The organism is Xenorhabdus sp. TS4 (assembly GCF_014467265.1).
Taxonomy (GTDB): Bacteria; Pseudomonadota; Gammaproteobacteria; order Enterobacterales; family Enterobacteriaceae; genus Xenorhabdus; species Xenorhabdus ehlersii.
Genome location: NZ_NKHQ01000018.1, coordinates 1 through 43,591, shown reverse-complemented (window position 1 = coordinate 43,591; position 43,591 = coordinate 1). Strand labels below are relative to the sequence as shown.

Annotated in this window: 65 protein-coding genes and 1 pseudogene; 12 read left to right on the top strand and 54 right to left on the bottom strand. The window is 44.6% G+C overall.

All coding sequences use genetic code 11. From position 1 onward, the window contains the following. The 14 genes and pseudogenes from Xets_RS10390 to Xets_RS10325 all read right to left on the bottom strand — a co-directional run. Positions 1-695: pseudogene (locus Xets_RS10390) on the bottom strand (hypothetical protein); the annotation flags it as partial. Between the two features lie 10 nt (positions 696-705). Next, positions 706-1,332 (bottom strand): DUF2612 domain-containing protein, encoded by a 627-nt coding sequence (locus tag Xets_RS10385; protein ID WP_187651600.1) that lies wholly within the window; start codon positions 1,330-1,332, stop codon positions 706-708. Further along, the gene (locus Xets_RS10380; RefSeq protein WP_187651599.1) at positions 1,332-2,522 is read right to left on the bottom strand and encodes a baseplate J/gp47 family protein; all 1,191 of its coding nucleotides are present in this window, start codon (positions 2,520-2,522) and stop codon (positions 1,332-1,334) included. Before Xets_RS10380 ends, Xets_RS10385 begins: the two co-directional genes overlap by 1 nt. Then, entirely contained in the window at positions 2,519-2,872 is a 354-nt protein-coding gene (locus Xets_RS10375; RefSeq protein WP_187651598.1) for a hypothetical protein, read from the bottom strand. The genes Xets_RS10380 and Xets_RS10375 overlap by 4 nt, the downstream gene beginning before the upstream one ends. 2 nt (positions 2,873-2,874) lie before the next feature. After that, entirely contained in the window at positions 2,875-3,453 is a 579-nt protein-coding gene (locus Xets_RS10370) for a phage baseplate protein (RefSeq protein ID WP_370588223.1), read from the bottom strand. Positions 3,454-3,544: 91 nt separating this feature from the next. Then, a complete protein-coding gene (locus Xets_RS10365) occupies positions 3,545-4,435 on the bottom strand; it encodes a hypothetical protein (protein ID WP_187651596.1) in 891 nt (296 codons plus the stop codon). A gap of 258 nt (positions 4,436-4,693) precedes the next feature. Beyond that, the gene (locus Xets_RS10360) at positions 4,694-5,440 is read right to left on the bottom strand and encodes a phage baseplate protein (RefSeq protein ID WP_187651595.1); all 747 of its coding nucleotides are present in this window, start codon (positions 5,438-5,440) and stop codon (positions 4,694-4,696) included. Between the two features lie 99 nt (positions 5,441-5,539). Further along, complete coding sequence (locus Xets_RS10355; protein ID WP_099132327.1) at positions 5,540-5,833, bottom strand: type II toxin-antitoxin system RelE/ParE family toxin; 294 nt, start codon at positions 5,831-5,833, stop codon at positions 5,540-5,542. Continuing rightward, a complete protein-coding gene (locus Xets_RS10350; RefSeq protein WP_099132328.1) occupies positions 5,823-6,077 on the bottom strand; it encodes a type II toxin-antitoxin system RelB/DinJ family antitoxin in 255 nt (84 codons plus the stop codon). Before Xets_RS10350 ends, Xets_RS10355 begins: the two co-directional genes overlap by 11 nt. A gap of 111 nt (positions 6,078-6,188) precedes the next feature. Then, positions 6,189-7,034: an ORF6N domain-containing protein gene (locus tag Xets_RS24655; RefSeq protein ID WP_255430598.1), complete on the bottom strand. Its 846-nt coding sequence runs from the start codon at positions 7,032-7,034 to the stop codon at positions 6,189-6,191. Positions 7,035-7,309: 275 nt separating this feature from the next. After that, positions 7,310-8,098 (bottom strand): Rha family transcriptional regulator, encoded by a 789-nt coding sequence (locus Xets_RS10340; RefSeq protein ID WP_187651594.1) that lies wholly within the window; start codon positions 8,096-8,098, stop codon positions 7,310-7,312. A gap of 69 nt (positions 8,099-8,167) precedes the next feature. Then, complete coding sequence (locus tag Xets_RS10335) at positions 8,168-8,392, bottom strand: ClpX C4-type zinc finger protein (RefSeq protein ID WP_187651593.1); 225 nt, start codon at positions 8,390-8,392, stop codon at positions 8,168-8,170. A gap of 182 nt (positions 8,393-8,574) precedes the next feature. Next, positions 8,575-9,486 (bottom strand): KilA-N domain-containing protein, encoded by a 912-nt coding sequence (locus Xets_RS10330; RefSeq protein WP_187651592.1) that lies wholly within the window; start codon positions 9,484-9,486, stop codon positions 8,575-8,577. 71 nt (positions 9,487-9,557) lie between these two features. Next, entirely contained in the window at positions 9,558-9,713 is a 156-nt protein-coding gene (locus Xets_RS10325) for an Arc family DNA-binding protein (protein WP_187651591.1), read from the bottom strand. Between the two features lie 116 nt (positions 9,714-9,829). Between Xets_RS10325 and Xets_RS10320 the strand changes: the two genes are divergently transcribed. Beyond that, positions 9,830-10,069, top strand: coding sequence for an Arc family DNA-binding protein (locus Xets_RS10320; RefSeq protein WP_187651590.1), 240 nt, complete (start codon positions 9,830-9,832; stop codon positions 10,067-10,069). 36 nt (positions 10,070-10,105) lie between these two features. On the opposite strand, the gene Xets_RS10315 is transcribed toward Xets_RS10320, so the two are convergent. After that, complete coding sequence (locus tag Xets_RS10315; protein WP_187651589.1) at positions 10,106-10,951, bottom strand: hypothetical protein; 846 nt, start codon at positions 10,949-10,951, stop codon at positions 10,106-10,108. 121 nt (positions 10,952-11,072) lie between these two features. On the opposite strand from Xets_RS10315, the gene Xets_RS10310 reads away from it, so the two are divergent. Continuing rightward, the gene (locus Xets_RS10310) at positions 11,073-11,534 is read left to right on the top strand and encodes a hypothetical protein (protein ID WP_187651588.1); all 462 of its coding nucleotides are present in this window, start codon (positions 11,073-11,075) and stop codon (positions 11,532-11,534) included. A 19-nt stretch (positions 11,535-11,553) separates the two neighbouring features. Here the strand turns inward: Xets_RS10310 and Xets_RS10305 are convergent, their stop codons facing one another. The 38 genes from Xets_RS10305 to Xets_RS10125 form a co-directional block, all read right to left on the bottom strand. Further along, entirely contained in the window at positions 11,554-14,079 is a 2,526-nt protein-coding gene (locus Xets_RS10305) for a lytic transglycosylase domain-containing protein (RefSeq protein ID WP_187651587.1), read from the bottom strand. Positions 14,080-14,145: 66 nt separating this feature from the next. Next, complete coding sequence (locus tag Xets_RS10300; RefSeq protein ID WP_187651586.1) at positions 14,146-14,667, bottom strand: hypothetical protein; 522 nt, start codon at positions 14,665-14,667, stop codon at positions 14,146-14,148. Positions 14,668-14,732: 65 nt separating this feature from the next. Beyond that, the gene (locus tag Xets_RS10295; protein ID WP_187651585.1) at positions 14,733-14,900 is read right to left on the bottom strand and encodes a hypothetical protein; all 168 of its coding nucleotides are present in this window, start codon (positions 14,898-14,900) and stop codon (positions 14,733-14,735) included. Positions 14,901-14,941: 41 nt separating this feature from the next. Beyond that, positions 14,942-15,352: a hypothetical protein gene (locus tag Xets_RS10290; protein ID WP_187651584.1), complete on the bottom strand. Its 411-nt coding sequence runs from the start codon at positions 15,350-15,352 to the stop codon at positions 14,942-14,944. After that, positions 15,352-15,801: a hypothetical protein gene (locus tag Xets_RS10285; protein WP_051875439.1), complete on the bottom strand. Its 450-nt coding sequence runs from the start codon at positions 15,799-15,801 to the stop codon at positions 15,352-15,354. Before Xets_RS10285 ends, Xets_RS10290 begins: the two co-directional genes overlap by 1 nt. Before the next feature lie 12 nt (positions 15,802-15,813). Further along, positions 15,814-17,268 carry a DUF3383 domain-containing protein gene (locus tag Xets_RS10280; protein WP_187651583.1) on the bottom strand — a complete coding sequence of 485 codons (1,455 nt, stop codon included), beginning with the start codon at positions 17,266-17,268 and terminating at the stop codon, positions 15,814-15,816. Between the two features lie 9 nt (positions 17,269-17,277). Beyond that, positions 17,278-17,763, bottom strand: coding sequence for a hypothetical protein (locus tag Xets_RS10275; protein ID WP_187651582.1), 486 nt, complete (start codon positions 17,761-17,763; stop codon positions 17,278-17,280). Further along, positions 17,751-18,131, bottom strand: coding sequence for a hypothetical protein (locus Xets_RS10270; RefSeq protein WP_222941560.1), 381 nt, complete (start codon positions 18,129-18,131; stop codon positions 17,751-17,753). The genes Xets_RS10275 and Xets_RS10270 overlap by 13 nt, the downstream gene beginning before the upstream one ends. Before the next feature lie 71 nt (positions 18,132-18,202). Continuing rightward, a complete protein-coding gene (locus tag Xets_RS10265; RefSeq protein ID WP_187651581.1) occupies positions 18,203-18,613 on the bottom strand; it encodes a hypothetical protein in 411 nt (136 codons plus the stop codon). Between the two features lie 68 nt (positions 18,614-18,681). Next, positions 18,682-19,152, bottom strand: coding sequence for a hypothetical protein (locus Xets_RS10260; protein ID WP_187651580.1), 471 nt, complete (start codon positions 19,150-19,152; stop codon positions 18,682-18,684). Between the two features lie 2 nt (positions 19,153-19,154). Continuing rightward, a complete protein-coding gene (locus Xets_RS10255) occupies positions 19,155-19,568 on the bottom strand; it encodes a DUF4054 domain-containing protein (protein WP_187651579.1) in 414 nt (137 codons plus the stop codon). Next, on the bottom strand, positions 19,568-19,921 hold the full coding sequence (locus Xets_RS10250; protein ID WP_187651578.1) for a hypothetical protein: 354 nt from the start codon (positions 19,919-19,921) through the stop codon (positions 19,568-19,570). The genes Xets_RS10255 and Xets_RS10250 overlap by 1 nt, the downstream gene beginning before the upstream one ends. A gap of 67 nt (positions 19,922-19,988) precedes the next feature. Further along, a complete protein-coding gene (locus Xets_RS10245) occupies positions 19,989-20,921 on the bottom strand; it encodes a major capsid family protein (protein WP_255430597.1) in 933 nt (310 codons plus the stop codon). A gap of 160 nt (positions 20,922-21,081) precedes the next feature. After that, positions 21,082-21,528 carry a hypothetical protein gene (locus Xets_RS10240; RefSeq protein WP_222941559.1) on the bottom strand — a complete coding sequence of 149 codons (447 nt, stop codon included), beginning with the start codon at positions 21,526-21,528 and terminating at the stop codon, positions 21,082-21,084. Between the two features lie 51 nt (positions 21,529-21,579). Beyond that, entirely contained in the window at positions 21,580-22,812 is a 1,233-nt protein-coding gene (locus Xets_RS10235; protein ID WP_187651575.1) for a DUF2213 domain-containing protein, read from the bottom strand. Between the two features lie 2 nt (positions 22,813-22,814). After that, entirely contained in the window at positions 22,815-23,519 is a 705-nt protein-coding gene (locus Xets_RS10230) for a phage minor head protein (protein WP_187651574.1), read from the bottom strand. Continuing rightward, positions 23,503-25,014: a DUF1073 domain-containing protein gene (locus Xets_RS10225; RefSeq protein WP_255430596.1), complete on the bottom strand. Its 1,512-nt coding sequence runs from the start codon at positions 25,012-25,014 to the stop codon at positions 23,503-23,505. The genes Xets_RS10230 and Xets_RS10225 overlap by 17 nt, the downstream gene beginning before the upstream one ends. A 56-nt stretch (positions 25,015-25,070) precedes the next feature. After that, positions 25,071-26,507, bottom strand: coding sequence for a phage terminase large subunit (gene terL, locus Xets_RS10220; protein ID WP_187651572.1), 1,437 nt, complete (start codon positions 26,505-26,507; stop codon positions 25,071-25,073). A 198-nt stretch (positions 26,508-26,705) separates the two neighbouring features. Further along, a complete protein-coding gene (locus Xets_RS10215) occupies positions 26,706-27,338 on the bottom strand; it encodes a terminase small subunit (RefSeq protein WP_187651571.1) in 633 nt (210 codons plus the stop codon). 186 nt (positions 27,339-27,524) lie between these two features. Continuing rightward, positions 27,525-27,746, bottom strand: a complete 222-nt coding sequence (locus tag Xets_RS10210; RefSeq protein ID WP_187651570.1) for a hypothetical protein — start codon at positions 27,744-27,746, stop codon at positions 27,525-27,527. Then, the gene (locus Xets_RS10205; protein ID WP_187651569.1) at positions 27,743-28,330 is read right to left on the bottom strand and encodes a Bro-N domain-containing protein; all 588 of its coding nucleotides are present in this window, start codon (positions 28,328-28,330) and stop codon (positions 27,743-27,745) included. Before Xets_RS10205 ends, Xets_RS10210 begins: the two co-directional genes overlap by 4 nt. A gap of 602 nt (positions 28,331-28,932) precedes the next feature. Next, the gene (locus Xets_RS24650; RefSeq protein WP_255430595.1) at positions 28,933-29,055 is read right to left on the bottom strand and encodes a hypothetical protein; all 123 of its coding nucleotides are present in this window, start codon (positions 29,053-29,055) and stop codon (positions 28,933-28,935) included. A 28-nt stretch (positions 29,056-29,083) separates the two neighbouring features. Continuing rightward, on the bottom strand, positions 29,084-29,476 hold the full coding sequence (locus Xets_RS10195; RefSeq protein WP_099134121.1) for a hypothetical protein: 393 nt from the start codon (positions 29,474-29,476) through the stop codon (positions 29,084-29,086). Further along, the gene (locus Xets_RS10190) at positions 29,473-29,883 is read right to left on the bottom strand and encodes a structural protein (protein WP_187651567.1); all 411 of its coding nucleotides are present in this window, start codon (positions 29,881-29,883) and stop codon (positions 29,473-29,475) included. Before Xets_RS10190 ends, Xets_RS10195 begins: the two co-directional genes overlap by 4 nt. Continuing rightward, a complete protein-coding gene (locus tag Xets_RS10185) occupies positions 29,880-30,203 on the bottom strand; it encodes a phage holin, lambda family (RefSeq protein ID WP_244208746.1) in 324 nt (107 codons plus the stop codon). The genes Xets_RS10190 and Xets_RS10185 overlap by 4 nt, the downstream gene beginning before the upstream one ends. 438 nt (positions 30,204-30,641) lie before the next feature. Further along, positions 30,642-31,256, bottom strand: coding sequence for a hypothetical protein (locus Xets_RS10180; protein ID WP_187651566.1), 615 nt, complete (start codon positions 31,254-31,256; stop codon positions 30,642-30,644). 193 nt (positions 31,257-31,449) lie between these two features. Then, entirely contained in the window at positions 31,450-31,809 is a 360-nt protein-coding gene (locus Xets_RS10175) for a RusA family crossover junction endodeoxyribonuclease (protein WP_187651565.1), read from the bottom strand. A 1-nt stretch (position 31,810) separates the two neighbouring features. Next, on the bottom strand, positions 31,811-32,095 hold the full coding sequence (locus Xets_RS10170; protein ID WP_187651564.1) for a DUF1364 domain-containing protein: 285 nt from the start codon (positions 32,093-32,095) through the stop codon (positions 31,811-31,813). Continuing rightward, positions 32,031-32,615: an HNH endonuclease gene (locus Xets_RS10165; protein ID WP_187651563.1), complete on the bottom strand. Its 585-nt coding sequence runs from the start codon at positions 32,613-32,615 to the stop codon at positions 32,031-32,033. Before Xets_RS10165 ends, Xets_RS10170 begins: the two co-directional genes overlap by 65 nt. Before the next feature lie 74 nt (positions 32,616-32,689). Next, positions 32,690-33,133 carry a YbcN family protein gene (locus tag Xets_RS10160; RefSeq protein ID WP_187651562.1) on the bottom strand — a complete coding sequence of 148 codons (444 nt, stop codon included), beginning with the start codon at positions 33,131-33,133 and terminating at the stop codon, positions 32,690-32,692. Positions 33,134-33,354: 221 nt separating this feature from the next. Further along, on the bottom strand, positions 33,355-33,606 hold the full coding sequence (locus Xets_RS10155; protein ID WP_187651561.1) for a hypothetical protein: 252 nt from the start codon (positions 33,604-33,606) through the stop codon (positions 33,355-33,357). Between the two features lie 41 nt (positions 33,607-33,647). Beyond that, on the bottom strand, positions 33,648-33,779 hold the full coding sequence (locus Xets_RS24645) for a hypothetical protein (protein ID WP_255430594.1): 132 nt from the start codon (positions 33,777-33,779) through the stop codon (positions 33,648-33,650). Then, a complete protein-coding gene (locus Xets_RS10150; protein ID WP_099133211.1) occupies positions 33,776-34,153 on the bottom strand; it encodes a hypothetical protein in 378 nt (125 codons plus the stop codon). The genes Xets_RS24645 and Xets_RS10150 overlap by 4 nt, the downstream gene beginning before the upstream one ends. A gap of 22 nt (positions 34,154-34,175) precedes the next feature. Further along, positions 34,176-36,062, bottom strand: coding sequence for a toprim domain-containing protein (locus Xets_RS10145; RefSeq protein ID WP_187651602.1), 1,887 nt, complete (start codon positions 36,060-36,062; stop codon positions 34,176-34,178). A gap of 115 nt (positions 36,063-36,177) precedes the next feature. Then, positions 36,178-36,924, bottom strand: coding sequence for a hypothetical protein (locus tag Xets_RS10140; protein ID WP_187651560.1), 747 nt, complete (start codon positions 36,922-36,924; stop codon positions 36,178-36,180). Then, entirely contained in the window at positions 36,921-37,079 is a 159-nt protein-coding gene (locus tag Xets_RS10135) for a hypothetical protein (RefSeq protein WP_187651559.1), read from the bottom strand. Before Xets_RS10135 ends, Xets_RS10140 begins: the two co-directional genes overlap by 4 nt. Positions 37,080-37,134: 55 nt before the next feature. Then, positions 37,135-37,482: a CII family transcriptional regulator gene (locus Xets_RS10130; protein WP_187651558.1), complete on the bottom strand. Its 348-nt coding sequence runs from the start codon at positions 37,480-37,482 to the stop codon at positions 37,135-37,137. A 140-nt stretch (positions 37,483-37,622) separates the two neighbouring features. Then, positions 37,623-37,841: a helix-turn-helix domain-containing protein gene (locus Xets_RS10125; protein ID WP_187651557.1), complete on the bottom strand. Its 219-nt coding sequence runs from the start codon at positions 37,839-37,841 to the stop codon at positions 37,623-37,625. A gap of 104 nt (positions 37,842-37,945) precedes the next feature. Here Xets_RS10125 and Xets_RS10120 point away from each other — a divergent pair, with 104 nt between their 5' ends. Beyond that, on the top strand, positions 37,946-38,653 hold the full coding sequence (locus Xets_RS10120) for a helix-turn-helix transcriptional regulator (RefSeq protein ID WP_187651556.1): 708 nt from the start codon (positions 37,946-37,948) through the stop codon (positions 38,651-38,653). A gap of 48 nt (positions 38,654-38,701) precedes the next feature. Here Xets_RS10120 and Xets_RS10115 read toward each other — a convergent pair whose 3' ends face one another. Further along, positions 38,702-38,935 carry a hypothetical protein gene (locus Xets_RS10115; protein ID WP_187651555.1) on the bottom strand — a complete coding sequence of 78 codons (234 nt, stop codon included), beginning with the start codon at positions 38,933-38,935 and terminating at the stop codon, positions 38,702-38,704. A 49-nt stretch (positions 38,936-38,984) separates the two neighbouring features. On the opposite strand from Xets_RS10115, the gene Xets_RS10110 reads away from it, so the two are divergent. The 9 genes from Xets_RS10110 to Xets_RS10070 all read left to right on the top strand — a co-directional run. Continuing rightward, on the top strand, positions 38,985-39,326 hold the full coding sequence (locus Xets_RS10110) for a hypothetical protein (protein ID WP_187651554.1): 342 nt from the start codon (positions 38,985-38,987) through the stop codon (positions 39,324-39,326). A gap of 1 nt (position 39,327) precedes the next feature. After that, entirely contained in the window at positions 39,328-39,501 is a 174-nt protein-coding gene (locus Xets_RS10105; RefSeq protein WP_187651553.1) for a hypothetical protein, read from the top strand. Positions 39,502-39,804: 303 nt separating this feature from the next. Further along, positions 39,805-40,077, top strand: a complete 273-nt coding sequence (locus Xets_RS10100; RefSeq protein WP_187651552.1) for a hypothetical protein — start codon at positions 39,805-39,807, stop codon at positions 40,075-40,077. Positions 40,078-40,130: 53 nt separating this feature from the next. After that, positions 40,131-40,367 carry a hypothetical protein gene (locus Xets_RS10095; protein WP_187651551.1) on the top strand — a complete coding sequence of 79 codons (237 nt, stop codon included), beginning with the start codon at positions 40,131-40,133 and terminating at the stop codon, positions 40,365-40,367. Next, positions 40,348-41,253, top strand: coding sequence for an ATP-binding protein (locus tag Xets_RS10090; protein ID WP_187651550.1), 906 nt, complete (start codon positions 40,348-40,350; stop codon positions 41,251-41,253). Before Xets_RS10095 ends, Xets_RS10090 begins: the two co-directional genes overlap by 20 nt. After that, positions 41,250-41,873 carry a hypothetical protein gene (locus Xets_RS10085; RefSeq protein WP_187651549.1) on the top strand — a complete coding sequence of 208 codons (624 nt, stop codon included), beginning with the start codon at positions 41,250-41,252 and terminating at the stop codon, positions 41,871-41,873. Before Xets_RS10090 ends, Xets_RS10085 begins: the two co-directional genes overlap by 4 nt. Further along, positions 41,866-42,381, top strand: coding sequence for a single-stranded DNA-binding protein (locus tag Xets_RS10080; RefSeq protein ID WP_187651548.1), 516 nt, complete (start codon positions 41,866-41,868; stop codon positions 42,379-42,381). The genes Xets_RS10085 and Xets_RS10080 overlap by 8 nt, the downstream gene beginning before the upstream one ends. A gap of 139 nt (positions 42,382-42,520) precedes the next feature. Then, entirely contained in the window at positions 42,521-43,273 is a 753-nt protein-coding gene (locus tag Xets_RS10075; protein ID WP_222941557.1) for a phage antirepressor KilAC domain-containing protein, read from the top strand. A gap of 30 nt (positions 43,274-43,303) precedes the next feature. Next, positions 43,304-43,591: zinc-finger-containing protein (locus Xets_RS10070; protein WP_222941556.1), on the top strand; the 288-nt coding region annotated here is incomplete at its 3' end.

The following is a 43,591-nucleotide window of genomic DNA, read 5'->3' as shown; positions in this document are numbered from 1 at the left end:
ACTGAGTAACCAATCGGTTTGCCCCATTCACCGGATTTCAATGTCGTACGCGGTGTGTGAGTTTTGCCTAAATTAGTCCGTTCCACCCGTTCTACGGTTCCCGCCAAACCGAGGTTTTTCACAAACTCCTGTTTGTTGGGGATATCGGCGCCGTTTCGGGATTTTTCCAGGCGTGTGTTCATAGCATCGGTTACTGATTTTTGGCTCATTACCTGTGATATACCACTGCCTACAGATTGAACCACATCCGATTTATCGAATTTTTTATTCAATTCATCCAAAATTTGATTTGTATTAACCAATTTCCACGCTGAGTTAATTTTATCTGCTGACTCAGTATTAAAATTGATTTTATTATTATCAATTAAACTCTGAAACTCTTTCGTTTCATCATCGGACTGTAATATTGCTCCCTTTGGATATCCGTTAATAGAATTAGCGTATTCCTGAGAGAATTTATATTTACCCCCCTTGGATAAATGAACGATATTATCGGATATCTGATTTAGGATACCATTAAAATCTCTGCCGCTGGGAGGTAATCCACCTGCCGCTACAGGCATCATTGTGATTTGTGGAAAACCAGTGTCCCACGTGGCCTTCTGGTTGGGTAGGTCTGATTTATAGCTTGCAGGTATCTCGTCCTTTTGCCCGTTCTGAGCGAAAGGTTTCGGTATTAAATTTGGGTTTTTCATTATTCACCTATTATGCAAACGATGCTTGATCGAATGGTTGAAATCCAGTTCCATAAAATCCAAAATATTCACCTAATGGTAACTCTATGATACTGACTTTTACTCCAGATGGACGAGGTAATATCTGTCGATTATAAATTAAATTCTTTTCCAACTCAGATAATCGATATTCAAATACATATCGAGCAGTCATATGTCCGGTTATTAAATAATACGAACGACCATTCAAAAAACAGCATTTTAGAAATTTATTAATGTTAGGCGCGGTCACATATAAAATATTCGAATACGCCTTCATTAGTATAACATTTCTGAATGTATAATCATCCATCATATATGATGCATCCACCCCTCCAGAATAAAATGGCGACTGATCGAACGGGGTGAATTTTTGAGTCTCTTTAAATCCAAAATAGTCAATATTTGGGTCTGGTATGGACAGATCCCTGCCAATGCCAACAATCCTGCTCCAGATATCCAACCCAAACCCTCTCGCCGTGAGAACATTGACCGCCAGATGATAAAATTCGTCTGCATTAGCTCTGGGGTCGATAGTTTCATTAACTGAGTTGAGGATGGTACAAATGGTAGGACTATTGGCGTACTGGCTGAGTAGTGTCTCTTTTATATCAATCATTACTCAATCCTTATATCATCTATGGATAATGTCGGGAATTCATCAATACCGAAATCCAAATAGTTAACTGACGTATTGTGTTGCCGTGCTATTTGAATCGATATTATCCGCTCTCGCGTTGATTGAGCAGTTGCGCAAATATAGTCACTGGCAATCAGTCGCTTAGCTATCCGGCCTTTACCCCTGCCCGTCTCGAACTCACTCAGGATCGCATTGCGAACAGCTATTTTATCCTGATGCGTTAATTTCAATTTATCCTCGAACGTAACAATAAACTCAATAGGGATGTGATGCGGCCTGATAAATTTAATGTCATAACTAGGCGGGAGGTAGGGGAAATTATCCGTGTCCTCATATTTGACCATTGTATTCCCTGCAAATGAACATCCAGAGCCGGCCTTTGCCAAAATCTGCCGCGCTATCTCATTGTCATCGCCACCCACCACAGAAACAGCGATAGAATTTCTGATCAACGGATAGCTTGTTACCCCAACTGTAATAGTTTCATTATTTGGATTATCGACAACATAACAATCAACGACATTGTTGATATTGGAGACTGCGCCATAGGTGGCGGCATTGGTATTTTTGGCATTGACCGCGACAGACTCCTGTCGTCTTAATTCAAATTCCTGCCGTGATTCCTCATCTTTGCCAACAATGGCCGCCGTTTTATTGATGGCCGAGTCAACACCATTGATGTTTTTGACAATGCGGTTAATAGCCCCTGCCGAGGCTATAACTCTGCCAGCAACATCACAGTAAACATTAACCGCCACCAATCCATCGTCACCAACTCTGGACTCTGTCTGCGTGCTCCATGTTTTCCCTGAGTCATCAGTAATCTGAAATCCAACCGGAATAACCGTGTTTGCCAGTCCGTTAATCGTGATTTCGGCCACTGATTTTGTTGCCCGTTTGCGTTGCAGGAAATAGATATAGGCCAGTGCATCCTGCATCATGCCGTCAGCGTAACGTGGGTCAAAGCTGTTCAGGAGGTTAACAAAGAAATTGCGTTCGTCGGTGATAATGGCTGTCAGGGTAGTAACCAATTGTCCCTGTGGAGTGTTCATGTCGGTATTGAGATTGTCACCAAAGCACCCTTTAAGTACCTGCCACCAGCCATCTATCACCTCCTGAGTTGGCGGGGCTAATATCCCATCAGGTGTGATTTGTAGTTTAGGTATCATAGTTCTATTACCCCCTCCCGCCCGTCAATATCGGTAAAATTAATTCGACCTCTCACTATCCGGTCATTTGCTGTGCTCAGTTCTGCCGTGGCTGAAACTACGCCATTAACAGACATTGCAGCGTCCTCCAAATACTTCCGGTACATCGCCAGTGAGTATCTGTTTTTCCCCAGAATCTCTTCCAGATACGGAATTCCCGCCTCTTGTGAGTAGTACATATCTTTCACAAACACCCGACAGGCATTGGCTACTGATTGCGCTCTGGCGTACTGGTCTGAGGCAATAGCGAGGTTTCCCGCCGCATCGAGAGTTAGATCCCATGTGGCAGGCATTAGAAATAATGTCCGCATGATTACGCCTTCTGGTTAGGCGGGCTGGTATTTGAACCTTGCCCGTTATCGTGGTGATTATGACTGTTGTAGACTGTCCGCATTCCCGCCATTGATAGGGAATTAGTGGTTGTGTTATCGGTGATATCGCTCTTGGCATGAATGGTACTGGTTGTCTCTACTGGTGCATCTAAAATGATCTTTGTACCCTTGACATTCACTACCCCTGTGGAAACAACATTGATTCCGTTTTCGAGGAAATGAACATACTGGCTAGGTACACCGTTGAGTAATCCACCGATATAGAGACTATCAGCCCAATCAAATCGCCGCTTACTCTCAGGTGGAACTGACCTCTTGGCTCGCTTCACCTTTGAAATATCACGGGTGCAGACGAGGCAAATTCCCAAATCACCTACTTTCGGGTCGAGAATCACCGCATTTGCGCCGCCCTGATACCGGAAATACGGCACATTGTAGACGGTGGCATTCTGGTAGATATTGCCTGCACCATCGACCTGTTGCACCAGGGGTAAAATATCAACATACCCCACAGGAGCGACGCCACCGCCCTTAACTTTTTCCACCCTGCATATTGCCACCGTTCCTATTTTCCCGATGAGCGACCAGATAATGGCCTCTTGACTACGAGCGCCGCCCGCCGTAGTTTGTGGGTCGTATAACGACACCCGTTCATTTTTTGATTGCGACATTTTTATCACCTCTCCGGTTAGCTGAAACTTCCATGAACCATTGCGCAGAATCCTGTTCAGTTTCTAAAATCGTCCTGATTCCGTAGATTAGCCAGTCTCCATTACAGATACCTATCTGGCTGCCAGTAATTCGCACGATGCCACCGAACCTCACCAGCGGGTCATAGAAACATTTGAATTGGACGCCGATCATGGTTGGAACCGGATAACCAATTAATCCTGTTTCAGGTGAGATAGCCGGGATTTTTAATGTTCGTCGGGGGGAATCTTTGTAGGTAACAGCAATATTTTTATTTTCAATATACAAATCCAGATTGGCGGCATGAGCCAGTTGCCGGATTTTTTCGATTTCAGTACCATGCAGATACGGATCGGATACGCTGACGCTGACATCATTAGGCTCAAAAGTGTACCTGATGCGTTTACAGATGTTGCCCATGATATTCACCACATCGTGCTCGCCCTCGTAGCTTTCTGCATCAACGCCCATCATTTTATCCAGTACAGCAGTCTGGGACTCAATCACCAGCGCCACATTAGGCACATCGCCAAAATCGGGATAGGCAAAGGTAATGCCACCTTTAAAAACTTGTGATAACTCTTCACCTTCCTCGCCTGCTTCAATCGTCATGTTATTACGCAGTGCCTTGATATCGTTCCACTTAATACGCAATAGTTTCTCCATTGTCTCCATTGGCAGGCCATAGGCTTTAATTCTGGCATGAGGCGTAATAGCACCATTGCCATAGTTAATCTCAGCACTGACCCGAAGTCCGGTTGAAGAAAGTTTATTTTGATTGCTGGAGGTAAATGATTCGTCTTTGCCTGAAAGCGTAAGCGTGATTTTGATTACTTTTCGGTTAAATTTCATCGTTCCATACCAATTTATAACGGGAGCCGAGGCCGGAATATTCAGGGTCAGAGTTACCCTCGATATCAATAAATACCAGCCACCTACATATATATGTGAGATTTCGACAAATACGGTTACAGACCAGATATTCACCATTCTGTTTTACTGTGGCGAATATATTTTCTAATCGGGTTTCAAGCGTTAATTCAATTAAATCTGTCCCAATAGAGAATGAGGTCGTTTGGTTTGGGATGGGGGATATTGCTATTTCAACAATCACAATTGGAATCCTCCAGATAACCATTTATTAAGTTCTTTTAGTTTCCCTCCGGTTAATTGATCCGCAAATTCATAGGATTCCTTCATTGCATCATTAAATGCTGATTCAGGATTACTTATTACATATTTCCACCACGACTTATCCCCCTTTTCCACTCGCTGCTTCTGAGATTCCACTTTTTGCGTCTGGTCGCCCGTATCCTTTTTCTTAGCATCATCAGGATTTTTGACCTCTTCCTTGCCATATTCAACCTTCACCTCCCTGACCTCCTCTAGATGCACATTAACCTTGAGCAATGTCGCCCCGTCTTTGGATTCTCGCGCCAAATCGTAGCCAACGATAGCCGCATTGGTGTAGACAAATTCAGGCGTGACAACATGAAATTTGAGTGTGCTTTTTGCCAGAATTTCCAGTTGAGCCAAGAAAGCGCCGCGCTCCAGAGTTCCGCCTGAGCCCTTGGTGAGTTGTACAGTGACTTTGTACGGGTCACTCACTTTGTTATAAGTCGCAAATGAGCCGTTCTCTATCGGGGCACTCACAACCCGATACTGGTTCTGGTATTGCAGGGATATCACGCTATCAGCCAATAACAGAGGGATTCCGTATTGATTGAAAATCCCCCAATAATTACCAAACAGCTTATTTATCAATGCAGCACCGCCTAGGCTAATACCTGCATCCAGTGCGGCGTCAGGAATTCCCTTCCAGTTGGGTATATCGGGCATTTTGGGTAGGTCTGGCATTCCAAACATAGGCACCTCATTTTTGGACGCAAAAAAACCGCACGAGGCGGCTTTAGATGTGAAAAACCCGCGAGTGCGGGTTAGTTATGAATTTATGGCTTATCGTGCAATTCGTTCGCTGGCTATCTTATAGGCTTTCGAGTCTTCTCTTTTGCCTACCGCTATCACCCAGATCACAATCTCTTCATCTATCACCTGATAGACAAGACGAAATCCAGAAGAGCGAAGTTTTATTTTAAAACAGCCAGCTAAATCACCATATAATCTGGCTGACTCGATATAAGGATTATCTTGTAGCTTCCGTAGTTTCTTTTTAAACTGCTCACGGATGGTATCATCCAGCTTATGCCATTCCTTTAAAGCACGCTCGTCAAACTCAATGTTAAATTTCATCGATATTTACCCGGATGCGTTTAGCGGGATTTTTTAAGCGCTCCCTCACGACATCAAGAATATCCTCATCTTCGTCTTGCTCCGAGACCATCACGGATACTTCTGTGAACGGCAGTTTCTCATTTTCTGCTACATAGCGTAGAAAGAGCCGCATGGCATCGGAAGGAGATAGATTCAGTTTTTCAAATGCCTGATATGCATTCTTTTTAAGTTCTTCATCCACTCTGATCTGAATTGTGCTCATAGCATCACCATATGTAATTACGTTTGTATTACATTGTACATTATTGCATCTATTCCGCAATGAATTTTACGAAAGTTTCGTAAAACCAGCCGTCCGTGGCTTGGGGTTAGTTCAGTAGCTAGCCTTTCGCTCAAGGCCATTTTTAAGGGCTAAGACAGGACCGCTCACATTACTAAATGCCCCATTAAACGCATGCGCTATATCAGGTGTTAAAACAGATAAATGTGGATTGAGGGTATCCCAAGTATCTTTGAGGTGCATTAGGTTTTTATATAAGGCATTGGCGTTTCTGAGTTCAGATGATAAGTCGATGCTTGGTAATTCTTCCCGACCAAGGAACTCACCCTCAATTGCTTTAGTCGCCAGATACTCTATCGCAGAGGGAAGCTGGTCGTTGGTTAACTCATTTATATGACCTACCCCGAACTCATGATGAATCATCTGGAACAGCTTTTTATTACTGACTCCATATTTACCCATCAGAGTATTAACCAGTCCACGAAGAGGGGTACGGTCTTGGGTTGTGGTTTTCAGTGCAACTGGTTCCGCTTCTTTCTGGTTGAAGTAAAAGTCTTCCAGCTTCTCGAAAACATCCCATGCCTTGTCAGTATCTAACATCTTAGCGTGACGAGCAGCGCCGCGTTCTGTCCAGAGGACGAGGCTTCGTGCTTTTGGTGAAATTTGTAACTGACTAACTGTCAGTCGCAAATTTTGTGACTTACTTAAAGTAAGCCGCAAATCTTTAAGTCCTTGCCCAGCAACCTTGAAGAAGTGTTTACCTTCTACAAAACGGCCTTTATTTCTGGAATGATTAACCTGAATGTTAATAACATCTGTTTCATAAACGTTAGCCAACAACTCAGTAGTAATAACTGGAATGCTGTTGTGCATAATGGCGGTCATACTTTGTACAGAATTAGAGGTTTTACAAACTTCATTAACTGGTATACTTAACATGTCTATATTCCTCGGTAGGTATTAGATGTTGTATAAGAAGCCCCTAACTGTCCCCACGACGGTTGGGGGCTTCGCCGTTTTAGCGCGTTCTATTTATCTCGTGATTGTAACGTTTTGTAAAGATAATCCATTACAAAGTGCGAAGCGCTTCGAATATTCAACCATTTACACACGTAATACGCGTAAATATGTATTGTTAATACTGATTATCACTGTTAGATTGATCAATTAATCTAAATAGATCAGTATTTGATCGCCGTCCATGGCTCTAATCCTTAAGCTACTTCAACGCCGTGAATCAAATGCCTGAGCGCCTTGATACCGTTCTCATTGTAACGAAATGCCTCAACCTGCTTATCTGAGTGAGCAGACTTATCCAAAAAGAACTTACCATGTTGTTCATTTTTGAGTTTGTGCTCATTGGCAACTCGTCCGATTTTGTTTGCTGATACATCCAGCATTTTTCCAACTTCACCAGCCGTGTAGTATTTCTCTTCTAGTGCAGGGAGAGGGATTGCAGCAAAACCAACAATAGGATTAATCACTGAGGCGGCAAATGACTGCTTAGCCAGATGATCCAGATTAGGCAGAAGAGTAGTTAGCCTCTCAATTGACGCAATATTCTTTTCTAGAGCAACAGACTTCAATTGCTCTGCTTTGGCGAATCGGTATTCAGGAAGACCAGATTGACTCTTGGTGATCTTTCTTACGTTAGATTCCAGAGCAAACCAACGGTCAATGACTGCCGCTCGTCTTTTAACGTCATAACCAGTAACTAAGATTTCTGTGTGGCGGCGGTCTAGTAGGAATTCGTAAACATACCCTCTGTCATCAAAATTTACTTTAACACCTTGAATTTTATAATGAAGCAAAAAGGCCATCATCTTATCCTTGTCGGTATCCCACTTATATGATTTAACATTTTCTCCATTATCAACCGCGTACAGCGCAGGAACCATAGCTCGAATATCACGATGAATATCGCTAATTCGTTTACCTGTCAGTTCCGCGATCTCACGGCTTGACATAGTGACAGCTTGTGTTGCAGGTGCTAAAATTTTCATAGCGTTATTTTCCTCGTAAGATTTGACGTTTTAGAAGCCTCGTTGGTGCCAGCCTTCGAGGTTTCGACTTTATTGAGTCTGCTGTTCATTTCCTTCACCAGTATTCTTATTTGCGTTATTCATGTTATCTTCAATACATGAAGCGAGAATAGTTACGCAGTCACTGATGCATGACGAGCATATATACCCATACAGGCCAGCGATAAATAAATGACTTTTTTTGCTGTCTTTGCTGTTTCTGCCACAAATACTGCATCCAATATTCGTGTTCACTTTCTTTATTTCCAATGACATTTCATTCTCCTGTTTTTCGTAATACTTCGTTTTAATTGCATCTAGGATAAATAACTTGCTGTTCCCCTCAAAGGAAAAAAGGGGACGTTTTGCGGTCTTTTATTAGATTTATTGTGTGACTATTCCATTTGTTGGAAAAATTTATTCTCACAGGTTAATTAAAGCCATCCTTGGCTTACTGTTTATTTTGTTAATGATTCCCGTCTGAGATTATTTAGAATTCGGGTGTTATCAAAAATGTTTGGCGTGAGATGAGTAGTTAATCTCTGGAGTATTGATTGCATCATTCCAGCATTAAATGCACTTTCTCTTGGCATGGTGTGAAAATCCTTAGCCCGTTTATGTTCTGCTACATCTAAAAGCGGGTAGATATCATCCATAGCAGCACGACACATCATTAAGTAGTGCCATGACCAGCACAGGGTGATTAATTCATCATCAGATAATTGCGACTGCACTTTTGGTGCGGGTAATTCTTCTTTAGCAATATATTCACCCTCCAATGGTACTCGTGCAGCTAAAGAAAGGGCTTCTGTGAACTGTTCACTCTCTATTTCTTTGTAAGTACATCCAAAATGAGTTTTCAGGGCTGACCACATAGTTATCATTGCTTTAGCTTGGCTCTCTTTTGGTAACGCCTTGCCACGATTGAGAACCAGTTGTTTGATAGCCTCTTGCTGATCTGGTGTGATACGTCCGGCTATCTGTTTGGGCTGTTTACGGGGTTTGGCTTCTACATCTATTTGCCCCGTAACAAGCGCATCGTAGGCGCGAATAACTTTCAGGGCGAACGCAGCGCTGATCCACATGGCATAAGAATAGACCAACTCTTTACAAACATAAGTTCCACCATGGCGGCCCTTACGTGAATCTACAGGTTTAAATGCTCGAATCTGAGCATTTAGGATTTCATCAATTAATTCAACGGTTTTATCTGAGCGTAACCAGTTTGCCGGTTTGTTCTTCTCTTCGCCACCAGATGCTTTATGTAGATCGTTCAGTGAGTAACGACCCTGAGTATCTTGATGGATAGAGACATCAGAGATAATAATTTGATTAGTGTTATGTGACTCACGAATTGCTATACTATTCATGTCAGTTTTCCTCAAGATTTCTGGCAATTTCGAAGCCCTGATTGTCGCAAGCAATTAGGGCTTCACTGTTTTTAAGCATTTATATGCCCATCATCTTTTAAAGTTTTCATCACTCGCTGAACAATTTCTGCATTGAATGAACGCCCTTCTTGTTTAGCTACCTTTTGAAGCAATTTTTTTAAGTCTATTGACATCCTTAATGTATATGCTGCCTTATCCTCTTTCATGGTTCATCTTCCTTTTTGTGATTCTTTTTGATATCACAAAGATATAACTATGAATATATCATGTCAAGGGTAAAGTGAATACAATTTGATATCAATATGATTATCGGCTGAGTTCAATGAAAAAAGTTAGAGATATAAGTCCATACAGCATACGAATGCCTGACGAGTTAAAGGAGGCGCTGACCGGAAGAGCTAAGAAGAACGGGCGTTCTCTTAACTCAGAGATGGTAATGATTCTACAATCCGCCATAGACGATGAATCACAACCTAAAAAGATTGATGAGCTAGCTCAACTTGAGGCGGATAAATTCAAGGCTGCTTTGTTAGAAACATTGAAGAAAATGTCACATGAGTAAGCCCCTACGGGGCTATTTTGTTATCACTGCAAGTAGTCATAATTTTGAGTCTCCATTAAAGCCGAATCGTTTTTCAAATTCAGTCTTGTATTTCTCTACGAAATTTTTCATTTTATCAGTCCGTTCACTTATTGATTTTTCCGTTATTTCATACCGCTCTACTAATTGAATAATTTCCTTTTTTTCATCCTCAGTGAAGTTTTTTTCAGTATATTCATCTCCGTTTCTGTTAACCAACAGCGCGATTATTGATATAAACTCATTGCAAGATGCAGTTGTATGACACTCTTTACCTAAAATATCTTCATTTGGGATGTAGTAAAGATAAGTTAATCCGTCCATGACTTTAGAAAAATTAATATTTTTTTTAATCTGGGTTTCTATGTAACTATCTGTTGATACACAGTTATTAAGAATAGGACTATCCATAACAAACCCTGCACCTACACATACCATATCTACTTTTGAACCCGGCACTAAATTCAAAACATAAGGATCTTCTTTATCAACATTGTACATGGTGCTACCAAGAAAAAAATCAGGGCTTTCAGTTTTTACTACAGCTTGACCAATAAAATTTTCAGTCACACTCTCAGTAGTGCCATGCACTCTAATTTTTTTACCCTTATATTTTTTATTAGCAACAAGCTCATTTTGCTTATATTCTCTATACAACTGAACAGAAGAATACGAACCATTCACATCTTGAAAAAATTCTGTTTTTTTCCCACTTTTAGCAGAATTGATTCCACGTTTAATAAAAAATCCAGACAAAATCGTCTTGAAATTATTAAAAGCAGCTTTATTTTGAGGCTCAGGAATACCAGCAGCATTAGCAATGCTAGACACTAAAAATAAGACAGCAACACATATCCTTAACATTCATCACCCCGTGTAATGATTAATTTGCTCCAAGTATAACCATTGCGCTCAAATAAAACACAGGCTAAACAAATTAGTGTTATGCTGTCCACATAGATCAACTACTTTGAGGTGCAATGTAATGAGACTAATAAAAGCCGCACTCCTTATAATTGCTACTGTAATAGCATTACCTTCTCTGGCAGCAGAAAATAAAAAATATGAGTCGATGACTTATGTAGGTAATGATTACTATATGGATATTCGCGATGGTGAAATATATGGTATTTATGATGCACCCAAGAATAATTCAAGTGATGTTTCAGGCTATTGGTTTAATTGCTCTGACCCCGTTACAAAACGTGTTACGGTTATCTCTGTTTCACCAGATGAAAGAACTGTAGAAACTTTTAAAGTAAAAGATAGTGATGGTAACTATGAAACCTATGATATATCCCCAATCTACAAAGATATCCCTCAATATGCTTATAACTATATCCGCTATCTGATAAAGCAGGATGCCAAGATAAAATTAACATCCCGCGGTTGCGGTAGCGGTCTTTACCCCACCTTTGTATCTGCCGAATCTATCAAACAGTCTTGATCTAAGCGGGGATTCCCGCTTAGCCCATCGATGTCATAATCTGAGAAAGGCTTAATCTTGCGGCTTCGCCTGCATCCGTTACGGTTCCAGTTACCGTATTTGCGGATGTGACTACATTAATGTCTCCGTTAAGGTCTACTTTGACATTATTAGTTGCACCAGCCATAGGCATATTCCGTATTCTTTCAGTCTGAGCGAGGAACTCATGAGGTGCGTTCATATCCATATTTGGAATAAGTGGCTGGGTCATTCTTGCTTGGAAGTCAGAAAGTGACTGTACAATTCCTTGTGCTTTTCTGTCTTTTTGTTCCTTTGCCATGTTCTTTTTGACTTCACGGATATAATCACGAGTTTGTTTTGGCATTTTTTCCATGCCATTTCGCTTCATTTTGCCTTCTCCCCAATTATATCCAGCCAATTCCTTATCCAGATCACCTTTAAATTTTCTGGATAAATTACCAAGCATCTTGGCTGCGGCATCTGATGATTTATACCAATCGAAAACATCATCACCTTTTAACCCATATGCAGCGGCAGTTTGAGGTATAAATTGAAATGGGCCTTTAGCCTTTCCATATTCCGTCTGAGGCCCTATAGCGAATCGATTACCCGATGATTCAGCCATTGCTACACCATACAGTAAACCCGGATCTAGCCCCTCCCTCTTCTCAAGCTCCATAAAATACCCTCTCATGGAATCAAGGGCAGCCTGACCTTGAAGCTCATTTGCATTGCCTTTCTTGGCGTTAGGTAAAGCTTTAGGTTTATTCTTTGCACCATCAGCAGCGATTTTTGCAGCCTTATTAAATGAATCAACGGTACTTCCCACCACACCAGACCAGTTAACTCTGCCTTGCTCATCTGTGTTGCTCTTTACTATATTTGTGCCCACCTGTATTGAATCGGTGATGAGCTTCGCTTCGGGTAATGATTTTGCTGTATCAAACAGCACTTGGCCTTGCTCTGATACTGTTTCGGCGTTTGTTAGCTTTTTGACTGTTTTTACGGCTTTAGCTGCTTTAACACCTACTTTCGCCATATCTTTAGCTGCTGAATCCCAGTCAAAGTTATCAATCTTGGATTTTAGTTCGCTGAATGCCCAGATAGCACCGGCAAGCAGTGCGCCCGGCAACCCAAAGAACCTGAGTAAGCCTAATCCCGCCAGTGTCAGCGAGGTTAAAACTCCAGCCAACCATGGCCCACCAAGAAATAATGCTAGGCCGCCCAAAGTTAATTTGAATCCGTCCAGATCACCCTTGGAATCAGTGAACCATTTCCCGATAGTGGTATCTTTGAACCATTTTCCAAACTCACCCAGTTTCTTAAGTATCCACGTGATTGATTCATCCCACTCTTTCCAGTTAAGTACAGAATCCCCGCCTTTTTTCCATGTCTGGTAATCGTCATACAATACCCAGAGTGCAGCAGCAAGGGCAAGAATGATTCCTGTAGTACCAAGCAATGGAGCAAAAGCCAGTAGTAACATACGGCCTACACGGAATAATACTGGGATAAGCGTCAGTGTTAAAAAGACTGATAGCAGTCTAAATACATTAAGAGCCGTCTCTCGGTTTTTATTCAGATACTCAAGAAAGCCTGTCATCATTGTAGACAGCTTGAGTAACCTTGGAATGAGATAATTAGCAACAATGGTTTTCAGCCCCTCCCATTGCTGGCCGAGTACTGAATTTTGCTCCCTGAGTTTACGGTTAAGCTCCAGTTCCTCTTTGGTGGATATGACTACGTTTTTCTGCGCGTCCAGACGTTTCTGAATGGCGTCTCGCCCCTCTAACAGAGTGTTGATAGTGCCCTCATCCAGCCCCATATTCTTAGCGATATTATAAGCTTGTGGGCGCTCCATCTGGGACATACTGTCTGCCATATCCAGTAGTATATCGTCCAGATTTCTGATTTTCCCGTAGGAATCTACCACCCCAACACCTAGCGCATTGAAAAATGGCAATATAGACGCATCGCCGACTGTAACCAAATCCCACAGTGATTTATTGAGACTGGACATGGTGGCCGCCATACCGTCCGCGCTACCACCAGACATTTCCGCGACGTTCTGCCACTTTTTGATGGTGTCCGCGTTCATGCCTAAATTTTTGCTTAGAAAGTGAAGCTGATCGTTAGACTGTGATACCTCGCTAACCAATTTTGCCAGCCCGCTAGAGACGAAAATCGTCGTGAACAGGCCTGCAAGTGCTTTAACAGCGCCGTCAACGGACTTACTCATTTTCTGAGTTTTATCGGAAGCGTCACTGAGTTTGTCGGAAAAACTCAATACAACATTAGATGTATTTTTAGTGGTTTTACCGACAATTTCAGTCGATTTAGTCAAGGATTGATTAGACTGGTTCAAATCTTTTGAACTGTCCGCAGCCTTATCGGTTCCATCTGACAATTTCACTACCGTAGTAGATGCGCCATCAGCCTTCTTATCCAGATCATCAAGTGCTTTGATTGCTTTGTTCGCATCACTGGCAAAACCGGACATGTCCAATTTTAACGCGACAAGCAGCGTGTCAACTAAGGTCGCCATTGGGACTCCTTTTTTAGAAACAAAAAAGGCCGCACTTGCGACCCCGTACAGATAACTCAAGACGCTTTAATCAAGTCTTGAGTCTGTAAAGCTCATCATGAGCAATTGCTTTATTGCAGAACATACTTCAATGAAAGAATCATCTTCTGATGGAGAAGATATAATGAGTTCTTTCTGTCCATTGCCTACATCAACATGAAGATTTTCATTTATTATCCACATTGAAATACTAACAGCATGAAGATCCCCCCCTGTCAAAGGTGAATCATCCACGGTAGTAGCTATCTTGAATTTTAACTCGTAGTTTTCACTTAGACTGAGTGATTCTAAAGGTTTTTTATGGAACTTGCCTTTTTCATCCACAGATCCAATTGAAACATAGCTATATTCATCACCTTCACTATCCCGCCAAACACTATTTGTTAGTGATAATGAAGCCCAATACTCATGGACTAACTTATGTCCATACTTCTGTAACTCAGCCTTGCGAAGTCGATACTTGCTTTCAAGATTAGTTCTTTGTTTCTTAATGTCTTCATAAGTAATTGACATGCCTTTCTCCATGAGTTCGTTATTACGAATAAGCATGGTTACCACCTTTAGAAAAATTTAACTGTGACTTAATCGGAAAAGATCATTAATTGGCAGATGCATTAATCATGGTTGCCACTCAGTTCCTCTATCAAACGTTTGTTGTATTCACTGACCTGATGCACCTCGATTAGGTTCAGCGCATCTTCGAGACTGTATATCGTGGCGAGTTCGGAATAGGTTGCGTACCCTGATGTAATAACCTGATACGCAACACTGGAGACATTCAACGTTTCAGCTATGACCCCATCTTTCAGCGGCAGGCCAGCTTTTAATTTTTCAAGCTGAACCCACCGCCTTGAGTTAAAAAATCGATGTGGATGACGAAGGCTTCTTTTCTCAGCAGGAACATTGTTTTGACATCACTGATATCAGAATTGAATTCGATGCTACGGGCATTGCCGCCAGACGGAACGATTTGGACACACTCCAGTAACTCATCCAATAGCGGAATGCCGACATCAGGATCGATACGGGACAAAGCCTTAACAGCCACCTGAGCCATGCCCATCATACCCATTTCAGGACGAATATCGCCGATATCAATGCCGCCATTAGCGACGGCAAATATGGCTCTCATTGCCCAGTTATCGGCTTTAATAACGGGCATCTCAGTGACAACAAATGTTTTACCTGCATCACGACCGGATTCGATAGTGATGGTTTTTGATTTCAGAGCCATTATGCAATTTCCTCAGCGCCGTTAGTGATCATGTTGAATTTATAACTGGTTCCGTCTAGCAACTTCTTACCGCTGGCACCACCCGTCATACTGATTAGCCCACCAGTGCCGGAGTAGCGTTTTCCAATGGAAGGCATCTCAACAATGATGTCGATATATCGCGCTTCCATGTTGCTATTGAAGTCTTTGCGGATGTTTTCCAATATCTGTGTAGATGGGCTATTGGCCTCCAGATACAATGTCCATGGTGTTTCATGGGGGATGTAGCCCATAGACTGTTTACCATCCACCCCGATACGGGTTTCTCCCAGCGTGACCTCGCCGAACTCCCATGCATTGTCAGCCTGAAAGCCGTTAATAGTGACGTAATCATCATAAATCCCTTTGCATCTCAGCATCAGTACCGAGTTCGCTGATGTGATCGTGCGTGGGTTATGTCCCATTGGCATAATGTTGTCCTCTTACTGAACGTTGATTGAGGGAAGAGTGATTTGCTGGACACTGCCACCATCGGCATACCAGAGTTTCAACGGCATGGATTTACGCAGACCGCGAGTCTGCGCCGGAGTCTCACCGATACGCAGACACCAACCTTCTGTCTGAATCTGGGCGGCAGCATCAAAACCTGCCTCAACGTTAATCTGTTTCTTTTGTTGCTCAGATAAAGTGATACCGCGCTGAATAGCGCCGAAATTCAGCATCTGATCAATCGGGTCTTTGATGGCTGCGCGGTGGATAGCTCGGCCTGTTTCGTTGTACGGAATGGATTTGAACGAGGTCAGCATCGTCATTAATGCCAATTGCAACTGACTGTTCAGATAAACCTGATTGACATAGCTATCCAGCCATTTGAATTTACCGGAGATTGAACCCTGATTCACAAAGACAAACCGGTCGTTTGCCGTACCGTAAGCACCGTAGAAATTGAATCTCAGCCGTAGCAGTTCATCAGCCAGCGCCTTATCGGTTACTGTCGGAATCAATCCCTCCTGACGACGGAACGCAAATGTTGCGCGGCCGTTCAGCTCATTGAAATTCAACGATGCTGCATAGGTACAGGCAAATGCGCCATGAGTATGATCGCCGTACATCAGGCATGTACCGCCAATCTCTGATTCACGGATAGCCGTTGAGATTACTTCCAGTGCTGCCAGTTCGCTACTGAACGAATACAGCACATGCACATAGCGGTCATTTTGCACCGTCACCCATTTGGAGATAGCCAGTTTCTCGTCAGAACTGAAATCACCAATCGCCATAATGGAAACAAAATTACTCACCTCTTTGGTAATGCGCGGCATTAGTTCATCAATAGTATCGGCATTGATGCCATCGTTTTTCTGTGCGTTTTTTTCTGTCAGCCCCATGTATTCAGCCAAATCGCCCGAACCGAAACTGATAGTGCCGGCACTACCTTTTGTTGCACCTTCAATGGTAAACGTGCGGCTGGTTGCGTCATATTTGCAGGTGCCAGCCTTCGCCAACGATGCAGATACCGCCTCTGCTAATGCGGAGTAGGATTTGATATCGGCAGGGGTGATAGTGACCGTCTGCTTCTTACCGTCAATATCCAACTCCAGTCCCTGTGGAATGTGGTTAAAATCTCTGGTTGGCACTTTACCGCCGACCAGTTTTGCCGCCTGATTGGTTGTCATCATGGATGCGATATACAACGTTTCAGGTCGGGATGTTGAGCCAACAAATCCGGCAAAATAAACCTGTGCCGCTTCGTGTTCTTTGGATTTAGTCCCAAAGATTTCAGCAACCTGTTCGGCAGAACCGAATGCCTTCACCCCCAGCATGGAGCTTGGTGTGCTTTTGGTAATAAATAGGGCGTTCAATGCCAGTGGATTTCCGCCCGTGCCAACGACACCGGGCAGAACACTGACGATATCACTCGCCGGAATAGTGTTCATGAGTTCACCTTAAATAGAATTGATATCAATAGAGAATTTGTCAGTGCTATCGATTGAGTAGGTTATTTCGGGGTTGTATTGCAGTTTGATTTCGAGCATGACGCGGTTTTCGTATTGGTTAGCCTCATTCACCAGTACGTTTTTCTTGGGCTGATCACTGTAAAGTGGCTGACATTTCTTGAGCCGTGCCGTGGTGTAACTGGACTGCCACAGATTGGCCACCACCCGCGCCCGTGAATCTGCGTCCACCCCGTAAAAATCTAACTGTATTGTCAGTTCTACTGAGCGTTGTGCTGTGATTTCTGACGATTCGTGATGGTAATAATTAGCGATATAATCAATATCACGCTCAAACAGGACGTGCATCACAATGCCGTTTTTGGGAGCAGGAACACCGTTTTGGTAGCCCTGAACCACATCACACTGGAATAATTCAATGAGATATTTTCTTAACTCAATAAATATATCCCTGTGAGTTACCGTTATTGTCGCCATAGCAGCACCTTAACCCATGTCGGGTAGGATTCGATGACCTGCGTGACATTCCACTCAGACGCGTCATCCTCACCATAAGCAGCAAATTTCATCTGGTCAGAACCTTTATCTTTCGTTCTGCGCAATGCTGAGATTTGCCCTCTCGCGTAGGCATAGATGAACTGCCCTTGTTGATTGATAACACCGAGATGATCTAAGTCTCGTGTGCTCAAGCTTTGTAGCTGCACGGTAATGTCATGCTCTGAGTAATCGGGGATTTGCTCCCCAGCTTCATCAATGGTGTAACCGTTGTTCACGACCAGAACGGCAGTAATGTTGGGGTTAACAGTGGTGATGAGGTTGTTGGCGATGTCTCTGACATTTATCATTTCTCACCTTTTGGGTACAAAAAAGCCGCACTAGGCGGCATTGGGGTTGGACGCTTAAACACTGAAGCAATTTATTTATTATTTTCAGCTTGTTGCTTTCGTATTTTAATCACGGCAATTGCTCCTTCTTCTAAAAGCACCCTTTTACTTCTCCAAATATTTCCTTCTCTCACGGATTCTTGCCATTCTACAACTTCCGAATATTCTTCCTCTGGATACACACTTTTAAATGCAGCAATATTTGCATCTTCAACAGCTTCGAAATGCTTACCGCAAATCTCAACAGCTTCTGACGAAATTTGTACGGCTGCTTTATTAGTGCTTATAGCTTCTTTTTTCAGATATTCCGTAGCACACGAAGTTAACTTTCTTCGCTCTTCAAGTATCTTAGCGCGATACGAATCATTCGCCGAACCGGTATCAGCGAGTGCATTACCGAGCCCCACAACGAATAGTGTAGTTAGTGCAAATTTCAGCTTCATTGTTATCACCTTCAATTAAGTCGTAAGATGATAACAGAAATGTGACATTTGAATGATTAGAGGGCACTTCACTCCCCACCTTTGATAACTTCGTAATCAATCGCCCTTTGCAAGCTGCCGGAATCAACCAACGTCTGATTCGGTGATGCCCGCTCCTTGCGTACTTTTGCTGCTACCGTTGCCGGGGCATTAGGGGGCGGCAATGACTGCTCGATACTGTCCTTAATGTCCGACGCCATTATCATACCCAAGGTATTAAATGCCGCTTCAATACCACCAGCTTCCTGCAACCGTCCGCGAATCTGAGCGCCGATGAGTTGACCCCATTCACCCGATTTATTAGCGATGGTGCTGCGCATAAAGGGGCGTGGCGGAATATTGCGTGTACCAAATTCATTCGCGGCGGCATACGGGGCGATTGGCTCGCCTGTATCTTCGTTAGTTGCGCCTGCCAGTATGCCGGCATTGACCTGAATCGTTTGCGTGCTGGCGATGCGTTCCAGTGCTGACCTGAGCTTATCGCCACCTTTGATAGCCATGATTACCCCCACGGATGATAATGTTTCACTGCTGAATAGCGTCCACCTACAACATACTTACGGGTCGCCTGCCAGTACATTTGCCCGCATGGTGTGGTTTTAAACCATGAGGCATTGGCAACATCTGGAACAGCAAACGAGACGCTCACTGAACCCTCTGAGGCATTGGCGGCTGGACCAGCTTGATCTCGATTTCCCCATAGCGTTACCGTGGCAATATGACAGGTCAGTAGATAAAGCAATGTCTTGCGTTCCTGTGTACCATCAGGCTCATAGGGGGTAATCGAATTATCAGAGTTATCAAGCAGCAAACAGGCCACATCAAATGCCTGTTGTAATTGCCCTTCGGTCAGGATGCCAGCAAATCGAGGGTACAATTTCAGGAATTCGCCACTATCAAATGTGACGATAGCCATCAGGCAGTCTCCTTCGCTGGCTCTGTTGTAGTCTTGCTGGTATCTACTGGCTCACGACCGTGGCGTAGCTCTTTTTTCTCACTGGCTTTGTCGTTAGCACTGGATGCTTTTTCATCCCAGACACACAGATGGTTTTTGAATATTTCCATCTCACCATAGGTTCGCAGGATGTAATCCCATTTATCCGCATCTACCGTCGTTTCCCCATAGAGACCAACGGGAAGCGTACCTTTTTCCATTCCAAACAGACGAAACGCGTTTCCTTTCAGAACCACGTTGGTGCCATCCGGTATCGGGAACGCAATCCCATGCGGATGATTCAGGCGGACATTAACGGTTTTACCTTTAGACATGCTTCTTTTCTCCGATATAAAAAATGGCCTCCTGAGAGACCATTGAATATTAATTGTGATGTATCAGTTACATGCCCGTCATTTGGGCAATAGCGGCAGGGATTCGGATCACCGCACCATAAGTGGTTGACGTGAATTTCTGCGAGAAAGAAGACAGTTCAGGCACAATACGACCCGCCCGCATCTTCTCACCAAAGCCCAACAATCCCGTTTCCATGCCCGCCACTTTCGGAGCAATCATCTGCATGGTTTCACCGCTGGGGCCACCCAGTTGCGGTAATGAGACAATTTTGAGTTTGCTGAAATATGTTGTCAGCATTTTCATCACAGAAACGTTAAAGTCAGTAGCATCGCCCAGTTGTACACGCAGGCTTGGCGAGATGGTCAGAATTAACTCATCACTCTCTGACACCAGCCCCTGAGTCTGATTTACCAGCCGGGCAAACAGATTCAGGATATCCCGGTAGCGTTGCTGCGTGGTTTTATCCAGCCATTTGGTTGAGCCTTTTTCTCCCGCAGGCGCGGCTGCGATGGCCGGGTTTAAATTCGGGTCGTTCAATGCACCGTAAATTTCACGACCCGCCACCCCCAGTAGGTAAAACTTGTTACTGTCGATATCGATGATGGTCGCCGCTGCACGCTGTTTATCCGCTGCCAGATTGATTTTCGCTCCAGAGGCCATATCCGCTTCTAAGTCGCCGTACTGGATAACGGTCTGGAAGCGGTACTGCTCGCGAGTATGGTGCTCGTAGTTTGTGCCGGATTTACCAGAATGTCCGAAATCCGAATAGGCGGCAGTATTACCTGTGACTTCATTCGCACGCCATTTCATATAGGGAGTTGTCCAGTCCCCGCGTTTCTCTTCGCTGAACACCTCGCGGGCATTACGCACGGCGGTTAAGATTTGGATAACAGTCGGGTCTACATAGGCCAGCAACTCTGCCGGAACGGTCGAGTTTGGCGAAGTGATTAACGCAGCATCTTGAATCAATCGTGGCATATTACCGGGGGTGATCCATTCGCGTGCGCCGTTGAAAATAAAGCCATAGAGCTTGGCTTGTTCAAAAGAAGGTGTACTCATTCTGTTCTCCATGCACGCATGAAAAAGCCCACCCGTCATTGCAGAGTGTCGTCATGCGTGAAAATGTTCGGTCGGGTAGTTAGGCGGTATGCCAGTTAGAAATGATGGCTAGATTACTGTCAGCGTCGTAGTATTTGACAATCCAGTCTGTTTTGACGTGACCGTCAATCGTAGCTTTTGCATCCCCTGTTTGAATACTGCCATCAGTTGCAGACGTAAACACCGCCTGACCAATGGACGCATTCTGATTGGTTGGCGCACACCAGAAATCACCCCGAACCGCAACAGTAACATCCGTATAGGCTGGGATAGTCATGGTTGCAGGCGATATCAGGTTGTAGTTGTAGTACGCCAATATACGTTCAACGAAGCCCACGGGCGCATCTTTGCCCGTTGTGGATGCCTTGACCTGTTTGAACGGATCAGAGCCAGCAAAGACGAAATGACCAATAGTGATATCACCCTCTGACCTCGGATTGCCCTGCGTGTAAATAACCGTGTTTTGTGTGGCCCTGTCACCGGGCACTGCCGGAGCGTAGTACAGACCAACCTGTTTTTGTAATGCCATGATAACCTCTTAAATTTTGATGTTTTTCAAACCAGCAAACGGTCCTTCCAGACTGCTTGGTGCAGCATCCATCACCGGATTATTTGTAAATGCCGACGGTTTTTGTGCTGCCAAGATGTCTACCATGCCTTTATACGCGGTCTTGTCGTATTTCTTGGGGTCATAACCCTTATTTTTCAGGGCGTGCGCATAAATCTCTTCGGCACTGTCAAATGCCATCACATCCACTTCACCCACCAGCGGGCGGACTTTTTGCCCGGCTTCATTGAGTGCCCGAAAATGGGTCTTAGCTTGTTCAACCGCCTGATGACGAATAGTGTTGGCGTCCAGTGTTATCTTTGGCTTGCGATCCATAGCGGTTGGTTTCTCCTTTTTTTCCTCTGGGGGAGGATTGTTCACCGTGTTAGGGTCTGCCTGAATGTTATCACCGACAGAATTAGAGGCAGGTTCTCCCTCAACAAGCTCATGAGCGAATTTCATACCACTGATAAAGACCTTCACGGCTTCTTCATCATCAGTCGCCAATCCTAATTCCGTCATTTTTTCTTTTACGGAATCGTTATCTATTACGAATTTCTCCGGCTTCTGATTCTCAGGTGGCAGAGCCGCATTCGGATCATCTTTCGCGATAACATCAGGGTTATCAATTTTGTTTTCTTCTGACATCTCTTGTACCTTCAATTGAGACGGCAAGCCGTCATGTACGTATACATCGGGACCCGCCCGACCTTCTTTGACCAGTGCCACATGATTCCCTCGGATATTTCTCATCACGAAATCATATGTAGCCCCGTTAAACTCACCCGACGTGAAGTCGGGTTCAAAAAAATAGCCGCAACTCAACTCCTTGAGCGAGCCATCCGCAATAGCATCAATCGCCCTCTGGTCAGTGACGGTTAATGCGTTGTCCAGATAGGGTGAGTCCCATACTGGCGTTGTTCCAATGGAACCCACCCGCAGCTCTTTTAATGGCTGCCCTGCACTATCCTGTTTATGAATATAAAGGAGGGGGACACCGTTAAATGTTGATTGGGCTTTTCCCAATTCATCCCCAGGGCGATAACCGTAATACATCCGGTCTGGCTCTAGCCCCAGATCTTCCCAGCCGGGGATCTCCCGACCGATATACGGCACTACTTGCTCTTTTGTGAGATGCGTTTGGGAGACGTGGAGATAGCCGTTGTCATCAATACGTCGGCGGCTTCCCTCGTCAAACACGACCGAGTTTTTTTCTTTAGACATTGTTAATCACTTCCAATTTGAGGAATAACAGGGCGGAAATCGCACTTACAGTTGATGAGTTCTCCGGGGTGAATATGCCGCTGTACATGTGGATCGTAGCAACCCTCACTGAGTTTAAATCGTTGACCATTCATTTTTATGTGCGACTCGCGATAGGATTTACTACCACCAGCGCGGTGTACCCAAATCCCCTCCGTAATACCGGAGGATTTACAGCGCTCCCGCGCAATAGCGTTGGTTGCCTTGGCATTCTGATCGCGGGCAATCGTCTTAGCCCGGCTTTCCGTCAGGCTGTAGCGTTTTTTTAGCTCTTCTTTCAGGAATCCGATATCTCGTCCATTAACCACACTTTGCTGCACCAGCGTTTGCACCTGCGTGAGATATTGTTCAGGAATAGACTTAATCAGGCTAACTTGCTGTTCATACAGGCTGTCTAACACATTCTGTACTGCGGGTGTGACACGCATATTGACGGTGATACTGTCGGCTTTCAGTTTGTTTTTGACTGAATTTGACGCATAGGTATTGGCTCGGCTGACAAACCAGACAGCGATTGACTTCGCAATCTGACCAAACTTCGTATTCCATCGCCCTTTGATAGCAAATAATTTTTCCGTTAACTTTTTGGCAGGTGAGGCATCACCGACAATCTCCGGCTGCTGGCGTTTGTATTCTGCTGATATCCAGTAATCAACCGAATCCGTCATTTCCTGAATTAGCCCCTGCATCCGGCGATAATACTCCCTCTCCAGTCCCGCGTTGGGGCGTGTAGGTCGCGCCGTTTTCGATTTCTTCTTCCCCATAATTACCCTCTGGAACGTCATCAACATCCATGCCGAAATAATCACTATCAGGATCGGCTGATAAGCGCCGTCTGACCTCTTTTTCTGAAATCACTCCGGTATCAATCAGTGAAACATCGCGGTCGGTCTTCATTTTCTGAGTTTCCGCTGCGGCTTTGGCGTCATCCTTATTCAAATCAACAAAATCGAAAGTGACGGATTGTGTCAATCGGCCTAATGTGACGATTTGGAGGATATTCAGTGCTTTTTGCAGCCCAGTACGGAAGATTTTCTCTTGCTGGCTTTTCACATGATCATTGTAATTACGGATATCACTGTCCCCGGTTGCATTAAAACCACTGGGCGAGATACCCAATGATTTGACCGCCGGAGTACGGTTTATCACGACAATCAGCTCCAACATTTGGCGAACAATATCAGTCACACCCGACAGCGGCGTTTCCAGCTTTACAATGTCTTCCATTTCCTTATCAATCGCCAAAATGCCATCATTGGAGCGATGCTGGGCCAGATACGCCAATCGAGCATCTAATCCTTTAGTGGCATTAGGGTTGGTCAGAATGTCTTCCATATTGGTTTTTAGCGCCGTGAGCGAGAATTTCTCCAGTAACCGTGCGGCGGAGGTCCGACTGTCCTGAAAGTGGATCACGTAGTCATACAATAACTGCGCCTGTGGCATCCCCATGAAGTTATAACTAGGCTTGAGCAATATCGGCACTTCATTACCACAAATACGAATGAGTCGTGAGGCATGAACCTCTTTCCCTAGTATCCACCACGTGTCCGGATTAAAATAACGGGAACTGAGCGGATCGGTGCTTTCATATCGACCGGGGAAAATGTTAATCGGTTCCACCAGCACAAAGCGTTTAAAATTTTTCAGCTCTGCTGATTTTTCTGAGATATTCAGCGGCACCAACAATTGGCTGTCAGATGCGCCGGTATCAATGAATATCAGGCAACCGCCAAAATAACCGTTAAACTCCGCCGCTTTGTGAAAGACATCTTTGACTCTGAATGCAATCAAAGCATCTTCAATGACCTTCTTGTCTTCGCTGCTGTCAACCTGACCGTCAATCTCCACGGCTTTAATATCAATCCATTCCCGCGTCATATCATCAACGACGGTTTCAATACACGCCCGGATTAGCCCGTTCTGGGTTAATGATGACAGTGCCGCATACCCCATAAAGGACGGCCCCATCGCATACCCCTGACCATGTTCCCACGCATGCTGAATGAGAGTATATGCCCCCGATGAACTCAAAGAGCTGTCCATTGCCATGACAGCCTCTTTCGGTGCGCCGAGTGTTTTTGCTGGACCGAAGAGGCTTTTCACTTCGCCATACGTAGGGATGTATTGTTCTGATTCCAGCCGATCACAAATAGATTGAGACAAAGCGAATCCCCGCCTCCGCTTTTCTGCTTGACGTTTTTTTCTTGCCATAATGATATTTACCGACGAATGCGCGAATGCATCGCTTGGTTAATGATATCCGGGTTCATACTGATACCCCGCTTCTTCTGGTACAGGTCGCGCAGGGCCTGCGTCATACAATCCACAACGTCATCATGGGCACCAACCGGGAACGTTGTGATTTCATTGACAGCATCAACAACCCACGGAGCAATGTCGGGATGAGGCAAGAGAATATTTCCCGCTTCCCACTCAGCCGTCACCGCGTGAGCACGAGCAACCTTGCTGCCGTCTGGTTCAATCGGTATCAATCCTGATACCGTACTTTTGAGCGAATCAATGACCGCAGGGCCATTAGCTTTATCCTCAACCAGCTTACGGCGACCATCAGGAAAATCATTAGCCATTTTCTTAACCGCTTTTAGTGTTTCGGTAAACGTCATCCGTGCACGTGTTTGATGTAATAAATAAGAATTCGCCCCTTTCTTGCCCCAAACCTGACCAACCACGTAATCCGTGCCTTCACCATCCTTAAACGTCATATCCCAGCTATGGATAACCCGATCGAATTTCTCAGGTAAATCTTTAGGCAGGTAGTATTTCACCCAATCCTCTTTGAAGATTGTGCCGCCGGACGGTTTAGGTGATTGCTGGTACATCGCTGACCAGAAGTAATCACCCAATATCAATTTGGTCTCTAGCAGCTTATCTATCGGATGCAGTTCCGGCACCAACGCTTCACCTTGCTCATTGATTGCAGGGAATGCGAGCACCTTCGCTTTTGAACTGATTTCAATCACGTTGCCGGATAAATCATCGGTCGCCCAGCGCGTGGCCATAATGATCTCGCCGCTGTTTTTCGACAGGCGTGTCTTGAAGGTGGAAACATACCAGTTCCAGATGGCATTTTTGGTTGTTGGGCTTAATGCTTCTTGGGCATTTTTAATCGGGTCATCAATAATGCCTAAGTCAACCTTTTTACCCGTTAATGGTCCGCCAACACCCGCCGCGATATAAGATCCCTTGTTACCCACAATCTCGAAAGCCTCACTGTTACGCTTTGCCATCGTTTCAACGGTAACAACCCGCTTGGGGTTCAAAGAAGATGCCGGGAACAAATGCTGGTATTCCTCACTCATCATAATTCGCTGGACATCACGGTTCATATCAGAGGCCAGATCTTTACCGTATGACAACCCCGCCACCCGTTTATCGGGATGCTTACCAAAGAAGTACGCAGGCAGATAGCGGGATACAATATCTGACTTGCCGTGCTGAGGTGGCGCACCCAATATCAGGATAGGGCGCTGACCTGCCATCATATCAAGCAGAAATTCGTCCAGTGCCGCACAGACCTGACGCGAGAAATCACTGGTAATGTATTCAGGGTTTATGTACTGAATGAATTCATGCAGACTGCGCCGGGCAATCTCTCGCTCGATGGCCTCATCCAGCATTGCATTATCAATATCCATGTCAGCACCCAAAGTGAGAAAAATAAGCCGTTCGCACCAAAATCACCGCGAAATGAATTTCGTGTTTTTGATAACAAATTAGTAACAAATAAAAGCGCCTTATTTGGCGAGAAGATTGTGGGGTTTAACCATTTGGATAGTGAATTTGAGTGAACCCAAAATCGGATATGCGCCTAACCACCATTATGTTAAATAGGGTTATTTTTCCTTATTTTTTCTCAGTTCCAGCAACTGCTCATAACTCAGGTGGCTGAGGTCAATCGGGTTTGGTGTCATCGAACCATCGCTGGAACTTAAATCGACTTTCTTCGCTGATTCCCAACCAAGTAGCTCCGCCAGTTGCTTAATGGCAGATTTCGGATCATGCAGTTTTAACTTGATGCCGTCCTTGCCCGTGGTCAGCTCAGATATAGCACTGAGTGCTGCCGGATTTTGCAGAGCAGAATCTTTGAATTGCCATGAGGCTTGGAATACGGGCTTACCCTCTTCGTCTTCGCCTATCTGACTGTTACGGAATTCAGCGATATCGTGAATAGAGACACGCCCCATTGCAGATAACCGCTCTAAGGCTTCCTGACGGCTCATGACCGCATCAGAAACGGCTTCTTGGTTCATGGCATCAAGAAATGATTTAACGTTAAGATTTGTTAAGATTTCAGAAGACGATGCTCTGGCTGATTCGTCCGTTTTTGCCTTGTAGCCAGCCTGTTTATAGGCATCTATCTGGTTTAGTCCTTTTAGGATGCCTAACACGAATTTCTGCTGTAATTTCGTCAGGGCATCAAAAAGAACCTTTTGCTCATCGGTGAGCGTTGGTTTTTTCTGAGCCATTATTTTTACCTTTAATCAGAACAAATAACTACCTCGGTTTATATAACCCGCTATTCTGGCGAGACCATCAATACCGAAAACCTATATAAAACTCTATCAAACCCCCGAAAGTGGATGCTTTGCAGAATTTTGTATTCAGTTTAATGTTCGTTCTATTTGCTCTGGTACAATTGCGGAGCAATTGCATCAAGCCCTCTTGCTCTTCGGCTTTTCAGTCGAATACTTACTCGCCCATGCCTTGGCGATATTCAGACAGTCGTCAAACAGTTTGCCCTTTCTGCTCGCTGAACCAGAGCAGCGGTAATGGTCTACCGCTCTGTCACTTGCCATCCCTGCTATAGATACAGAAAAGCCGAGCTTGGTTAACTCGGCCTGTACGTTCTTCTCGATAAATTGTTCAGGGTTCATGCGGGTTCTCCCTCGTCGGGGAACTCGTCAAGTCCGGGCAATGTAAGTTGGGATAACTCAAGAATGGCCTTTTCCGCCTTGCGAATCTTCTTAAGGTGACGCTTGCGTAAGTTCATTAAGTCACTGCCTTTGCGACCGAAGTTGTCGAATGACCATTTATTGGCAGCCACCAGGCGATTCTGCATTTCACCAATAGTCAGCTCTTTGAGGCTTTCCATATCCATCAAGGACAAATCTCGTGGCTGACTTTCCTTTTCTATTAAATCCAGCACCCATTTACGCAGTTCCTTTGCTACAGGAGTGTCAGCCAACATCCCTAACAGATAGAGTCCACGCAACGAAAAGATACGAACCCGCGTCTTCAAATTTCTATAAGTAATTGATTCTTTCGAGGTCATTACAACAGTGACCTCGGTCATGGCTGGAGTAAACTCATCGGAATTGGCGTTATACAGGTTGGTGACTGATTTGGTTTTGGCGTAATCCAATAACTGAGCAACTTGTTTACCCGTAAACCAAATCTTCCCATCGCCATTGTCAAAAGGGATTACTTCTTTTTCTTTGAAAGTTAATGCTGTACTCACGATGCTTATCCTTACTTAGGTAATGAACCTTTGCCGCATAGGAAATCAGCCCATCGAGTAGCATCAGTTTTAGCTGATCCCTCAAAGGCTCATTCCTAAATAAAGGCTCGATGTTTAGATTGGCGCTGCGGTGCGCAGTGAAAATAAAAATGCCACCAGCCCGTATGCGTTGGGTACGCGATGGGAACGGGTGGCAGCATGGGTTATCAATATTCCTTTAACCACTCATAGAACGGGTAAAGAAATATTGGTTTTAGTTTCAAGCGTTAATCAATTGTTAAATATTATTCGCTTTTAATTACACTGAAATGGAGTTATTAGGTTTTGTGGTAGTAATGCTGTAAACGATGTAGGTGATCATTATGAAAAAGTATCTTCTTCTTTACCTGTTGGCGGGTTCGGCTCTTTTTGCTTCAACGCAGACCTACGCCGCACTTTGCCAGTATAAGACTGGTAGTGATTGGGCTAACTGTATGACTTCGTGCCTCGTGTTTTTCGATAATTACGATGCTTGTCTATCTTTATAACTTCCGATAGGACGGTAGCATTCCCACCGTCCTCTCACCCACACTGCCCTCTAACCTACTCCTGCCACCCCAGTATCATTTGCTCTGAGGTGGCGGTTTGTTCCTTTCTATTTCCCGCATCGCCTGTTTATCCAGATTGCATTGCTCAATCACCGTCAGTAACTGCTCATTCAGAATGAGGCTGTCACTCCATGTCATTGTGTCCGGTATCACCGGAGGCAAACAGTCAGCGAGCAAATGTGCTGGAATGGGTACCGGTGGCACCGGAACGTATTCGGTTCGTGTGTTGCTGCAACCGGATAACAGCCCCATCAGGCACAGTGCGATTGGCACAATCATGATTGACCACCGCATCTTTGATGGCCGCTTTAGTCTGCTCAGAATCCACGGCTGACCGGTTCCGGCTTTCGCTATTAATGCGTGAGATATCATTGAATATCCTGACAGTCTGAAAGGTATTGGCGGTCATGACTTGTTGATGCTGATACTTCGTGTCCAGCTCGTTATAATCCTTGTCCTTTTGGTGATACTTGCTGTAGTAGAACCACAGCAGGCCACCGAGCAGACAAAACACGGTTATCAGCGTACCGATAATGAACATGCGCAGCCTGAACGTCATAGACGCTCAAACGCTTTTTCAAACGTTGCCTCTGAATACGGCTGCTGATTGCTGTTCTCCATCTTGATAATCCCCTCTGCCAGAGCAAACAGGACTTTCTTATCCTGAGTCGATACCTTCTCATCCGCCGAGATGCCAACCTTTTCAGCCGCAAACTGGATGTAGCTTTCCGTGTCGTTCTCCACGGGAGGCGCATAGCGATTGATGATTTGTCTAATCGTGTGCAATTGGTGTTTGCGCTGATAGTTTCGCAGCAATTTGAACAATGCCCGAATACCATAGATTTCAGATTCGAACCGACAGAACCGAGATTCAATCTTCGGGTCATGGGGCAACTGACCTTGCCACTTGTTCTTTGGGTGGTGATCGATATTGCCGGGGTTGTTATTACGAATGCCTCTGGTCACTGTTTATCCCCCAAACGTTTATTAATGGCACGAACAGCAAACTCGCGTAGCTTCTCAACACCAATAAACCCAATGGCACCCCCGATAGCCGGTGCAAAACTGGCAGGGATGCCGAACATTTCCAGACCACTGGACACACTCCATGACAGCGCACCACACAGCAGTGCCTCGACCCAACGGTTCTTTCGTTCCACGCCGTCATAAATCAGGCGACCGTAGCAAATCAAGGCAGCCAAAACAGAGCCGGATATTTGCGGCCACGAGTTTTTTAGGCCGTTTAATAGGTCGGCCCATAAGTCAGGATTTTCTTTCATCTTCATATTCCACCCCATCTGAACAATGGGCGTCCGTGGGGTGAACGATGGTTACCCCTGTGAGTTGGTTAAAAGTAATGGGTTGATAGTTAAGGTAAGCTGTTAGAGAAATTTACTATAATCTTCATCATTCACCTCACGAGTGAGTTAATAGGAGGTCGTTACCGGAATTCCGGTATCGAATGAATATCAAATAGTTAGGATTGCAGATACGAAAAAGGCCACGCCGGAGCGCAGCCTTGAAATATTCCTCTGAACATCCCGGACTTGCGGGATTTCGAACTACGAAATATCTTTTCGTAGTTGGATTTACGGCGGGTAGAAATGAAAAAGCCCCACTGGATTTAGTGAGGCTTAACTGCTTTTCGGTTTTACTGCCTGAGCATAACACAAAATATACACTTAAATTTCTCAAAATCAAGTTAATTTAGAAAATATTTATATTCAGTGATATGTTTCATGGCTTTCTTTTCTAATCTCTCGCTTGATAGCGTAATACATTTCCTCTTCCAGTAATTCCTCTGACCATGTGGCACGTTTCCTAGCCCATTGAACATCACAACCAGTCAACCGTGACAATTCACGAGCGATCTTTTGCGGGTATTTGCGTTCGCAATATCGTTTAATAGCGATATCCCGAATAGGGTTACCCCGCTTAAATGTCTTATTCAGAACCATTTCAACGAATGCGGCATCATCTGATTCTTTGGCGAGAGCGATGATGTCGCTTAATGATTGCTTGGGGTTTAATATCTCATGAGCCTTCTGGAACAGTTCTTCACCTTGGTAGCCTAGCTTATTCAAATCTCTCACTACCTTGACGATTCGTTCACCTTCGGCATCAGTCCATTCGGTACGGATCATCAATCGACCGATAACACTACAACCTCCCCCAAAATATTCATTCCCTCCGTGTTGCCGACCCCAAATCATCATTAAATACCTAACCCAAACACGCTGGCTTGGTGTTATGGTTTTCCAGCCTTTGCCCCATACTCTGCGCAGGTCTTTCTTGTTGGCTACATAGGCCAGCAATGGGAATGAATCCTTGCCCCTCATCTCACCTCCGGCAATACTGTGTGACGTTTGTCATATCTGGTTGAGTACATGATCAGCATTCTCTTTTTTAAAACCCATCTCTCAATCAACACTTTCATTCGTCCTGCACGTTGCTGAACAACTGCAAAAGCTCTTCCTGTCTCCGTGCATCGATACCTCGCCTCTTCCACTGCCGCGGATAGGTCGGTGAACATCATATCTCCAGCTCCCTGATAATAATCTGCCCCTTTTCACCCCAGATCTTCGTAACTCGACCATCCCAGATGCGAGAGTCATCATCAAAGACGGCATCAAGCAACGCTTTTTCAAGATTGTCTTTATCGGGTTTTTGTTGGTGTGGCTTGCCGTTCATTTCTGAGCGCTTTTTCTTGCTCCAGCTTGGCGGCATGGGTAGTACAAAGGTGATGTGATAATTCGATTCGGGAATGGTGATTTGGTTGAGTCTGACTTCATCCTTGAATGCGTAGTAATTTAATACCGGCTTTCGTTTTCGCCATCTGTCCGCCTGCGTCATCCGTGGCTTGGGGACTGGCGATATATCATAGGCTTTCACGTCAAATCTTACCCTCCGATAGCAATATTGATTGCGTCCTGATTACACCTTCCAAATGAGCCATGTGTGCACAGTCTGTGTCTGTCAGTCTCGTTCTGCGGTCTATCTCATCGTGACAACATGAACACGCCCATGCTCCAAACAGATCGGGCGGTTTCATCCCCATGCCACAAATGCCAGCCATCCGGTAATGAGCCAGTACCACCGTCTCGCTGTTACCGTTACAGATGCCCGGTATCCTGACCTGACATTCTCGACCCCGCGCTTCTTTGCGTAGATTTGCCATTCTCCATTTCCCCATATTTCTCAAACCAGAATACAATTGGCGCAGCATCCAGTTTCAATATACCGAGCCGCTGACCTGTTCTCAGGCATTGCGTTCTGTTAATTGAATTTTGTAATTGTCTGGTGATCATTCGTCTGAATGTTTCGATATCTGTACTGTGTTTATAAATATTGCAGCTACGACAGGCGGGCATCATATTCTCAATGGTGTCGTTCTCTGGTCGCATCATCTCACCCGTTGGAATGAATTTACCGAACCCCCGTTCATCCCTGACGAATTTTGATAATCTCTCCACGGGTTCTGCATGGTCAGCGTGCCAGCCTGTCGCGGGTAATTCGTGTCCACAATATGCACACCGACCGCCGAATTTTTCCCGGATAACCGCTCGCTGCTTTTTGGTTAATTTCAGCGGCGGTTTCTTGGGTTGCTCGGCGTGAGGTTCATGAGGTTGTATTAACTTGTGAGAGTGTTCTATCCACTTATTCATTGCATCCAGCATGTTTAGTTTTGCCTTTGCCACTGCATCCCCCTACATCAACATAAATCCCATCATCAGCATTGCTGCCATCCAAAATCCGATGAATATTAAATATCTCACTGATTTTGCTCCTGTTTGAGTTTCATATACTCTGAGTTTTCGGGTATTGTCACGAGGCAACCGATATCCACAGCCCATTGTTCAACCTGCTCCATGAATCGAAACATTTCGCCTGTGTCCAGTTTGGATGTCTGGCGCAGTGTCCTGACGCGTTCTGGCTCCTGAGTTCTGACATCAATCCGCTCCACAACCTCATAGCCGAGAAATGTATGTTTCATCATCTCTTTAACTTCATCCGGTGAATATTTCGCGCCGTTAGATTTCAGGAAACGACTAATCTCGCCGAACCACATATGAGCGGTCGCGTTCTGAGATGCCGAGCGGGTATTTTTCCACGGTTTGATGATGATTCGGTGAGGCTGGTTTGTGGCCAGAACGTCTTTGAGTTGTTGCCACGCAGCTTGTTTCGTTGATTCATGGAATAGAAAATTACATTCCATAAAAGTCCTTAATTTTCATTATTCCAGTTATTTAATACTTGATCTCTAACGTCGCTTTCACATCTTAACCACTGCACGGGAGTAGTTCTTTTGTTGCACGATTTACATAAGACAAAACTTTTAAACTTTTTTTCTCTTTTAAAATATTTTGACTCTATAAATACAAGCTCATTCGTTCCACAATTACTGCATAATTTCGGATTAGCCATTCATCTAACCTCCTATAATCCCTCGAAAATAGCATCATCTTCTTGCCATTTCAGTAGATCACCCTCAGTACATCGCTGGTAACACGGTGGCTCAACTTTCGATTTGTAACCCGCCCACCAATACCAACCACTGCGGTGCTCTGCTGTGCCGCATTTTTCACAGATGTGAACCCGACACATTGCTGACCATTGGTAATTATGGCCTGCTGAATTGTTCAGTCGTTCAATTGCATTTCTAGCCATCGTCATTTGCCCTCCGGTCATACCCCTCCACCAATTCATCCCATACTGCATAGGCAACTGGTTCACATGATGAAACGGCGACGTAACCTGTATGTCCGCAGCTGCACATTATCTGCATTGACGGTTCCGCCAATTGCCAGACATACAGCCCAGTCCAGCGCCCGGCCTGTCAGTTCACTCGTTTTGATTTTCATTTCTTGAATCTCCTGAGCCAATAAATAATGTGATTATTCACATCGTCGGGTAGACCATTACGATATTTTTCTCTGGTGCTTTTGTGGTAATTCATTTGGATGATGGCGAAAAGCCAGAATGATGTTGGATATAAAACTATCAGCAACAAGAATCCAATTAATTTTGCTATAAATTCAGGCAGCTCCCTGATTTGATAATCCAAAAAATCATCTAATCCATCTCTACTGAACACATATTTTATTGTTCCCAGAAAGGCATTAACCTGAAAGCAGATGACATCACCGAACGTGTAATCATACCCAGCAATTACAGCCCACGCCGGATTATCTAAATAATGCTCTAGCGTCACGGGATATTGTTTGTAATATCTCATCTCAAAAGTCCTTCTTGTGGGGTTAATATTCAGTCACATTCTCACTACGCCAAACTTCGTCATAGTCAGAGTTAGGCATGTTGGCAACATAGTTGTAAGGTGTTGCGCCTTCCATGATGAGAAATTGATGGGACTGTTCTTCAAGGTATAACGGGATCTTGCCTTCCCATCCTTCGCCGTTCCGTTGCTTCTCCAGGCAAAGAATTGATGCTGGTTCTCCCGTGTGACGTTGCTCTTCATCATTGAGTAATTGCCCGGCCTGTAGCTTCTGCAAGGCTCGTTCTCGACGCTTGTTGCGCCAGATGATGAAAAGGTTATCGGTCAAATCAGTAATCGAACCTGAGCCTTTGACGTCCATTTTACCCGTGGGCTTGTCTTCGCTATCGGATTTGCGACTGTGGGTGACGAGAATGACGTGACTATTGGTTTTATTCTTGAAGTCACAGAGCGCATCCAGAAAATCCTTTTGTCCATTGTAATCATCATCAGCAATACCGCACTTCATCAGACTGTCGATAATGAACAGATTTACTCCATAGCGTCGATTGGCATAGCGGAAAATATCCAGCAGCCGATCTGCTTTTGCGGTTCCTGTCAGCCCAAATATCCATAACCGGTCATCGTAAAACTTGAAGGCCGATTCCAGCTCAATTATGGGGGGGCGCTTATTGCAAGCGGCTTGTCGAGTCAAACGCTTGAGAAATACGCCGGGCTTTAACTCGAATGAGGCTACACAAGCTCGTGTATTCTGTCGCATTGCCTCGCACAGCATATGTCCCAATATCTCACTTTTCCCATGACCGTTAACGCCGTTGATAATCGTTAACTCTGATTCGCGGAAACTGAAATTGTGATTCAGTGTTTCCCACGGGCTGCGAAATAGATATTGTTCCTTGCCGTAGAATGCCTGAACCGTGTCCTGATAAAACTCTCTGGCACTGAATAGCTCTTCGGGGTCGAAATAGGCGGCTGTTTCGAGGCAACGAATAACATCGTCATACTCCATGCCAGCCTGTAAACACTCGTTGATATCTTTGTGGGGTAGTTTCACTAACCGACAACGGTGTTCACCGAGGCGTTTTGCAATTTCTTTCGCGGCTTCCTGCCCAACATCGTCATTGTCCAGTGATAACCAGATTTCAGTGAAGCGATCCAGATTGTGATACTCAAACTCAATCCATTGTTGCTTAGCCCCTTTCCCGCCGCCGAATGGTACAGACAGGGCACTTAATCCATACTGGTAATAACTCATGCAGTCGATTTCCCCCTCACAGAGGATCACCGCTCTGGCATCTTTCGGCAACACGTCCCACCCATACAAGCTCGGCTCACAATCCGCCTCAACCGAAATAACCTTTTTCCCATTGGGGCGCTCGGTGCTAATCCGCTTGACCTGCAACAACTCACCGTCCCGTTTGTAGGGAAAGGCGATAGCAGGCAATTCTCGGTTCTCATCGTGTGACCAGACGACAGCATCACACACCTTGTACTCTTCGGTTGTTGCCCGACTGATACCCCGGTTTTCCAGATAGGTGTAACAGTTTTCAGTTTTGCGGATATTCTTTTTCAGTGATTCATTTTTTGGTCGGCTGAATTTCTTCTGACGCTTAGCCTCGAAGTTATGGTCATCGTCGGTAATACCCAGAAATTGCTTAGCTTCTGTCATGGCTTGGTGGAGGCTACAATCTCTCACCTGAACCCACAAATCCAGTAAATCCCCTCCGGTTCCTTCGGCAAAATCTGACCAGACTCTTTTCCCTGCCAGATTCACTTTCAGGCTCTTTCCTGACTCGCCATCCACTGATCCGGCAACCCATTCATGACTCTCTCGCTTGCCGTTCGGCAATAAGTACTTTACCGCTCTTTCAACGTCAGACCACAGGCGATCAGACAATTCAGTGATAGTCATCATGCCTCCTTTAAATTTAATTTCTTGAAGCAATACCGAACAAATCCGGCGCTTAACAAGCCGTAGCTGTATCCACTGATTAGCAATGATTTGATAATGGATTTCATGATTGACCTCAGAGGAATACAAGGCCGTTTTGTGCAATGGTGATTTGTGTCTGGTGTGTCTGCGGATGTTGTTGTTTGCGTTTACGTGCCATTTCGTTCTGGTAATTCAGTTTTGCACTGACCTTAGAAAACCAGTTTTTCGTCCCGTCTTTACTCAGTTCGATGTCGAACCGGTTTAATTCCTGCACCAAATCAATGTCACCAAACAACGCCTGCCACTGATTAAAATCCTTGTGGTTGAGTCGGATTACTTCACCTTCGAATGCATAGCGTGATTTTGCAGCCGCAGGCTGGGTGTTAATCTCTGTTGTAGTCTCTGTTGTAGTCTCTGTATTAGGTTGCGGGTTTCCTGCTGTACTGTTGGCAGGTTTCCCGCAATCCTGTTCGCAGGATTCCTGCTCCCTTGGTTGCAGGATTCCTGCATCCTTGGTTGCGTCTTCAAGTATTTGATACAAAACATCAAAATCCACAGAGAAAAATATTTTTGCTGGAAGGCCTGCTTTCTTTTCTTTCAAAATCCCAAGCTGACGAAGTTTCTTTCTGGCGGTCTCTTGCTCTGTTCTGGAAAGCCCCGTTTCCTCTTCCCATTCGGCCTGTGTTTTATAAAACCACTCGTCACCGTCTGAATGAGTTTTACCACGCTTAGCCCAATAAACAGCCTGAGATAACATCAGGGCGGCAGTGACGCTCTTAGTAATGGTGACAAAGGGTCTGTGAAAGGCAATCGGCCGATCTAATAACTCTCTGATATTCACTTTTGATTACCTTTTTTTTGTAATTTTTTAAACTCTTCGACAAAACGATTGCCAAATGCCCTGTTATTTATAGCGACAACCAGAAGCCCATCGGGGCTGTCCGGATGTACCTTTTTTTCTTCATATTTATTGATTTTTTGACGTTTTTTAGCCATAATTACCTCTGTTAAATGTGTTGTTGAGAGGGACTTGCATACTTCCTCTCCGTCGTTAAATCGATATCTCAAGTTGCATTTCAGAGACCTCAGTTGTTGACGCAACTGGGGTTTTTCTTTTTGGGTATCGGATATACTCAAGTGCTTCTATTAATGCCTTCGCATCCTCCCGATTTATCACTACGTTCGTGTCTGGCGCGTCATATTCAATGGCAACCAAAACGCGAGCCATTTTCGCAATGAAGCTAATGTCATCCAGTTTTTGCGGACGCTGCCAGCGCGTGATTTGTGATTCATGAAAATCAATTATTCTTGCTACGTTCCGTGAACCTGTCAGCGCGATCTTGTTAAGCAATTCACTTTCCTTGTCTCTGAATAATTTGCGGTAACTTGCGTGTTTCATTCGTAAAATGTCCTAAAGTTAAATTTGGTTAATGTTTGTTTAATAAATAAACGATGTGTATCAACTATCTTGAGATAGATGATGGTGAGTTGCTCCAAGAATGCCTAGAGCAGTTCCGGTAATGTTAAAGAGCGGTATAGCTAATTTCCGTGTTCAAATAGATGAGGTAAATCAGGTCTAATTTCGTACGCTTGGATTTTTCCACCCGTAGCAGCAACGATTCTGGGTACATATTCAGGAGATACCCTAGATTTACCATGCAACCATTTATAGACGGCTTGCTGTGTCGTACCGCACGCCAAGCCAAGTGCTTTTTGTGAACCAACTATTTTGATAGCGGTTTTAATTTGCTCATTCATGAAAACCTCCGTTGTCATACACAACCAATAATAAAACCATAGTTGTATTTTTACAACAACTATATTCATTTGAAAATTCACAACTACAGTTGTATGTTTACGTTATGAAAACGACTAATTCACTTTCTGAACGATTGAAGTTGGCTAGAACAATGGCTGGCATGTCTCAAAAAAACCTAGGGAATGCTGTTGGCATCTCTCAAGCTGCCATACAAAAAATTGAGGCGGGCTTATCTCAGACTTCAACCAAGCTGATAGAAATAGCCAAAATACTGAACGTCAGTCCAGATTGGTTATCCACTGGTGATGGCGATATAAATCAATTGTCACAAAATAATGAATCGATAAAACAATTTGCTAGTGAAACATCAACACCCACCTATACAGTAAAGTTGCTAGATATTCAGGCCAGTGCGGGGGTGGGGATTATGGTAAATTCCGAATTCATCGAAACAATTCGCTCTATTGAATACACCGCAGATGAGGCGAGATCATTATTCGGTGGCAGATCCGCTGATTCTATGAAGATGATTACCGTTAACGGAGACTCAATGTCTGGAACATTTGAGCCACGAGATCAAATCTTTGTTGATATCACAAAGAATTATTTTGATGGTGATGGTATCTATATATTTATATTGGAAAATCAGGTATATATCAAACGATTACAACTGCAATATAAGAGACTGGCAATCCTATCTGATAACCCTAAATATGAAACATGGTATTTAGACGAAGAAGCGACCCAAGGCCTCTTTATTCAAGGTAAGGTGCTGATTAGTCAGTCAATAAAATACAAATATTACAGCTAGTCTTAGCCTCACTAACATTACACAGCCCCGAAAGGGGCTTTCTTATTTTTAACCCCCTTCTGCTATCTCTCCCTTCAAACACAAGTGATTTAAATATTTTTTAAAAATAAAATCATTTAAAAAACAACTTAATAGATAAAAAAACAACTGACGCCACCAATTAAATACAACTATAGTTGTTGACATCAAAACAACTATAGTTTTAAATGAATACATCAACGGCAGGGAGCCAAAAGTAAAAGGAAGTTTGCTCTTTAACATTACCGGAACAGATTCAGGCATTCTTGAATCAACCCCACTGAGTAGGTTTTGGGGTGTAGTGGAATAAGGTATGACTACACCACCAAAACTTATTTACGGAGGCGATATGACAACAGTAACCGTTATACGGAGTGACTACGCAGCTCGTCGTTATGAGCGTAGAGCAAGCTTCTTGGCAAAGAAACAACAGGGAACACAAAAACTTCAAAGCCGCTCAGTGGAAGAAATTATCGACTCAATCATCAAACCAGTAGACGAAATTGACGTACTGACGCAACTGATGGTTGGATTGAAGAAAGATATCAAGGACGACAACAACGGCGGATCTTGCTGCATGAGTGAAGTCGCACTCTATTCAACCAAAACCAAGTCCCGCCGTCGTCAGTCAGGCGGGGTTACTGCGAGGGGATGATATGAACAAAGAATTTTGTGTATTAGCTGGGAAATGGGAAGAGTACGAAGGCGAACAAACCGAGAATATCGAAGTCTCCCATTTCTTCTATACACTGGAAGAAGCGGAAAAATATATTGTTGAAAACAAATTAACATCATACCCATTTTGTCGAGTTGAAATTCATTATAATTAATAAACTAACTCCAGCCCATTTCCGAGTGGGCTGTGGTGAGTTAAATAACAGCCTCGCCAATGCGGGGCTTTTTATTACCTGAATACCCCGCGCCTTCATTAGTCTGACCCAGAAATAAACCAACCACAGAAATCATAATCGTTTTCACTAGCGAGGGATTTTTACGTGCGTAACAACATCCACGACGCGATGGCGGTTGTGCCAACAACACCGCAAGCAGTCAGGAACAGGCGCGCATGGAGGCGCTGTATCGCGTTATTCATTGTATCAGTAATCGTATTTATTCCGGTTTAGGAGGTAACAATGTCAATCACTCTCAGTTATACCTACGCGGAAACAACCAGTAGGACGCTGCATGGACGCACTCAGGTAATATTCACAGACCCCGCAGATCTGCAAATTGATATGACATTCTCGGAGTTCGCCAAACGTTCCGATCCAGACCATAGCGAAATAATTTCTCACCTCGTAACTAACTGTGATGAGGTGAGTTTGGTTGAGTCCATTATCAAATCAGGAATGGGGCGTAAAATTGCAGTGGAACTGACCCGGCAATTACATCGGGAGGCAGCATGAGACATTTCGACTACAACCCCTATGGCGCTCAGGATGAGTAATATGAGCGCAGAATGGAAGAGGCAGCCTATCAGGAGGCGGTAGAGGAACAACAAGAAAATGCCGCATTGCGGCTATACAACAAACTCCCAGAGGGAACACGCTCTATTTTCTCGCCACGGATGAATGAATTGTTTGGTGAGATGTTCGATATGGGTGATGAGGTTGATGAAGACATCAACAATCTATTGTACACCCTTTGCTTACGTAAGGTTAAAAGAGGATACAAAAATGGCATTGAAAATCATTAAGTCAACCCAACCTATTGAGGTAAAAAATTTAATTACCTGTATTTACGCCCCGCCCGGACTCGGCAAAACATCAATGGCATTTACTGCGGCCTCTCCACTTCTTCTGGACTTCGATAAAGGCGCTCACCGCTCACAGTTCCGTAAAGACACAGTTCAGGTTAGCGGATGGGGAGAGGTTGAACAAATTGCCGAATCAGACTTAGCTCCCTATCAAACGATAGTCGTTGATACCGCAGGACGCGCATTAGATTGTCTCGCAGCAGAGCTGATCCGCAAGAACCCTAAATTTAAAGGGTATGGCGGTCAGCTATCTTTGCAGGGATTCGGCGCATTGAAAGCTGGATTTTCAGGCTGGTTGAATCTGCTTAAATCCTTTGGTAAAGACATTATTCTGATCGCTCACATGGAGGAGAAGCAAGTCGGTGAAGACTTGGTGGAACGGCTGGATATTCAAGGTGGCTCTAAAGGTGAAATTTATAAAGTCGCTGATGTGATGGGACGCATCCGCATTGAAGGAACCGGCAACAATACAAAGAGAATGCTGGATTTTAACCCCAGTGCATCTGGTTTTGGTAAAAACCCCGCCCAACTACCCGTACAGGAAGTTCCTCATTTCAGTACCAGCCCTGATTATTTTGCGGAGATTATCCAAGCGACTAAGGACGAGTTAAATAAACAGTCAGAAGAAGCCAGACAAGCGCAAGAGGCGCTTGCACTTATCCGCGCTGACATGGAGCTACTGGAGACAGAAAAAGATTTTGCCGATGCGGTAGAACACTTTAAAGATGCACCAATAGAGCATAAGCGCATTCTTAATGAAATTGCCACCCACAAAGGATTCGAGTTCAGAAAAGAAAGTGGGAAATACATCAAGGTGGCAGCATGATCAGATTATCAGCGACCAATATCGAGGCTTATCGCAGATGGTCAGCCAACCCAGATACGGAAGTCAACGAGCTGATTGATTACCTACTAAAAAGAACCGCCCCCACTGAGGCGATGGAAGCAGGCTCAGCTTTTCATAGTGTTCTCGAAAATGCCACTCAGGGTGAATTAACAACCATCGAATCAGGGCGGTTCATGTTTGATTTCACTGAAATGGAGGGTGAACTGGCTTTGCCTGATATCAGAGAGCGAAAACTAAAGATGTTGTCTGTTGTTGAGGGTGAACCCGTGACCTTTGTTGGCGTGGTTGATGCAATGGACAGTGCAACAATTTACGACCATAAGCTCACCGCTCAGTTAAATCCAGAGAGTTACACAGACTCTATGCAATGGCGATGCTATCTGGATTGGTTCGGCATGAATCGCTTTACTTATAACCTGTTCCATAAGTATCAGCCCGCAAGAGAGCCGGGGCTTTATAAGATAAAGGAATTTATGCCTGTCACCTTTTATCGTTATCCAGATATTCATAGTGATGTCATGGAGTCTGCTACTGGTTTGGTTCAGTTTATTAAGCAGTATGTACCGGAATTAATAAAAGGAGGTGTTAATCATGGCTAGTCGCGGCATAAACAAAGTTATTTTAGTGGGTAATTTGGGGCAAGACCCGGAAGTTCGCTATCTGCCTAATGGCGGTGCAGTCGCCAATATCACCCTAGCCACATCGGAAACGTGGCGCGATAAACTGTCAGGCGAGATGAGAGAGAAAACCGAATGGCATCGCGTAGTCATATTCGGCAAATTGGCAGAAGTCGCCGGTGAATATCTGAAAAAAGGCAGTCAGGTTTATATTGAAGGGCAGCTACAAACACGTAAGTGGCAAGACCAACAAGGACAGGATCGCTATTCCACTGAGGTGGTGGTAAATATCGGTGGAACGATGCAGATGCTAGGAGCCAGACAGGAAAGCCAGCAGTCACAACAGCAGCACCCAAGACAGCAACAACAATCTCAGGGATGGGGGAAACCACAACAGCCACAATCAGCACCTCCAATGGATTTTGATGATGACGTGCCATTCGCGCCAATCGGCAAGCAATACCCCAACCATGCTATCTACGTGATTTAACCAAAACAACTCCCCCCAACTTAGGATACCACCATGATCAATGTTGTCAGTTTCTCTGGCGGCAGGACATCGGCGTAGCCTCAGCCCTGTGTAACGTGCAAGGCTTCCATTATCGTTTTTATTAACGAGGTTTTTTTACATGCAAAATTTGATTACTACCGAACTACAAATGACCTCACAAGAAATTGCTGATCTTGTCGATTCTCGTCATGACAGTGTAAAACGAGCTATCGAGAGATTAGCAAAACAGGGAGTTATCCAGCTTCCACCAATGGTGATTTCTGAAAATATCAATGGGTTAGGTTTAAAACAGAAAACCCAGAGTTTTGTTTTCTCAGGCGAACAAGGTAAGCGCGACAGTATCGTTGTCGTGGCTCAATTATCCCCTGAGTTTACCGCCCGCTTGGTTGACCGCTGGCAGGCACTGGAAAATAAACTGTCTCAGCCCCAGATCCCCCAATCTTTACCCGAAGCACTTCGTTTGGCGGCTGACTTGGCAGAACAGAAAGCCGTACTTGAGCACAAGGTGGAAAGCATGGAAAACCTGTTCAAAGAGGGCATGACCGCCACGCAGTTCTGTAAAATGCTTAACGGAGTGAATGTTCAAAAAGTAAACCATTTTCTCCATCTGCATAACTGGCTCTACAACGAAAGCAAATCAGGTAAAAATTTACGCTGGCGGGCAACATCCTACGCACGTGATCGCTACCTGACAGAAAAGCAAAATGAGTTCAATCTGCACGGTGAAGAGGCTTTCATTAAATTTCAACCTGTTCTGCTACAAAAAGGCGCGCAAAAAATTTACCAGCATTATCTGGCAAATGAATTGCCGATGAAAAAGAACTGGGATGGGCTGCATACCCATGACAAATCCGTGAGCGTGGCGGCATAAAAGCCATCGTTTTGATGAACGGGAGATTGCATGTACACCCCATGGAACCCCAATCCTAAAGCAGTACAACGGGTCAATGACCCCTACCCCATCCCAACGCACTGTCGATACTGCAATAGGCACGTCATGATTGCGCACCATTTGAATGTGTTTAATCGAGTACATGATAACCGCTGGCCGTGGTTATACCACTGTTGGACGTGCGGTGCGCGTGTTGGTATTCATCCGGGAACCGATATCCCGATGGGGTCACTGGCAGATAGGCCGACACGAATAGCACGGCTCTCAGCACACCGGCATTTCGATGATGTCGTTAGG

Coding starts and splice junctions, on each gene's coding strand:
- Xets_RS10385 (WP_187651600.1), bottom strand. CDS start 1,332: ATGATTGATATAAAAGAGACACTACTCAGCCAGTACGCCAATAGTCCT.
- Xets_RS10380 (WP_187651599.1), bottom strand. CDS start 2,522: ATGATACCTAAACTACAAATCACACCTGATGGGATATTAGCCCCGCCA.
- Xets_RS10375 (WP_187651598.1), bottom strand. CDS start 2,872: ATGCGGACATTATTTCTAATGCCTGCCACATGGGATCTAACTCTCGAT.
- Xets_RS10365 (WP_187651596.1), bottom strand. CDS start 4,435: ATGAAATTTAACCGAAAAGTAATCAAAATCACGCTTACGCTTTCAGGC.
- Xets_RS10360 (WP_187651595.1), bottom strand. CDS start 5,440: ATGCCAGACCTACCCAAAATGCCCGATATACCCAACTGGAAGGGAATT.
- Xets_RS10355 (WP_099132327.1), bottom strand. CDS start 5,833: ATGAAATTTAACATTGAGTTTGACGAGCGTGCTTTAAAGGAATGGCAT.
- Xets_RS10350 (WP_099132328.1), bottom strand. CDS start 6,077: ATGAGCACAATTCAGATCAGAGTGGATGAAGAACTTAAAAAGAATGCA.
- Xets_RS24655 (WP_255430598.1), bottom strand. CDS start 7,034: ATGTTAAGTATACCAGTTAATGAAGTTTGTAAAACCTCTAATTCTGTA.
- Xets_RS10340 (WP_187651594.1), bottom strand. CDS start 8,098: ATGAAAATTTTAGCACCTGCAACACAAGCTGTCACTATGTCAAGCCGT.
- Xets_RS10335 (WP_187651593.1), bottom strand. CDS start 8,392: ATGTCATTGGAAATAAAGAAAGTGAACACGAATATTGGATGCAGTATT.
- Xets_RS10330 (WP_187651592.1), bottom strand. CDS start 9,486: ATGAATAGTATAGCAATTCGTGAGTCACATAACACTAATCAAATTATT.
- Xets_RS10325 (WP_187651591.1), bottom strand. CDS start 9,713: ATGAAAGAGGATAAGGCAGCATATACATTAAGGATGTCAATAGACTTA.
- Xets_RS10320 (WP_187651590.1), top strand. CDS start 9,830: ATGAAAAAAGTTAGAGATATAAGTCCATACAGCATACGAATGCCTGAC.
- Xets_RS10315 (WP_187651589.1), bottom strand. CDS start 10,951: ATGTTAAGGATATGTGTTGCTGTCTTATTTTTAGTGTCTAGCATTGCT.
- Xets_RS10310 (WP_187651588.1), top strand. CDS start 11,073: ATGAGACTAATAAAAGCCGCACTCCTTATAATTGCTACTGTAATAGCA.
- Xets_RS10305 (WP_187651587.1), bottom strand. CDS start 14,079: ATGGCGACCTTAGTTGACACGCTGCTTGTCGCGTTAAAATTGGACATG.
- Xets_RS10300 (WP_187651586.1), bottom strand. CDS start 14,667: ATGCTTATTCGTAATAACGAACTCATGGAGAAAGGCATGTCAATTACT.
- Xets_RS10290 (WP_187651584.1), bottom strand. CDS start 15,352: ATGGCTCTGAAATCAAAAACCATCACTATCGAATCCGGTCGTGATGCA.
- Xets_RS10285 (WP_051875439.1), bottom strand. CDS start 15,801: ATGCCAATGGGACATAACCCACGCACGATCACATCAGCGAACTCGGTA.
- Xets_RS10280 (WP_187651583.1), bottom strand. CDS start 17,268: ATGAACACTATTCCGGCGAGTGATATCGTCAGTGTTCTGCCCGGTGTC.
- Xets_RS10275 (WP_187651582.1), bottom strand. CDS start 17,763: ATGGCGACAATAACGGTAACTCACAGGGATATATTTATTGAGTTAAGA.
- Xets_RS10270 (WP_222941560.1), bottom strand. CDS start 18,131: ATGATAAATGTCAGAGACATCGCCAACAACCTCATCACCACTGTTAAC.
- Xets_RS10265 (WP_187651581.1), bottom strand. CDS start 18,613: ATGAAGCTGAAATTTGCACTAACTACACTATTCGTTGTGGGGCTCGGT.
- Xets_RS10260 (WP_187651580.1), bottom strand. CDS start 19,152: ATGGCTATCAAAGGTGGCGATAAGCTCAGGTCAGCACTGGAACGCATC.
- Xets_RS10255 (WP_187651579.1), bottom strand. CDS start 19,568: ATGGCTATCGTCACATTTGATAGTGGCGAATTCCTGAAATTGTACCCT.
- Xets_RS10250 (WP_187651578.1), bottom strand. CDS start 19,921: ATGTCTAAAGGTAAAACCGTTAATGTCCGCCTGAATCATCCGCATGGG.
- Xets_RS10245 (WP_255430597.1), bottom strand. CDS start 20,921: ATGCCACGATTGATTCAAGATGCTGCGTTAATCACTTCGCCAAACTCG.
- Xets_RS10235 (WP_187651575.1), bottom strand. CDS start 22,812: ATGTCTAAAGAAAAAAACTCGGTCGTGTTTGACGAGGGAAGCCGCCGA.
- Xets_RS10230 (WP_187651574.1), bottom strand. CDS start 23,519: ATGACGGATTCGGTTGATTACTGGATATCAGCAGAATACAAACGCCAG.
- terL (WP_187651572.1), bottom strand. CDS start 26,507: ATGGATATTGATAATGCAATGCTGGATGAGGCCATCGAGCGAGAGATT.
- Xets_RS10215 (WP_187651571.1), bottom strand. CDS start 27,338: ATGGCTCAGAAAAAACCAACGCTCACCGATGAGCAAAAGGTTCTTTTT.
- Xets_RS10210 (WP_187651570.1), bottom strand. CDS start 27,746: ATGAACCCTGAACAATTTATCGAGAAGAACGTACAGGCCGAGTTAACC.
- Xets_RS24650 (WP_255430595.1), bottom strand. CDS start 29,055: ATGACATGGAGTGACAGCCTCATTCTGAATGAGCAGTTACTGACGGTG.
- Xets_RS10195 (WP_099134121.1), bottom strand. CDS start 29,476: ATGACGTTCAGGCTGCGCATGTTCATTATCGGTACGCTGATAACCGTG.
- Xets_RS10185 (WP_244208746.1), bottom strand. CDS start 30,203: ATGAAGATGAAAGAAAATCCTGACTTATGGGCCGACCTATTAAACGGC.
- Xets_RS10180 (WP_187651566.1), bottom strand. CDS start 31,256: ATGAGGGGCAAGGATTCATTCCCATTGCTGGCCTATGTAGCCAACAAG.
- Xets_RS10170 (WP_187651564.1), bottom strand. CDS start 32,095: ATGGCAAATCTACGCAAAGAAGCGCGGGGTCGAGAATGTCAGGTCAGG.
- Xets_RS10160 (WP_187651562.1), bottom strand. CDS start 33,133: ATGGAATGTAATTTTCTATTCCATGAATCAACGAAACAAGCTGCGTGG.
- Xets_RS10155 (WP_187651561.1), bottom strand. CDS start 33,606: ATGACCGGAGGGCAAATGACGATGGCTAGAAATGCAATTGAACGACTG.
- Xets_RS24645 (WP_255430594.1), bottom strand. CDS start 33,779: ATGAAAATCAAAACGAGTGAACTGACAGGCCGGGCGCTGGACTGGGCT.
- Xets_RS10150 (WP_099133211.1), bottom strand. CDS start 34,153: ATGAGATATTACAAACAATATCCCGTGACGCTAGAGCATTATTTAGAT.
- Xets_RS10145 (WP_187651602.1), bottom strand. CDS start 36,062: ATGACTATCACTGAATTGTCTGATCGCCTGTGGTCTGACGTTGAAAGA.
- Xets_RS10135 (WP_187651559.1), bottom strand. CDS start 37,079: ATGGCTAAAAAACGTCAAAAAATCAATAAATATGAAGAAAAAAAGGTA.
- Xets_RS10130 (WP_187651558.1), bottom strand. CDS start 37,482: ATGAAACACGCAAGTTACCGCAAATTATTCAGAGACAAGGAAAGTGAA.
- Xets_RS10125 (WP_187651557.1), bottom strand. CDS start 37,841: ATGAATGAGCAAATTAAAACCGCTATCAAAATAGTTGGTTCACAAAAA.
- Xets_RS10120 (WP_187651556.1), top strand. CDS start 37,946: ATGAAAACGACTAATTCACTTTCTGAACGATTGAAGTTGGCTAGAACA.
- Xets_RS10115 (WP_187651555.1), bottom strand. CDS start 38,935: ATGCCTGAATCTGTTCCGGTAATGTTAAAGAGCAAACTTCCTTTTACT.
- Xets_RS10110 (WP_187651554.1), top strand. CDS start 38,985: ATGACTACACCACCAAAACTTATTTACGGAGGCGATATGACAACAGTA.
- Xets_RS10105 (WP_187651553.1), top strand. CDS start 39,328: ATGAACAAAGAATTTTGTGTATTAGCTGGGAAATGGGAAGAGTACGAA.
- Xets_RS10100 (WP_187651552.1), top strand. CDS start 39,805: ATGTCAATCACTCTCAGTTATACCTACGCGGAAACAACCAGTAGGACG.
- Xets_RS10095 (WP_187651551.1), top strand. CDS start 40,131: ATGGAAGAGGCAGCCTATCAGGAGGCGGTAGAGGAACAACAAGAAAAT.
- Xets_RS10090 (WP_187651550.1), top strand. CDS start 40,348: ATGGCATTGAAAATCATTAAGTCAACCCAACCTATTGAGGTAAAAAAT.
- Xets_RS10085 (WP_187651549.1), top strand. CDS start 41,250: ATGATCAGATTATCAGCGACCAATATCGAGGCTTATCGCAGATGGTCA.
- Xets_RS10080 (WP_187651548.1), top strand. CDS start 41,866: ATGGCTAGTCGCGGCATAAACAAAGTTATTTTAGTGGGTAATTTGGGG.
- Xets_RS10075 (WP_222941557.1), top strand. CDS start 42,521: ATGCAAAATTTGATTACTACCGAACTACAAATGACCTCACAAGAAATT.